The sequence below is a fragment of the Vibrio sp. AH4 genome (assembly GCF_030710545.1).
Lineage (GTDB): Bacteria > Pseudomonadota > Gammaproteobacteria > Enterobacterales > Vibrionaceae > Vibrio > Vibrio metoecus.
The window spans coordinates 1,516,029-1,573,699 of record NZ_JALAIV010000001.1 but is presented as its reverse complement, the minus strand read 5'-3'; the positions used below and the strand labels follow the sequence as shown (position 1 = coordinate 1,573,699).

The window sequence follows — 57,671 nt, the reverse complement described above, 5'->3', positions numbered from 1 at the left end:
TAAATAAACTTCAACGCATCATCGAGCTCTTTTGCGCCAGAAATCATCGGCAACAAAATCGATAGATTGCCAGATTCCGCACTGGCTTTGATCATCGCCCTCAACTGAATAATGAAAATATCCGGATGATCTAAGGTAAAACGAATGCCACGCCAACCGAGAAAAGGATTATCTTCCTCAATAGGTAAATAAGGCAAAGGCTTATCCCCGCCAATATCCAAAGTTCGCATCACAACACGTTGATGTGGATACATATTCAGCACATGACGATATTGTTGGGTTTGTTCTTCTTCGGAAGGAAAACGATGTTGTAACAAGAATGAAATTTCAGTGCGATACAGGCCAACCCCATCCACGCCCTGATTGACCGCAATGCTAGTATCAGCACTCAGTCCCGCGTTCAATAGTAGCTCGACCCGTTCGCCATCAAGCGTAAAAGCAGGCTCACGAATTGCATCGTTCACCATACGTGACAGCTCACGCTCTTCTGTCGCTAACGCACGATATTCATTGAGAATGGTTTTGGATGGCGAGATAAAAACTTTGCCACTATAGCCATCCACAATCCCTTTCTTACCGTTGATGTCTCGTAAATTCAGAGAAACACCCATGACGGCAGGGATCCCTAAAGCGCGCGACAAAATCGCGGCATGTGAATTTGCCGCGCCTTCAAGAGACACCACCGCTAACAGCTTATCTTTAGGGAGCGCTGCCAAAATACTCGCGGTCAGCTCTCGCACCACCAAGATGACAGGTTTGTCGATTTTTGGCTGACTTGATTCCGTATTGAGCAAGAAAAACAGCAAACGCTGCCCCAACTCTCGTACATCTTGCGCTCGTTCACGCAAATAGACATCCGACATACGCGCGAAACGGTTCGAGTAGCTTTCCACTACTTGTCTGAGCGCCCAATCCGCACGATCCCCTTTTTGGATCTGCGCTTTGAGATCTTTACGCAGCATCGGATCATTGAGAAGGTGGGTAAAGAGATCAAAAATCGCCAAGGCTTCTTTATTGATATCACCATCGAGTTTTTTACGCATTCGGCGAAAATCAGCCAAGGCGCTCTCAACCGCTAAAGCAATTCGTTCTTGCTCTATGTCGATATCCAAGGTTGAAGCCGGTAAAACTTCTGAAAGGTCGGGCTGAGTATCATCCCACCAGAATTCGCCAATCGCGACACCTGAGGAAGCGGGAACCCCAGTGATTGCCTGCAATTTTTTGGATAAACGCCAATGCCCTTGGGTTTGGGCATGAGCAACCAACACCGCAAGCTGCGCGGCTAAAGTCACCAAAAATGAGACTTCCATTTCACTGAATAAGCGAGGGGATTTTTGCTGTACCACCAGCACACCAAGCACTTGCTTACGGTGGATAATGGGAGTGCCGAGGAAAGAGTGGTAAACCTCTTCCCCGAGCTGTTTGAAATATTTGAAACTAGGGTGTTTGGATGCTTCTGCAAGGTTGATGGGCTCAGCAGAACGCTTTACGAGTCCCACCAAACCTTCATCAAAATCAATGTGGATTTTATCGCCTTTGAATTTGAGGCCTTGAGTCGCCATCAACTCAAGGCGGTGCATCTCCTCATTTGCTAAGTAGACCGTACAACACTCTGTGCTCATCGCTTCGCACGTCTGTTTTACAAAAATATCCAACGCCTGATAGACATCTTCTACCTTTGAAACCTGTTCTACTATATCCCTTAGCTGAGAAAGCATGCCTAACCTCTGTGAGTGTTACGTTTACCCTTCACTTTCCGTTCTTTAAATGGCATCGCCAATGACGCGAATTCCTTCATTGCTCGGCGATAAACATCGCGTTTAAACGACACCACTTGCCTCACTGGATACCAGTAAGTTACCCAGCGCCAACCATCAAACTCAGGGGAACTGCCACGTTGCATATTGATTCTGGATTCATCACATTCCAAGCGCAGCAAGAACCATTTCTGTTTTTGTCCGATACAGACAGGTTGAGAATCCCAACGCACCAAACGCTTAGGTAATTTATAACGCAGCCAATGACGACTGGTCGCAATCACTTTAACGTCTTTCTTGGTTAACCCAACCTCTTCATACAATTCACGGTACATGGCTTGTTCAGGAGATTCTCCATCATCAATTCCCCCTTGAGGAAATTGCCATGAGTGTTGCCCGTATCGTTTCGCCCAGAAAACCTGACCATGGTTGTTACAAATCACAATCCCGACATTCAGCCGGTAACCATCGCCATCGATCACTGGCAAACCTCTAGTAAATTCTTTAATTGCGTTGATTTTTCCACATATCCCCAAGCGGAGCAAACTTACTATTGTGATTCGCCCGATATTTATTAGTAAATCGGATAAAAAAGGATAAGTTCGGCTTCAGAACCAAGTTATCAACAAATTTATGAGACATACAGCGCATTTATTCACGTTTTCTGTGAATAACCGTGTGCAGAAACTTTGAAGTTGTGCAAAAAAAGTTACTTATCAACAAATCACGAGAAAACAAATTACGACAAAAATAATAATAAACACTTTAAAAACAATGAATTAAATAAAAACTCATTATCATGGCGAACATTGCAAATCAAACTGGGAAAAGATCCTACTTGGCAGGTCAAAGATCCATCAATTCATGCACTCCTTTACCTTAACTCCCTATATTTACCAAATGGCAAGCCCCTCTTACTCTCTTGAAACGTTTTGACTTACTGTGTATTGATCCATGAGTTAAATCCTTTTCAGCAATAGAAAATAAAACTGTGGATAACCTGACGGAGAAACGCAAGATGTCGATAAACTATCGCTTTTTATGACTTATCACTTTTGTTTAATCATCGATATTGCAACTAAAAAATAGGGGCAAAAATGGCAAGTGAATGCAAAATCGGTACAATCACGTTAGGAATGTGTAACGCCGATAACGAACATGAAACCAGCACCAGCTTCCCAACAAGAATTAGTCATTCGTGCTCAAGAAATTGCCGGACTGAGTTTTGCTGAACTCGCCAATGAAGCCGGAATGACCGTGCCGCCAGATCTGCGCAAAGACAAAGGTTGGGTTGGACAATTACTGGAATGGCACTTGGGCGCCACCGCAGGCAGTAAACCACAACAAGATTTTGAGCATTTGGGTATTGAACTGAAAAGCATCCCAGTCAGTTACACTGGAAAACCACTAGAAACGACCTTTGTTTGCGTGGCACCACTCACAGGCGTGCATGGTTTAACGTGGGAGCAAAGTCATGTGCGTAATAAACTGTCAAAGGTACTTTGGATCCCAGTACAAGGTGAGCGAGAGATTCCCCTTGCTGAGCGCTGTGTTGGCTCACCGCTACTGTGGAGCCCTTCTGCCGAAGAAGAAGCACAACTCAAAGCAGATTGGGAAGAATTGATGGAGCTGATCGTGCTCGGGAAAGTCGCACAGATCACCGCCAAACATGGTGAGGTTTTGCAACTTCGTCCTAAGGCCGCCAATGGACGAGCATTAACCGAAGCATACGGTGCGAATGGCCGCCCTATCAAAACGTTACCTCGCGGTTTTTATCTGCGAACTCAATTTACCGCACAAATTCTGCAACGTTACTACGCCTAACCCTTAGCGTGGCGACATTTTTGTTTTCGTGTTGCCGTGAGTCGCTTATAGTGAAAATCCTGTATCCCTGTTGTGATTTGATGATAGTTGGGGATTCAGGGTTCAATCACACATTGTGTTTTCTCATCCCTACGGCGTGGTGTGCTCAACACCCAGCCAAAACGCCAACCAGAAGGGGTTCGTATTCGTTCTTTGGCTCTCAGACAAGGAAGTACTATGCAATATACCAAGCTGCCTCACTCTAGCCTCGAAATCAGTAAGATCTGTTTAGGTACCATGACTTTTGGTGAACAGAATTCACAAGCTGATGCCTTTCAACAGCTCGATTATGCTCTAGAACGTGGTGTTAACTTTATCGATACAGCCGAGATGTACCCGGTACCTCCAACAGCGGAAACTCAAGGTAAAACCGAAGAGTTTATTGGCCATTGGCTTGCTAAATCAGGTAAACGAGAAAAAGTGGTGCTCGCAACAAAAGTCGCCGGTCCACGCAATGTTCCTTATATTCGCGACAAAATGTCGTTAGATCATCGCAATATTCATCAAGCCATTGATGATAGTTTACGCCGCTTGCAAACTGACTATATCGATCTTTACCAAATTCACTGGCCACAGCGACAAACCAACACCTTCGGCCAGCTCAATTACCCCTATCCAGACAAGCAGGAAGAAGTGACACTGGTTGAAACACTCGAAGCGCTGAGTGATCTGGTGCGCATGGGTAAAGTTCGTTATATCGGGGTCTCGAATGAAACACCTTGGGGAGTCATGAGTTATCTGCGTTTAGCGAAAAAGCATGAACTGCCGAGAATCGTCTCCATCCAAAACCCTTACAATCTACTCAACCGCAGCTTTGAAGTCGGGCTTGCCGAAATTAGCCATCTCGAAGGAGTGAAGCTTCTTGCTTATTCACCACTCGCCTTTGGTACCTTAAGCGGAAAATACCTCAATGGCGCTCGTCCTGCTGAGGCACGCTGTACATTGCATCAGCGCTTCTCTCGCTACTTCACACCTCAAGGGATACTTGCAACGCAAGCTTATGTGGAACTGGCACAGCAGTTTGGCTTAGACCCCGCACAAATGGCGTTGGCATTTGTCAATCAGCGTCCATTCGTCGCGTCAAACATCATTGGAGCCACGAGCATGACGCAGTTAAAATCAAATTTGGATAGTTTAGAGATTTCATTAAGTGCAGAACTACTGCAGAAAATTCAAGAGATTGGAACCACTTATTCCAATCCCTGTCCTTAGTGGTAAGGATCTGGTGAGTTAACTCACCAGATCCTTCGCATTACGTCGGTATTCGCGCATTTAACACACGGCGGATATGTCTCACACGACGTTCAGCGACAACAGCATCCGGTAGACTCCAGCCGATAGGACGACCGTCTTCTTGCAAACCAATGTCACGTAACAAGTGTGGATTATGCCAAGGTAAATGGTAGCTACTTCTGCGAACTTTACGTTTCCACTCTCGTTCTTCACGACGTAGATCAGCACGAACCAGTAATACGGCTAGTTGTAAATAAATAGATTGACGCATGGTTATTTTCTCCAGTTTGTGTGCTGGGGAAAATGACGATCGGAAGGTAAAAGTCAGAAAGCACTCTTACTCAGCTGCCATTTTCCGCAGCCTAATAAGAGGTTACGGATTAATTCAGTTATCTTTGCTCAAATCATTGCCCATTACGCGCACCGGAAAGCCTCGGTGTGCGGTTTGATGGGTTGAATCAAGATTAGAAGCGCAAAGCAATGTTGCAGATACGAAATGTGCCATGATGCGCCTCCAAGCAAAGTCAATTAATCCTAAGAAATGTGTTGTGTAAGTCAAACTTACGGTTAAATTCTAAACAACTCTACCCATCAAATTCAACTTTTTATTGCATGTGTTCGAGAATACAGCGTTTTTTACTAATCAGCAGCGTTATTACTGATGTGAATAACATATTCAGCTGAGCAATAAATCGGCAACCGAATATGCATCCAATCCGGCTCGTACACAACAACCGTTGATGGTGATAGCAGCCCAAAGTGATAACCACATAAAAAATTCAGCCACTTAAAAGTGGCTGAATGTCTGTCACATGACGTCTGCGAGGCTAGAAATTTTCATCTGTGATCAAATTATGCTTATTCAGCAAACGGTACATGGTTGCTCGTGACACTCCTAGCTCTTTCGCTGCCGTTGATACTTGACCAGAATGTGATTCCAGAACCAGTAGCAGCGCATCACGCTCTGAGCGTTCACGGATACTTTTCAAGCTACGACGACCATCACTGCGTTTTGGCAAATCAAGCTGTGATTCATCCAATACCACGGTATCGGACATCAATACCACTCGTTTAATTTGGTTCATCAACTCGCGCACATTGCCTGGCCAGTGGTAGCGAGTTAAGCCGCGTACTGCATCTTCAGAGAAACTACGCGCTTGGGCGTTATATTCTTTGGAATATTCCTGTAGAAAATGTTTTGCGAGCAGAACAATATCTGCAGCGCGTTCCTTCAGGCTCGGTACATTAATCCGTAGCACATTGATGTAGTGATAAAGTTCTTCATTGAAATCACCATCAATCAAGGCTTTTTCAATATCAGAGGAGTTGGCCGCCAAAATCCGCACATCGACCTCTACGACACCTTGTTTGGTTTCAACAGTGCCTTCTTGTAAGAAACGCAGTAGGTTGAGCTGCTGACTTTTGGGTAGCGTCAAAATGTCATTGAGGAGCAAAGTTCCACCGTCAGCTTGCAATAAAAGCGGTTGCTGAACCTCATCACTCTCTCCAATACCAAACAATTCACTTTCCAGCCGCTTCTCCGACATGGCTCGACAATTGACTGAGATAAACGGCTTTTGCGCTCTCGATGACGTTTTATGAATCGCTTTTGCTACGGTTTCTTTGCCGGTTCCGCTTTCACCATAAATCAAAATACTGACGTCAGTCGGCCCAATTCGTTTGATTTGGTCGCGCAAGCGCTTCATTGGCATGGATTCACCAATCAAGCCCATATTGCCGGCCGAACCAAAATGTGGCCAAACTTTCTTTTCCAGCTTCAGCATGCCTAGCTGATGCCCGATGGTGCTCAATAACTGCGCATCTGGGATTGGCGCGGTAAAAAAATCGATACAAAAGTTAACGATAAACTGGCAGATGGTATCTGAACTTAACTGTGCTTCACGAATAAATGCTAACCAACGAACTTGCTTGTGGCTACTCACCAAATTGGCAATCCCGTTTAAGCTAAACTCATCATGGCTTAAATCCACAATACCGATACAAGGGCCTGTTTCTACAAACAGCGCATCCGCTTTACGCAAATCCGCAACTTGGGTACAACGCCAACCTACTTTTTCCAACACAGCCAGCCAGGGTTCATAGGTACCTCCCACCACAACGAGAGAGCCAGGTACTGAATCCATACGGAATTGAGTGCTCATGAACCTATATTCCTTATTGTTATTGTTACGATGCGGATTATTCTATTCGCACCCACTACATGGTTACAGACGTTACATTAACGAGACTTTGCACGATAATCTGTCTCATAGATAAGACTAGACAACAAATTCAAAACTTTCTAATCAAGTTGTGGGAGAAAATCATAATTCAGAGAAAAGAACGACTTACATTCGGTTGAGTTGGCATGATTCTTTCGGATGGGATAAAAATGGGATAAAAATGGGATAAAAAAACCGCTCAACGAGAGCGGCTTTTTATCATCTTATCATCTGCGCAGTACTTATTGCTGAGGGCGCATCGCAGGGAACAAGATCACATCACGGATGGTATGTGAGTTGGTCAGTAGCATGACCAGACGATCAATACCAATACCTTGACCCGCCGTTGGCGGTAAGCCGTGTTCTAACGCAGTAATGTAGTCAGCGTCGTAGAACATCGCTTCATCATCACCAGACTCTTTGGCTTCCACTTGCGCTTTGAAACGTGCGTCTTGGTCTTCTGCATCGTTAAGCTCTGAGAAGCCGTTTGCCACTTCACGGCCACCGATGAAGAATTCAAAGCGGTCAGTGAAGAATGGGTTGTCATCGCTACGACGTGCCAGTGGAGAGATGTCCGCTGGGTAGCCAGTGATGAAGGTTGGCTGCATCAGTTTAGGTTCAGCCGTTTCACCAAAGATCTCTTCGAGAAGCTGGCCACATGTCCAGAAAGGCTCAACCTCAACGTGAACGGATTTCGCGATAGAAACCATGAGGTCACGGTTTTGAATATCTTCTTCGGTAAGTGCTTGGATCTGCGCGTGATTTGGATTGTAGTGCTTGATCGCCTCAACCATACTCATACGCGCGTATTTGCCGCCAAATTCAACGGTATGTTCACCGTAAGGCATTGAGGTTGAACCGAGAACTTCTAACGCCACAGAGCTGAGCAGTTCTTCCGTCAAGTCCATCAGATCTTTGTAGTCTGCGTACGCCATATAGAATTCCATCATGGTGAATTCTGGGTTGTGACGTGGAGAAAGACCTTCGTTACGGAAGTTACGGTTGATTTCGAATACGCGATCAAAACCACCCACAACCAGACGCTTCAGGTACAGCTCAGGGGCGATACGTAGGTACATAGGCATGTCGAGTGCATTGTGATGCGTGATGAACGGACGCGCACTCGCACCGCCAGGGATCACGTGCATCATCGGCGTTTCAACTTCCATGAACTGTTTTGAGATCATGAAGTTACGAATTGCTGACATCACTTTAGAACGTACAACGAAAGCGTTGCGTGAACTTTCATTGACGATCAGGTCAACGTAGCGCTGACGGTAGCGCATTTCTTGATCGGTCAGGCCGTGGAATTTCTCTGGTAGTGGACGCAGAGCTTTAGTCAGCAGTTGGAAATGCTCCATGTTGACGTACAGGTCACCTTTACCAGATTTGTGCAGTGCACCTTGCACACCGATGATGTCACCGATATCCAAACCTTGGTATTGGTCTTTCAGCTCTTGCTGAACGTCTTTCGATGCGTAAGCCTGAATACGACCAGAGGTTTCCTGAATCACCAAGAATGGACCACGTTTTGCCATCACACGACCGGCGATAGACACAACATGATTCAGTGCTTCTAGCTCTTCCTTACTCTTTTCACCGAACTCCTTCTGCAGATCACCCGCTAGGCTGTCGCGACGGAACGAGTTTGGGTGTCCGTTTGCTTTACAGTTCTTGCGGATGTGATCCAACTTGCTGCGACGCTCTGCAATCAGTTTGTTTTCTTCTTGCGCGATTTGCTCTTGATTAATCTCGTTTTGAACAGCATCAGTCATTTGCATGTACCTTGTTTGTCGGTAAAAAGCTTACAGGCCTGATTTCAGGCTAGCTTCGATAAATTTGTCTAAGTCACCATCGAGTACCGCTTGCGTGTTGCGGTTTTCAATACCTGTACGTAAATCCTTAATTCGTGAGTCATCCAACACGTAAGAACGGATTTGGCTACCCCAGCCAATGTCAGATTTGGCATCTTCGTTCGCTTGTTTTTCGGCGTTCTGCTTTTGCAGTTCCAGTTCAAACAATTTGGCGCGAAGTTGCTTCATCGCTTGGTCTTTGTTTTTGTGCTGTGAGCGATCGTTTTGGCACTGTACCACGGTATTGGTCGGCACGTGCGTAATACGAACAGCAGATTCGGTGGTGTTAACGTGCTGACCACCCGCACCAGAAGCACGATACACGTCTATACGCAGATCGGCAGGATTAATTTCGATATCTATGTTTTCATCCACTTCAGGGTAGATGAACGCCGAAGCAAACGACGTATGACGACGACCACCTGAATCGAACGGTGATTTACGCACTAAACGGTGTACACCCGTTTCTGTACGCAGCCAACCATAAGCGTAATCACCAATGATACGAACCGTCGCAGATTTCAACCCTGCTACGTCGCCCTCTGAAACTTCAATCACTTCAGTTTTAAAGCCTTTAGCATCCGCCCAACGCAAGTACATGCGCAGTAGCATAGAAGTCCAGTCTTGTGCTTCTGTACCACCAGAGCCCGCTTGTAGATCTAAGTAGCAATCGGATGAGTCATGATCGCCTGAGAACATACGGCGGAACTCCAACTGTTCGAGTTTCACTTCTAACTCGTCCAGCTCAGGACCAATTTCGTCAAACGTTTCTTGATCTTCCGCTTCGATGGCCAGTTCAAGCAAACCTTCAACATCGTCGACACCACGATCCAGTTGATCGATAGTATCAACCACCGCTTCTAGTGCAGAACGTTCTTTACCTAAGGCTTGCGCACGCTCAGGTTGGGTCCAGACATCGGGTTGTTCTAATTCGGCATTGACTTCTTCAAGACGCTCTTTCTTGGCATCATAGTCAAAGATACCCCCTCAGGATATTTGTGCGTTCAGACACATCCTGCAGGCGGTTTTTAATAGGATTGATTTCAAACATGTTGGCTTACGGTTTATGAATAGAAATTAACCGCGGAATTCTACTGAAAAATGTGATGAAGATACAGGAAAAAATACTCTATTCTGGCGGGTAAGTCAGGATAAACCTCGAAAGACAGGCATAAAAAAGCGGAAGCTTTGGCTTCCGCTTTTCGATGATTCAAGAGACTTATGCAAGCTCTTCTTCTAATGCTGGTGATGATGATCCTGAGATAAAGAACATACAGATCAACGTTGCACTTGTTGGCAGTAACCAACCCATACCGTATTCAAAGAAAGGCAAGAAATCAAAGGCTGAAACATCAACACCTGCCACTTTGGCAGCATCCAACAACGCAACCAACAAAGACACCGCCAATACAACGCGGTAAGCAATGCGAGGGTTTGGTAGTTTTTGACGAACAAACGTTAACGCTACCAATGCGATCGCGACCGGGTACAGAGCAAACAACACAGGGATAGACAAAGTGATGAGCTGTGCTAGGCCAACATTCGCCACTACGCCACAAGCCACACCATTAATCACGACCCATTTTTTGTATGACAATGAGGTATGTTTGCTGAAAAAATCGGAACACGCTGAAATCAAACCAACGGCCGTGGTTAAACAAGCCAGCATAACGATCACAGACAGAACAAATTGACCATTGTGACCAAACAGCGCTTTCACGTATTGGCTTAGAATCGCGCCGCCGTTATTTGCACCGGCTGCCACACTTGAGCTTGTCGCACCAAGGTAGAATAGTGAACCGTAAACCAGAGCCAACCCCACTGCCGCAATCACAGCAGAAGTAATCAAGTAACGTGTAGTCGCGGCACGATCAGTAATCCCTTTGCTACGCAGTGCATCCACAATCAAGATACCAAACATCAGCGATGCAAACGTATCCATCGTGTTGTAGCCTTCCAAGAAACCTTTGGTTAGCGGTTGAGTCAGGTAATCACCTTGCGCCGCAATCATCTCACCTTGTGGGTTCATAAACACCCCAAGCGCAAGAATGATCAAACCAATAAACAGAGCTGGAGTCAGTAATTTACCGATTAAATCGACCAACTTGCCTTGTGACCATGAGAAAAACATCGCAACGCTAAAAAACAACACAGAGAAAACGGCTAAGTCAAATTGAGTGCTCTCTGTGAAAAACGGTTTTACCGCCATTTCAAATGCAACAAGACCTGTGCGTGGTGCCGCAAACGCAGGACCAATCACGATCAGGATCAACGCAGCCATCAGTACAGATGCCTTCGCAGGCAAATCTTTGGTTAGGTGCTCCCAACTGCCACCCGCTACCGCAATCGCAATGATAGTGATCAGTGGTAAACCAACCGCTGTCAGCAAGAAGCCGAACATGGCAGGTGTAATGTTCTCACCCGCTAATTGACCAGCGAGTGGTGGAAAAATGATATTACCGGCGCCCAAAAAGAACGCGAACAGCATAAAGCCCAAAGCTAAAATATCTGCTAGTTTTAACGTCTGCTTCACAGATAACCCTTATTTATAAATGTAATGAATGTTGTGTATGCATCTCACTGCTTAAATCGATATCACGCTAAGCGGTGTGAAGCCGAATAATGACGAATGCGCTTGTATTTCGCAACCGCAAAGCAAAAAACGCCACAATAATTTATATTCACAACAATAATGCAGTGTCATATGCTAGATGTATGCAAAAAACCAGAATTACAGACTGCATAATCAGTGCATTTTTTCACCAATTAACAGAATAAAATATTAGCAATCATCTGCAGACTAGAGCTTTTCGCTTAACTCTCATTTGGCACAGAATTACGATGAAAACCAATAAATTAATGAATAAACACTTTCGATTTAAACAATTCTGTATAGAAGAAGGGGAATGCGGCATGCCGATCAGCACCGATGGTGTGCTATTAGGCGGTTGGGCATTTACCACGCCACCACGCTCGATTTTGGATATAGGCTGCGGAACCGGCCTACTCAGTATAATGTGCGCGCAACGCTTCCCTGAGGCAGAGATTACCGCACTGGATATTGAACTCAGCGCTTTTCAGGCCACAGAGCACAATCGGAAGAATAGCCCTTGGGCAGACCGGATAACCTGTCACCATCACGATATTTTGCACTGGCAACCAGACCGACGTTTTGCAGCAATTATTTGTAATCCACCTTATTTCAACAGTGGTGAAACCGCTCAACAGCAGGTTAGAGCGACTGCACGCCACACCATCAGCTTGCAGCATCAAGCCTTGATTGAGCGCTTACCTAAGCTTCTCGAATCCGATGGCGTAGCGAGCTTTATCCTCCCCAAGACGGAAGGTGAAGATTTCATTATCCTCGCCAAACAAGCAGGGCTTCACTTGGGGCGTTATTGTCAAGTACAGCCGACCTCAAGCAAACCTGTCCATCGATTATTGTTTGAGCTACATCTCTCCCCTTGTACAGCGGAGGATTCCGTACTGGTGATCCGCGAAAAGGATGACTACAGTGAAGAGTTCCAGCACCTAACCCGTGATTTTTATCTGAAGATGTAGCAATTAAAGATGTGATCTAAAGCGTGATCCATCTATAATGTGCGCCCTGTTTTAAGACAGAGCCTTTCAACGCTTGTGGAGTAATTATTTGTGATTAAAACCTTTGCCGACCTCGAACTCGATCCAATATTGCTTGAAGCGATCGAAGAAATGGGCTTTAGCCGCCCAACCCAAGTTCAGGCTGAAGCAATTCCGCAAGCTCTGGATGGTCGTGATGTCTTAGCCTCTGCCCCTACAGGTACAGGTAAAACAGCCGCGTTTGCCATTCCAGCGCTGCAATACTTGCTTGATTTCCCACGCCGTAAAGCAGGCCCTGCGCGAATTCTGATTTTAACGCCAACCCGTGAACTGGCGATGCAAGTGGCCGAACAAGCGCAAGCGCTCGCCAAAAACACGCGTCTGAACATTTTCACCATTACAGGCGGTGTGCAGTACCAAGAGCACGCCGATATTCTAGCCACCACCCAAGATATCGTGGTCGCCACACCTGGCCGTTTGCTGGAATACATTGATGCAGAGCGTTTTGACTGTCGTGCGATTGAATGGCTGATCCTCGATGAAGCGGACCGCATGCTGGATATGGGTTTTGGCCCAACGGTTGATCGCCTCTCGACCGAGTGCCGCTGGCGTAAACAAACCCTACTGTTCTCGGCAACGTTAGAAGGCCGTGGTGTGGAAGGGTTTACTGCCGATCTCTTAAAAGATCCCGCACATGTCGATGCCGAACCACCACGTCGTGAGCGTAAGAAAATTTCGCAGTGGTACCACCGCGCCGATGACATGCCACATAAAGTGGAACTGCTGAAAAAGATCCTGACCGAGCAAGCCGAACGTTCAATCGTATTCTTAAAAACTCGTGAGCGTCTCGCAGACCTGCGTGCTGAACTGGAAAAAGCCCAGATCCCGTGTGCATGGATCCAAGGGGAAATGCCACAAGATCGTCGTAACAATGCGATCACACGTTTCCGTGAAGGCGATGTGAATATCCTACTCGCCACTGACGTCGCGGCTCGTGGTATCGACGTGCCAGACATCAGCCATGTGATCAACTTTGACTTGCCACGCAGTGCTGACGTTTACCTACACCGTATCGGCCGTACTGGACGAGCAGGAAAAAAAGGCATCGCCATTTCACTGGTTGAAGCGCACGACCAACCGATGATGGCGCGTGTTGAGCGTTACATCAAAGAAGAAGTCAAAGAGCGTTTTATTGATGGCCTACGCCCTAAACACAAAAAACCTGTGTTTAAGAAAAAGAAAAAAGACAGCAAGAAACCGGCAGATAAAGGCGCGGTGAAGAATAAAGCCACCAGCAAGCCAAAAGCGGCCAAGAAAAAAACCGCGAAGAAAGCCTAAAATAGCTAAACCTGTTATGAAAAAGCCGATGATTGCTCATCGGCTTTTTTATTGTTTTTGATAACAATGCGCACCAACACAGACGCGCACTTATCTTAACCCTTAGTGCTCACGAGTCGCACGGAATGTCACCTCTGGTGAACGCTCCTGCGCCAAGTTCAAATTCACCATGGTTGGTGCAATGTACGCGAGGTTATCGCCACCATCTAGCGCCAGGTTGCTCTGGTTCTTACGTTTGAATTCTTCAAACTTCTTCACATCGTCACACTCAACCCAACGAGCGGTCGCAACGTTAACGCCTTCATAAATAGCTTCAACGTTGTATTCTGATTTCAGACGCGATACCACCACATCAAACTGCAGCACACCCACCGCGCCAACGATGAGATCATTGTTTTGCAGTGGACGGAAAACCTGTACTGCACCCTCTTCAGAAAGTTGCACTAAGCCTTTGAGCAGCTGCTTTTGTTTAAGTGGATCACGCAGACGGATACGACGGAACAGTTCAGGGGCAAAGTTCGGAATACCAGTAAATTTCAGAGTTTCGCCTTGGGTAAAGGTATCGCCAATCTGGATCGTACCGTGGTTATGCAGACCAATAATGTCACCCGCAAAGGCTTCTTCTGCACGCGCACGGTCACCGGCCATGAAAGTCACCGCATCCGAAATGTTGATCTGCTTGCCAAGGCGCACGTGATTCATCTTCATGCCTTGCTTGTAAGTACCAGAAACAATACGTACGAAAGCAATTCGGTCACGGTGTTTTGGATCCATGTTGGCTTGAATTTTAAACACGAAGCCACTGAACTTCTCTTCGCTCGCGTCCACGACCCGCTCTGCCGCTTGGCGAGGCATTGGTGATGGAGCCCACTGCGTCAGGCCATCAAGCATATGGTCAACACCAAAGTTACCCAATGCCGTACCAAAGAAAACCGGAGTAAGTTCACCGCTTAGGAATAGCTCACGATCAAACTCATGGGAAGCCCCCAGTACTAATTCCAGTTCTTCACGCAGCTGCGCCGCTAAGTCTTCACCCACGGCTTTATCTAGCTCTGGGTTGTCGAGGCCTTTAATAATGCGCTCGTCTTGAATGGTGTGGCCCTGACCCGTTGAGTACAAAATCGTTTCATCACGATGGATGTGGTACACGCCTTTAAACTCTTTACCACAGCCGATAGGCCATGTGATCGGCGAACAAGCAATTTTCAGCTCATTTTCCACTTCATCCAGCAATTCCATCGGGTCACGGATTTCACGATCCAGCTTGTTCATGAACGTGACGATCGGCGTATCACGCAGACGGGTAACTTCCATCAATTTACGCGTACGATCCTCAACCCCTTTCGCGGCATCAATCACCATCAAGCAAGAATCCACCGCGGTTAGGGTACGATAAGTATCTTCCGAGAAGTCTTCGTGTCCTGGGGTATCTAAAAGGTTAACCAGACTATCGCCGTACGGGAACTGCATCACCGAGGTGGTCACCGAAATACCACGCTCTTTTTCCATTTCCATCCAGTCCGATTTCGCGTGCTGGTTTGAGCCACGGCCTTTTACCGTACCTGCGACTTGAATCGCACGTCCGAAGAGCAGAACTTTTTCAGTGATCGTGGTTTTACCCGCGTCAGGGTGCGAAATGATCGCAAATGTGCGGCGTTTTGACACTTCGCCGAAATAGGGTGTAGTTGACATCAACAGATTCTCTTTGTGCTTGGGTCAGCTTACGTGAGCTGACTAGCGTTTCGGTTCAAATTTGCGCGGTATTCTCCCTTATCTTGGCTCTGGGAGCAACTTCACTGCAATTAATGAGTGATTTCATATTTTCTCATCACCGTTTTAATTAATTTATCAATAAACATGAACTATAACTTTAGAGAGTAGATAAAAATGAAGTCGGCCTATGACCAAATTTCGTAAGATTCATTCGTTGGCCTTTAAGCAAGCCAAAAGTGTTTTTTTAGTCTCCGTGCTATTGGGGCTCTGTTTTAGCCTATACCATACACTGTCTGATTTACATCAAGAACAGAGCAAGGTTCAGGAACACTACAACTTTAAACTGGTGCAGAGTTATGAGAACGCTAGCCAAGCTGCTTATCATCTGAATAATTTGCTGGCGGAGCAGGTCGCCACAACCTTAATGCTCGACCCTGGGATTTTTAAAGTTGAAATTGTCGATGATTTTGGGGATGTCATGACCCGCAAAGAGCGGGAGATTGGTAAGCAGAGTGAATGGGTCAATGCATTAGCAAGTTACCTGACGCCTTCGGTCTCCGTATTCAGTGCCGAACTGCATCAACCCAACTCAAATGTGGTGGTCGGTAAATTGAGTTTCTATATCGATGGAACTTCGATCGCCAAAGAATTCATTGCCAAAACCACACGGGTGCTTTTGTTCGACCTTTTGCGCAATACCTTGCTCACAACGATTTTACTGATCTTTTTCTACCAAAAACTATCGCGCCCAATCACCATGTTGATTAGCTGGGTAAACTCACTCAATGATACTCAGCGCTCGCCGCTGCCACCTCGCCTAACCCATGATGATGAACTCAGCGAGCTAGCTTCTACCTTTCAATCAATGTGGAAAGGCAAAGAGCTAGCCGAATCTAAACTCAATCAGCTCGCCTATTACGACAGCTTAACAGGGCTAGCTAATCGCAGTTTATTGCTACAAAAACTCAGTGATGCCATTACGACAGCGCAAAATGCACACACGACTGGAGCACTGTTCTATCTCGATCTCGATCGCTTCAAAACCATTAATGACTCACTCGGTCACACCATTGGCGATCAGTTGATTAAAGCCGTCGCACTGCGCATGGATGCATGGACAAAGAATGACTATCTCTCAGCGCGGATTGGTGGTGATGAATTTGTGGTGCTCATCCCCTATTTATCCCCCAACAAAGCGGAAGAGGTGGCCAAACAGTTGCTTACCCTGATTTCTAACCCTTATACCGTAGACGATCACCAACTTTACTGTACGGTGAGTATCGGTATCTCGATTTTTCCTTCGGTTGGGATCAGTAATATTGATGTGTTACGCCAAGCCGATACTGCGCTTTATCGAGCTAAAGCCAGTGGACGTAATAAATTCATGTTCTATGAGCCAGAAATGCAGGCGCAGGTCGAATCGTTTTTGGAGATTGAAAAAGGACTTCACGAAGCCCTCAATCAACATCAGCTAGAGCTGTATTATCAACCTCAAGTCGATGAGCAACATCATATCATTGGGGTAGAAGCACTGATTCGTTGGAATCATCCGAAACGCGGATTACTGCCTCCCGGTGTGTTTATGCCGATTGCCGAAGAGACTGGGCAAATTTTGCCCATCGGTACTTGGATAATTGAGCAAGCCTGTTATCAATACGCTCAGTGGAAAAAACAAGGCATTTTACCGCCGCATTTTCGCCGCTTGGCGATCAATATTAGCCCACTACAATTTGCTCAAGACTCGTTTATCGAACAGGTTAACCATGCGTTGCGCCAAGCTGGGATCACCGGAGAACCGATTGAGCTGGAAATTACTGAAAGTTTACTGCTTGAGAATGTAGAAAGTGCAATTCAGAAAATGGCTAAGCTCAAAGAGAGTCAGATCAGTATTTCGATCGATGATTTTGGTACGGGTTACTCTTCATTGCGTTATCTAAAACATCTCGCGGTGGATGTGTTGAAAATTGATCGCTCGTTTGTCAATCAACTGCATCTGGATGATAACGACCAAGCCATCGTCGATACTATTTTGGCGATTGCCAGAAAGTTAAACTTGGAAGTCATTGCCGAGGGGGTTGAAGACACCTCTGAGCTGGCAGCACTCAAACAGCTTGGTTGTAACCAATTCCAAGGCTACCTGTTTGATAAACCGCTGCGCGCAGAAGAAATTGCACAACGGTTTGTGAGCAACAGTTATCGGAAAATTCAAACCTTACCGATCGCCACAAATAGCTTACAAAAATAGGTAACTCATGATGATCGCATCTTCACTTTTACCATTTGCCGCAGGGTAGTAATTGATACGCCGATCAATTTCATTAAAGCCCGCTTGCTGATAAAGATGAAACGCACGCTGATTGCTTTCGCGCACTTCTAACCAAGCGCTTTCTGCATTTTGTTGCTCGCACTGAGCAATAAAATGATCAAGCAGTTGCTTGCCATAGCCTTTACCCTGCATGGCAGGATCAATCGCAATATTCAGCAAGGTCACTTCGCCAACAATATTCTGCGCATAGAAATATCCGACCACCTGCTCATCCACCAACATCACCTGATGACGCGCACCACGACTATTGAGATCTCGCACCATAGATTCCTTCCAAGGGTGAGAGTGGGCTACGCGCTCAATGCGCCAAACCGCATCCAAATGCTCAGATTGCATAGCCGTAAAAACTAAACTCATGATGTGGTTCCTTGGTAAGCACAAATTTGTTGCCACAGTGCGCGGCGATATTGGGTATGACCATCAATCTCACTTAACCGCGGTGAATGCAGCTGCTTTTGAGCGTGATGAGGCAACGGCTCACAACCAGCAAACCAGATCCACTCTAAACCCTCATAAGCAAGGTGACTAAGCTGCATTGGAGCGATATGGCGAACCATTGACAGTTCAAGCTGAACGCTTTTGAGGATCCTCTCCAGCAATAGGATTTCAGCCCCTTGCGGTGGCTCATTGGCCACCAGCAAGAGCCGGCAGCCTTGATCCAACGCTTGAGTCGGTGGTTGAAACCCCGCCAAACGTTCGGGATGGATCAATTCCCATTGTTGAATGCCCATCGCGGACAAATAGTGTGAAGAAGAACGCATGGTATTACTCGCAGCCTATCTGAGCGGCAATGCTAACAAACAGAGGATTAGCGACTCAAGCGCTAGAGAGAAAAAGGAGCATAAATGCTCCTTTTTGAAAGGCGATTTAGACAGCGGCAAACTCAGGGCTGTATTCGATAAGCCCAGATCGGCCATCCAACTCTCTTTCCCAGAGTGCAACCACACGAAAAGCCCCTTGCGGCGCATCCCAAGCACAGTGCAACTGATAGGATGCCGCATCTTCAAAGCCAAACCGTGCGTAATAATCAGGATCGCCCAGAACCACACAGGCTGGATACCCTAGCTCTCCCAGAGAACTGAGTCCTTCTTTAACCAAATCCGCACCAATACCTTGGCGACGATACTCTTCTTTCACCGCCAACGGTGCTAAACCTTGCCAATTCAGATCTTCCCCAGCAACCGTCACAGGGCTAAACATCACATGTCCAAGGATTGCCCCTTCATCATCACAGGCAACCAATGACAACGTTCGCTTCCCATTTTCACGTAATGCCATCACTAAGTTAGCCTCGGCTTCAGTGGCAAAGACATTTTTCAACAGTTCATCGACAGCCAGAATATCGGCAGGTGCTTCAGTTCGAATAAGCATTAATAACCTCTTGGGATGAATTCGGCTTTTGCATCCCTTTATGCACAAAATCCGCCAACTGTTGAAGCAAAATTTGCAGCGGCTTGGGCAATTGTTGCAGATCCACGCTGTCCATCAGGTTTTTTACTTCCAACCCGAGTTCAGTATCCCCTTCAATCGAAAGGCGGCGTTGGAAAAATAACGTATCAGGGTCTTCTTTACGTCCCGCGATCAGCACCAAATCATTCAGACTGCCGCTAAAGCTGACATCTTCCTGAACCGGAGCATCTGCCACCACCAACTGTTCGTTTTGGTAGCTAATAAACCAACGTAAATCCATGTCCTTCACTTCGACCTTCAGCCATTTCTCTTCGAGAAACTCAAAGTCCCCGTCTTGCAAGGCCTCGCGGAATACTAAACCCATTGCATCAAGCAAGGCTTTTTTTTGAACGTTTTGAGGCAATAAGTGGATTGGAGATCGCAAAATTGAAGCAGCGTTCTGAACCAGTTGAGTGCGAATCTTGTTTAACACGAGCGTTATCCGTTACCTTGTTAGTCATTCTGCGATCATCATACTGGATGTCAAAAGACGGATTCCTGTTATGTATCAAAAAATAACTTCAGGCCGAGAACCTTTTCTACTGTGAAAATCACAGTTATAGTGAATGAGTTACCGAATTGGTAACGCTATACCCCCAACAACATACCACTGCCGATATTGCTAGGTTGTAAAGTTAGATGAACGGCGTTCGATGCGCTCATCAATCTCAAATACCACGATGCAAACTGTTAGTCGTTGTTAGAGGGGATATTATAAATGTCATCGCGCACGGACAGTTGGTAGTATTTTAAATGCCTGCTCAAACCTCATCTCAGCTCAAGCATTGGTTTGCTAAAATTACGGCACACAGTCCGTTCTTTTTTGCAATCCTCAATGATCAACACAAGTATGTGATGGTCAACGAGCGCTATTGCGATATCGCGGGTCTCTCAAGCGAAGAGATGGCCGGGATGAGTGACAGCCAAGTTTTGGGTGAACATTTTTACCAACACCTCAAACCGTTCTACGAACGCGCCTTTAAAAACGAACATATCGAATCCGAACTGACGCTCAGCGAAATCGATCTCGAAACCAGTTTGCACTTTTCCTTATCGCCTATCGTGATGCACGACCAAGTGCAATACATCGTATTTCATGCGATAGATACCTCAGAAAAGCAAATTTTGGTGCGTTCGTTAGAAGAGTCAGAAAGCAAATATGCGCTTCTGACAACGTTACTGCCCGATGGTTTGATGATGGTCGAAAACGACTGCATTATCTCAGCCAACCCTTCAGCCGCACGTCTGCTCGGTTTTGACGATGCGCAAAAACTCTTGGGTGAGAATTTATCGCGCCTGTTTATTGATGAGAAAACCAAAACGGTGTTTTCCACACAATTGGCGACTCTGCTTACTGAAAAACCCTTGGTGTGCCTCACCGGTCCTCGATGTGGATTTGAACGTAAAATCCAGTTGCATGCAGGCAGCACTTCCCTGCTCGGCAGCCACTCGCAGCTGATCTTATTGCAAGATGCGGACGAAGCACCAAAACAGCTTTCAGCAACGACTCAAGTCGATGCTCATATGGATAGTTTAACCGGACTGTACAACCGACACGGTTTCACCAAACGTTTAGAGCAATTAATTCACAATGAAACACCGTTGGTGATGCTCTATCTGGATATCGACAACTTTAAAAATATTAATGACTCCCTTGGTCATCACATCGGTGACAAGGTGATCAAAGAAGTGGCGGCTCGTCTTAAACGCCTTCTGCCGCAACAAGCGGTACTTGGCCATTTAGGCGGCGATGAGTTTGGTTTAATTTTACCTGAACCAGAACACAACCGTTCGGCGGAAATGCTGGCCGATCGCATCATCTCCTTGATTAATCAGCCCTTTGATCTTCATCACTTCAGCAAGCGTTTAGCCTGTTCTATCGGTAGCGTACGCTACCCAGGCGATGGCAACGATGCCCGCGTGCTGCTGCAAAATGCCGATACCGCCATGTATGAAGCCAAAGAACGTGGCCGCAACCGACTGATCAAATTTAACGATCAGATGAATAAAGAAGCGCGCATGCGGCTTTGGTTGGAAATTGAGCTGCAAAAAGCACTACAACAAAATGGATTGGAAGTGTGGTACCAACCGAAAGTCAACGCGCGTGATTTTAGCATCAATGGCGCAGAGGCTCTGGTACGTTGGAAACATCCCGTCGAAGGCTATATCAGCCCAGGAGCGTTCATTCCGGTGGCAGAAAAAGCAGGCTTGATTGAACATTTAGGACGAGTCGTGATGCGCGAAGTGTTTGCCACCGTCAAACGCTGGAAACTGCAAGGGATTCTGCCCGGACGCGTAGCGATCAACATTTCTCCAGAACAATTTGGCAACCCACAACTGATCGATTATCTGGAAAAACTGCTAAGGACAACCGGGCTAGACCCAAACAGCATCACCTTTGAGCTGACCGAAAGTGCCGTGATGAGTGACAGTGAGCACACCCAACAAATGCTCAATGCGATTAAAAAGCTCGGCTTTACTTTATCGATTGACGATTTCGGTACCGGTTACTCTTCATTAGCTTATTTAGCCCGCTTCCCGATTGACGAACTGAAAATTGACCGCGCGTTCATCAGTAATATCGATACGCTACCGAAGCAGCTCACTGTTATTGAAAACATCATCAACTTAGGCCGCTCATTGAACTTAACGGTCGTGGCAGAGGGGGTCGAAACCCAACAGCAAGCCACTTTGCTTTCCAATCTCAATTGTCATTCCATTCAAGGCTTCCATTTCTATCGCCCTCAACCCAAGCATGAAGTTGAAGAGTTATTTGCGCAAAATCGCCGTCATCGAAAATCCCTCTAAGGGGTTAATTTTGTTCTGATTGTCTGAAACCTGCCTTACATCAAATCTGCCTGATTCAATCCTTTCTAAAATGCATCCACTATTCCCTGAATTCAGAGCCTTACGCTATGGAACTTCTCTGTCCGGCCGGAAATTTGCCGGCCCTGAAAACAGCGATTGATTGTGGCGCCGATGCGGTTTACATCGGTTTCAAAGATGATACGAATGCTCGCCATTTTGCTGGCCTTAATTTTAGCGGCAAAAAACTGGAAAAAGCCGTTCAGTATGTTCATGACCACCGTAAAAAAATTCATATAGCACTCAACACTTTTGCCCATCCGAATGGCTTTGAGCGTTGGACTAACGCGGTTGATCAGGCCGCGGATCTGGGTGTGGATGCTTTGATCATTGCCGATATTGCGGTGCTTGAATATGCGGCGCGTAAATACCCGTACCTTGAACTGCATCTTTCCGTACAAGCTTCTGCTACCAACGTGAAAGCGGTTGAGTTTTACCATCAGAATTTTAATGTGAAACGTGTCGTACTGCCGCGCGTACTTTCCATTCATCAAGTCAAACAGCTTTCACGCAACATCCCACAAGGTGTTGAGTTGGAAGTGTTCGCCTTTGGCAGCTTGTGCATCATGTCGGAAGGGCGTTGCTATCTCTCGTCCTACATGACGGGGGAATCTCCCAACACGGTCGGTGCTTGTTCTCCAGCCAAGTACGTTCGTTGGCAAGAAACGGAATCTGGGCTCGAATCACGTTTGAACGAGATTTTGATTGATAAGTACGCAGCAGGAGAAAATGCAGGCTACCCGACTTTGTGTAAGGGTCGCTTCATTACTGAGCTTGAGGGTGAAAGTAAGTGCTACCACGCACTCGAAGAACCCACCAGCTTAAACACCTTGTCACTGCTACCAGAACTCTTTGCCGCAAATGTAGCCTCAGTAAAGATTGAAGGTCGGCAACGTAGCCCTGCGTATGTAGAACAAGTGACTCGTACGTGGCGTGCCGCGATCGACCGCTATCTGGCCAATCCGACACAGTATCATGTAGAACCCAAATGGGATGCTGCACTGGCCAATGTGTCAGAAGGTACACAAACCACGCTCGGTGCTTATCACCGTCAATGGCAATAAGGTCAAGCGATTATGAAATATGCTTTAGGTCCCCTACTTTATTTCTGGCCAAAACAAGACGTCGATAGTTTCTATGCTCAAGCCGCCGCTAGTGTCGCGGATGTCATTTATCTCGGTGAAACCGTTTGCTCGAAACGTCGTGAGATGAAACCTCAGCATTGGTTTGACATTGCCAAATCCCTCTCGGATGCAGGCAAGCAGGTAGTGCTTTCCACGATGGCTCTGCTCGAAGCGCCAAGTGAAATCAATGTGATGAAAAAATACATTGATAACGGTGACTTTGCGATTGAGGCCAACGATGTTTCGGCCATTCAAATGGCTCATGAAAAAGGCATTCCTTTTATCGTGGGGCCTGCCGTCAATACCTACAACGCGCACACTCTGAAGCTGTTTTTAAAGCAAGGCATGATCCGTTGGTGTATGCCGGTAGAGCTCTCGCGTGATTGGTTAATTAACACGTTACAGCAGTGTGATGATTTGGGCATTCGTCACCAGTTTGAAGTGGAAGTCTTTAGTCATGGCTATCTGCCACTGGCGTATTCGGCACGTTGTTTCACCGCACGAGCAGAAAACCGTGCGAAAGATGAATGCGAAACCTGCTGTATTCGCTACCCAACCGGAATTCAAGTCGCAAGCCAAGAGGGGCAATCGGTATTTAACCTCAACGGCATTCAAACTCAATCGGGCTATTGCTACAACTTGGTTAATGATTTGCCAAGTATGGCAGGGTTGGTGGATGTGGTACGTTTAAGCCCATTAGGTGTTGAGACGTTCCAACATCTTCAGCAATTCAAAGCCAACGAACAAGGCCAAAAGCCGCAGCTCATTGAGAATCACCAATGCAACGGTTACTGGCATCAACTGGCAGGGTTAGCCGTAAAAAATAACTAAGTTGACGTTCACTAAAAAGGGTTGCTCATGGCAACCCTTTTGGCTTTTTCACAACCGCTATGCGTAGGAAGCTTGCGCGGTATGACCCATTTTCCTCACATCACGCCATAGCATGATCGCCACCCCTGTACTCAGCACAATATTGGAGATGGGCAGCGCAATCCACACACCGCTTAAACCAAAAAACTTCGGCAAAATAAACAGGAATGGCAGCATAATCGACATATTACCCACGGTGATAAACATGGCTTTGCCACCCCGATTCGTCGACTGATAATACGCCGCACTCACCACCAAGAAACCATCGAGATACATAGCAAACAGATGCAGCTTGATGCCCATCTGCGCCCCCGCCATCAACTCACTGTCCGTCGAGTTAAAAATCGCGATCGCCTGCATGGGAAAGACATTGAGCAGCACCACAAACACCATGCCCCCCAATACCGCTATCCCCATTGCTAAGCGCAGCAGTTTACGAATATGGTCATAATTGCGTGCACCAAAATGGTAACTGGCCAACGGTTGCATGCCGTTGGCAATGCCTTCTACCGTCAAATAGTAAATCGTTACGATATAGCCCATCACCGCATAAGCACCAACCATCACCGCGTTGCCATACTCAATCATCAAAGTGTTATGTAACGCCACCATGGTGGAACCATAGGCGTACATGAAAAAGCTTGAAACACCAATCGCGAAAATCTTAGGTAACGAATGCCATTCCAACTTTAGGCAACGGCGTGTTAAGCGCATTTTGGCTCGCTTGGAAAAGAAATACGCCAAACCCAATGACGTCACCACAAGTTGAGCGATCGTCGTTGCGATCGCCGCTCCCGTCAGCTCCCAACCAAGCCATGCAATGAAAATATAGTCGAGGGCAATATTGGTTAGAGCGCCAATCACCATCAACAAGGTAGCCAAATTGGGGCTGTGATCATTGCGCAGCAGAAATGGCATGGCGATGGAACCTAAAGTAAATACACAGCCAACAATTAATACTTGCAGATACTGCAAGCCCAACTCAAACACTCGACCTTGTGCTCCTTGCCAATGCAGAAAATCATCCGCCATAAACCATAAGATCACAGCCACGATAGGGGCGAGTAGCAATAAGCTCATCAACCCAGTGGCCAGAATACGCTTAGCGCTATCAGGGTGTCCTTCACCTTGCTTAATTGAAGAAAGTGCTCCTGTTCCCACGCCAACCAGCATCCCAATACCGAGAATGGTGCCGATCACCGGCCAAGCCACATTAATTCCCGCTAACCCTTCCGCTCCAACATAGTGGCCGATGAAAATCCCATCCACTACTTGATACAGACCATTAACCAGCATCGCAGCCACCGTCGGAATGGTGTAGCGAACAAACTGTCGGTAAATCGATCGATTCATCATAAACACATATCTATTTAGTTAGCCTATCTAATAAAACTCACTGACGTAGCGCTTTACCTAGCAATAAATCCAGCATAATGGCCTCTTCTGGAGACAAATGTTGTGCGACTTGCTGCGCTAAAACTTGGTAAACTCGCGCCTCGCTAGCTAAATGCAACCCCGCTTGTTCTGTGAGTTCAAAAAGCTGTGAACGAGCATCCTCTTCGCACTGAACTCGTTTAACCAAACCACGTCTTTCTAGCTTTTTGATCATGTTCGATGCGGAAGGTTTGGTCACCTCCAGAGCAATAGCCAGATCGGTCAAACGAATCGCTTGCGGTGAATTTTGGATCACTTTCAGATAGTCATATTCGTTGAAACTAAGCTGGGCAAGCGGATCTTCTTTGCCGTATTTACGCCAAACCTTGGCGGCAAAACGCTCCATCTTCTCTAAATTTTTTTCTAGCATAATTCACAACATATAGTTAGCAAGGCTAACCATTCTGCCAAAAAAATAAGCATAAAAAAAGCCGCAATCAGCGGCTTTTTATCATTGATGGATGACATTATTGTGTCAGCGATTCAGCTTTAGCTCTTGCTAAACGCTCTTCACGAGCCTGCTCGAAAATACGTCCGAGTTCAATAAATGCGTAGCGATGTTCAACGTATTCATAGACATTGAATGAGATCGCCAATTTATAAAGAGACAGCGCGTGCGCTAACTCTCCTTGCATCTGATAACGCTTACCTAGATAAAAATATGCTTCGGTCAGGCGTTGGGCCAATAGATCATTTTCCCGCGAGCCTGCAATAATGGCTTTAAAGGCCACTTCTTCTGAAAGCTGATCGAGCATCAAACCGACCAACACCCACCCCCACTGCTCATCATGCTGTTGATAACGCGCGAGCAGATCGGACCGCGCTTTCACTGCATCCACATCACTTTCAATGATGTATAACCACAGAGCACGGAAAGGATCTTCAGGGTCTTGTTGATAGTGCTGTTGGATCTCTTCCAGAGCCAATCGTGGGCGCTCGCCGTAATACAATGCAATAGCACGGTTACGTACTGCGTATTCGTTACCTGGGTCTAGCTCTACAGTAGAATCAAAGGATTCATAAGCCGCATCAAACTCACCCACCTCGGTGTAATACACACCAAGCAAGTTAAACACATCAGGTTGCACCGGATTAATCGACAGTGATTGAGTAAAATCGAGCCGAGCCAAATCACGTAACCCGACACTGTCGTAATAGTTACCACGCTCAAAAAGCATTTTGGCGCGCAATTCTGGCTCAAGATCCGAACGCTGCAACAATTGAGTTAAGCGAGCGATTTGAACTTCTTGCTGAACAGAGGCTTGTAATGGCACCGCCATTGGGGGGTAAATCCACTGCGTTGTAGATTCAGGTTGTGAGGCACAGCCAGACAACAAAGCCAATCCAATCACTGCGGCAGGGAATCGAAACCATTTCACTCATCGTACTCCTGTGGGATTTCGCATAAAAAAGGGAGCGAATAACGCTCCCCTTTATAACATGCTTTTCCTCAGAAAAGGAAAAGCCATGTTGATTTTGCCGTAAACGGAAAATTATTCCGCTTGTGGTGCAACGTCAGCTGCAGCTTCTGCTGACGTTTCAACCGCTTCTTTCATACTTAGACGAACACGGCCTTGGCGGTCAATTTCAAGCACTTTAACTTGAACTTCTTGACCTTCTGTCAGGTAATCAGACACTTTCTCTACACGCTTGTCAGCGATTTGAGAGATGTGTACTAGACCATCTTTACCTGGAAGAATCGTTACAAACGCACCGAAGTCTGCCAAGCGAGCCACTTTACCGGTGTAGATAACGCCCACTTCAACTTCTGCAGTGATTTCTTGAATACGACGAATCGCTTCTTTCGCTTGATCACCGTCAGTTGCTGCGATCTTGATAGTACCGTCATCTTCGATCTCGATCGTAGTACCCGTTTCTTCAGTCAGCTGACGAATTACCGCACCGCCTTTACCGATCACGTCTTTGATCTTATCTACACTGATTTTCATGGTGTGGATACGTGGAGCAAATTCAGAGATATCACTACGTGCAGCAGAGATCGCTTGATCCATCACAGACAGAATGTGCAGACGAGCACCTTTTGCTTGGTTCAGTGCAATTTGCATGATCTCTTTAGTGATACCTTCGATCTTGATGTCCATCTGCAGTGCAGTCACACCTGTTGCGGTACCCGCTACTTTAAAGTCCATGTCGCCTAGGTGGTCTTCATCACCCAGAATGTCAGACAGAACGACGAAATCATTTTCTTCTTTCACCAGACCCATTGCGATACCCGCAACAGAAGCCTTGATTGGAACACCTGCATCCATTAGAGCAAGAGATGAACCACACACAGAAGCCATTGAAGATGAGCCGTTCGATTCAGTAATCTCAGAAACCACACGTACTGTGTACGGGAATTCGTCTACTGAAGGCATAACCGCTGCAATACCACGCTTCGCCAAACGGCCGTGACCGATTTCGCGGCGCTTAGGTGAACCAACAAAGCCAGTTTCGCCTACACAGTATGGAGGGAAGTTATAGTGCAGTAGGAAGTGGTCTTTCTTCTCGCCAGTCAGCTCATCGATGATCTGTGCGTCACGTTGAGTACCCAGCGTTGCTGTTACTAGAGCCTGAGTTTCACCACGAGTGAATAGTGCAGAACCGTGAGTACGTGGCAGAACGTCAGTACGTACGTCCAGAGCACGAACCATGTCTTTTTCACGGCCATCAATACGTGGGTTACCCGCGATGATGCTGCGACGTACAACGGTTTTTTCCAAATCGTGGAAAATCGTGTGGATTTCTTTTGCATCCAACGCTTCGTTTTCAGCCAGCAGAGCAGCGCTCACTTCAGCACTGATTTCATGGATGCGAGCATAACGCGCCATCTTCTCAGTGATTTGGTACGCTTCAACCAGACGTGTTTCTGCTAGAGCAGCCACTTTCGCTTTCAGCTCAGTGTTTTCAGCTGGAGCAACCCATTCCCATGCTGGAGTTGCCACTTCAGCTGCGAATTCGTTGATGGCATTGATAACGGCTTGTTGTTGATCGTGACCAAACACAACCGCAGCCAGCATCTCTTCTTCAGTCAGAATTTGCGCTTCTGATTCAACCATCAGCACAGCGTTGTCAGTACCCGCAACAACCAGATCCAAACGAGACTGTTTCAGCTCTTTTTCGCTTGGGTTTAGAACCAGTTGACCATCAATGTGGCCTACACGAGCGGCACCGATTGGGCCATTGAATGGAAGGCCAGAAATCGCCAGCGCTGCAGAAGTACCGATCATAGAAATGATGTCAGGTTGTACATCTGGGTTAACAGAAACAACAGTAACAATCACTTGCACTTCATTGGTAAAACCATCTGGGAACAGTGGACGAATTGGGCGGTCGATCAGACGTGCTGTCAACGTTTCGCCTTCAGAAGGACGACCTTCGCGCTTAAAGAAACCACCAGGGATTTTACCTGCAGCGTAAGTACGCTCTTGGTAGTTTACAGTCAGAGGGAAGAAATCTTGACCCACAACGGCTTCTTTCTTACCAACGACGCTGACGAACACTGCGGTGTCGTCCATGGTTGCCATAACTGCTGCCGTTGCTTGGCGAGCCATAACACCGGTTTCTAGAGTAACAGTGTGGTTACCGTACTGAAACGTTTTTACTACTGGTTTTTCGAACATGAGTATTCCTTATTCTCAGGACAAGCCTGAAATCAAATCATCAATACTCAAAGCACTACGAATCGCGACTAGTAAAAAAAGACTGAAACTTGGGGAAATAGTCGAGAGAACAATCTGTTTTTAATAGCCGCGACCTTTTGGTCGACTGCGGTGACGGTAATGCCATGAGTACAAACTTGCTCAGTCACGCGAACTGAACGGCGGGTAGTATAAACTACTTAACGGAAGGATAGCTAATTTAGAGTGCAAAAAAGGGGCTTTCGCCCCTTTTCTGTACAAACTGTGCTTTGCAGCGACGAATTAACGACGCAGGCCTAGACGTTTGATCAGATCTTGGTAACGAGACAGATCTTTGCCTTTCAGGTAGTCCAGCAGCTTACGACGGCTTGAAACCATGCGCAGCAGACCACGACGGCTGTGGTGATCGCCTTTGTGTGCTTGGAAGTGACCTTGCAGGTGGTTGATAGAAGCAGTCAGCAGAGCTACTTGTACTTCTGGTGAACCAGTGTCATTTTCACAACGTGCGTATTCAGCAACGATTGCTGCTTTAGTTTCTGCATTCAGAGACATAATTCTCTCCTAAAGAGTTTGAGGTTTAAGTTTGTGTCAGCCAATCTCTGATTCAGCCGACACGAGAAGCGCGAATTATAGGGAATAATCCTGACTCGCACAAGCGGAATGTCTCGCCATCAAACGAGCCATCCTGCGGGTTTATTCGCCGTAAACGACTAAGCGTTTCGGCGCTACCTTACCGTTATCGTCAATCTCACCAACGCCAAGGAACAACTTCTGCTCACCGCCAGTAATGCGCACCATACCATCAGTTGGCGCACCAAAAACCTGCACCGCTTGTCCATGCTGCACAAGCTGCATCAGCTCTGGGATCACGTTAACTTCAGGTAAGGCTTCCACAGCGGTATCCATCGGCAGTAATAGCGGATCGAGAACTTCAGAAACCGTCTTTTCATCACGATGGGCTTGTTCAACTAATGCATTGAGCTGCTCTAGTGTCACCATCCGTTCATACGGATAGTTAGCAACACCAACACGACGCAGCACCGTGACATGAGCACCACAACCCAGCATTTCACCCAGATCATCGACGATGGTACGGATGTAAGTGCCTTTTGAGCAGTGCACTTCCATCTCCACTTCATCACTTTCAAAGCGATGCAGCTCAATCTCATACACGGTGATCTTGCGTGCTTCACGCGGCACTTCAATACCCTGACGAGCGTATTCGTAGAGTGGACGACCTTGATATTTCAACGCGGAGAACATGGATGGGACTTGATCGGTCTCACCACGAAACTTTTCAATACACGCAAGAAGTGTATCGCGCTCCACGTTGACAGGGCGCGTTTGCACCACTTGACCGTCAGAGTCTGACGTATCGGTACGTTCGCCCAATTTTGCGATCACACGATAACGTTTATCGGAATCAAGCAGAAATTGGGAAAACTTAGTGGCTTCACCGAGACAGATCGGCAGCATGCCGGTCGCCAGAGGGTCAAGTGCGCCGGTATGGCCAGCTTTTTCAGCACCATAGAGACGTTTAACTTTTTGCAAAGCGTCGTTGGAGGAAATTCCTGTCGGCTTATCCAACAGAATCACACCGTGGATAACCCGACCTTTACGTCGACGAGCCATTACGCTTCGTCCTCATCACGACCAGCTTCATGCATACGACGCTTATCACTGTTGATCACTTCCGTTACTAGGTTTGACATGCGCATACCTTCAACCAAAGTGTTGTCGTAGTAGAAGCGAATTTCTGGTGTCAAACGTAAGCGGATTTGCTTACCTAACATCATACGGATTTGCACTTCGTGCTCACGTAAAGCAGCCAAGCAAGATTCTGGTGTTTGCTCACCGATGCACAGGAATGTCACGAACACTTTGGCGTAAGCCAGATCGCGCGACACTTCTACATCAGAAATGGTCACCATACCTAGACGAGAATCGCGCACTTCACGTTGCAGGATCATCGCCAGTTCTTTTTGTAATTGCTGTGCCACACGCTGTGTGCGGCTAAATTCTTTCGGCATATCTTTTCTCACTGATAGAAAGAATGGGGGGATGGTTTCGACCAGCCCCCCATGGTGTATTCAACAGCCTACATTGCCTTGATTAATGCAACAGTAGTTGATTAGTCGATAGTACGTTGGATTTCAATCGTTTCGAACACTTCGATCTGGTCACCGACGCGAACGTCGTTGTAGTTCTTAACGCCGATACCACACTCGTAACCATTCTTAACTTCTGCAACGTCATCTTTAAAGCGACGCAGAGATTCCAGTTCACCTTCGTAGATAACTACGTTATCACGCAGAACGCGGATCGGAGCATTACGCTTGATAACGCCTTCAGTAACCATACAGCCTGCAATCGCGCCCAGTTTTGGTGACTTAAATACGTCACGAACTTCTGCCAGACCGATGATCTCTTGTTTGAACTCAGGAGAAAGCATGCCGCTCATCGCCTGTTTCACTTCGTCGATCAATTGGTAAATGATTGAGTAGTAACGTAGATCGATGTTTTCAGCTTCAATGGTACGGCGAGCAGATGCATCAGCACGTACGTTAAAGCCTACCACGATAGCGTTAGAAGCAGCAGCCAACACCACATCAGTTTCAGTGATACCACCTACGCCAGAACCTACGATGTTCACTTTCACTTCTTCGGTAGAAAGTTTACGCAGAGAATCCGCAATCGCTTCTACAGAACCTTGTACGTCAGCTTTCAGTACAATGTTCAGCTCAGCCACATCGCCCGCTGTCATATTAGAGAACATGTTCTCCAGTTTAGACTTCTGTTGACGCGCCAGTTTGACTTCGCGGAACTTACCAGCTCGGTAGTTAGCCACTTCACGCGCTTTACGTTCATCACGTACTACGGTTGCTTCATCACCGGCTGCTGGAACACCAGACAGACCGAGGATTTCCACAGGGATCGATGGGCCAGCTTCTTCAACTTCGTTACCCACTTCATCACGCATTGCACGAACGCGGCCATATTCTTGACCACACAGAACAATGTCACCCTTACGCAGAGTGCCTGATTGAACCAGAACGGTTGCCACAGGACCACGGCCTTTATCTAGGCGAGATTCGATAACCACGCCAGATGCCATACCTTGTTTCACCGCTTTCAGTTCAAGAACTTCAGCTTGTAGCAGGATCGCTTCTAGAAGACCTTCAATGTTTGTACCTTGTTTTGCAGAGATGTGAACAAACATGTTCTCACCGCCCCACTCTTCAGGCATAACATTGTACTGCGCCAGTTCGTTTTTCACGTTATCTGGGTTAGCCGTGTCTTTATCGATCTTGTTTACTGCAACGATCAGTGGAACACCCGCCGCTTTCGCGTGCTGGATAGCTTCCACGGTTTGCGGCATTACGCCATCGTCCGCAGCAACAACCAGTACCACGATATCCGTTGCTTGCGCACCACGAGCACGCATTGCGGTAAACGCCGCGTGTCCAGGAGTATCGAGGAAGGTGATCATGCCGTTTGGTGTTTCAACGTGGTAAGCACCGATGTGCTGAGTAATACCACCCGCTTCGCCAGAGGCAACGTGTGTACGACGGATGTAGTCCAGCGTAGAAGTCTTACCGTGGTCAACGTGACCCATGATGGTCACGACTGGCGCACGAGAAACTTCGTCGAACTTGTCATCACGATCCGAAAGGATCGCTTCTTCCAGTTCGTTTTCTTTACGCAGTACCACTTTGTGACCCATTTCTTCTGCTACCAATTGAGCAGTTTCTTGATCGATCACTTGGTTAATGGTCGCCATTGCGCCCATTTTCATCATCACTTTGATGACTTCGGTCGCTTTCACTGACATTTTTTGTGCCAGTTCAGAAACGATGATGGTTTCACCAACCACAACATCCGCTTTTGCTACTACAGCGGTTTTATCAAAACCGTGCTGCATAGACATTGGCTTGTTGATGCGGCCTTTACGACCCGCTTTGCCACCACGAGGGCGAGCGTCACGTTCTTGGTTGTCATCGCGAGAAGACATCTTTCTCTTATTCGCTTTTGTGGAGCGACGACGAGCACCTTCCTCGTGGAGGTCTGCCTCATCTTCCGCTTCGCGTGCATATTGCGAAGTCGTTACATGGTAATCAGTGTTTTCTTGCATATCACCTACAGTCTCTTTTTCAGCAGACCAACGCTCACCATTTTTTTCAGCCAATTCGCGTACTTTTTCAAGTTGACGGCGACTTTCCTCTTCGGCCTTACGTCTTGCTTCTTCTTCCTGGCGACGTTTTAGCGCCTCGGCTTCTTTGCGCGCTGCTTCTTGCTTCAATTTTTCTTCGTCAGAACGTGGTTGAGCGACAGCTTGCGCTTCGCGCTTCGCCTTCTCTTCCGCCACACGTTTTGCTTCTGCTTCACGTTTTACTGACTCTTCTGCTTCACGTTTGGCTTTTTCTTCAGCCGCACGTTTCGCTGCTTCTTCAGCTTCACGCTGTGCTTGCTCTTCTGCGGCGCGCATTGCGGCTTCTTCCGCTTCACGAGTCGCATCATCTTCAACAGAACTGCGCTTAACATACGTACGTTTTTTGCGCACTTCAACCTGAACATTCTTACTTTTACCGCCACCGGCATTCACGCTCAGTGTGCTACGGGTTTTACGCTGGAGTGTCAAACGCGTTGGCTCAGAGCCTGTCGCATCGCCGTGCTCTTTACGCAAATGAGCAAGCAATTTCTGCTTCTCATCTTCAGATACATGATCCGCAACAGCCTTGTTCATTCCTGCATCAGCAAGTTGCTCTAATAAGCGGTCTACTGGTGTTCCAATTTCTTCACTCAGTGCTTTAACGGTAGTTTGTGTCATGCCGCTTCCTCCCCTTGCTGAAAATTATGCGTCTTCACCAAACCAACAAATGTTACGAGCAGCCATAATAAGCTCACCCGCACGTTGTTCGGTCAGACCTTCAATACCTTCTAAATCATCCACACCTTGGTCAGCCAGATCTTCCAGTGTCGCAACACCTTTTGCTGCCAGTTTGAATGCCATGTCGCGTTCCAGTCCTGCTAGTGCAAGCAGATCTTCTGCAGGCTCAAGACCTTCGAACGATTCTTCTTTTGCCAGAGCAATCGTCGTCAGAGCTTCTTTTGCACGGCTACGCAGTTCTTCGGCCAGATCTTCATCCATACCATCAACATCAAGTAGCTCGTTCATTGGTACGTAAGCGATCTCTTCTAGCGTAGAGAAACCTTCTTCAACCAGAAGCTCAGCAAAATCTTGCTCGATATCGAGATACTTCATGAAGTTCTCGATAGATGCCATTGACTCTTCTTGGTGCTTCTTCTGCAGATCCGCAACCGTCATTACGTTCAATTCCCAACCAGTCAGTTGAGAGGCAAGACGTACGTTCTGGCCGTTACGGCCGATCGCTTGCGCAAGGTTATCCGCTTCAACAGCGATATCCATTGAATGTGTATCTTCATCCATAATGATTGAAGCAACATCAGCCGGAGCCATGGCGTTAATGACAAATTGCGCTGGGTTATCGTCCCACAGCACGATATCAATACGCTCGCCACCTAGCTCACCCGAAACCGCTTGTACGCGTGCACCACGCATACCCACACACGCACCCACAGGGTCAATACGCTTGTCGTTGGTTTTCACAGCGATCTTGGCACGAGAGCCTGGGTCACGAGCGGCCGCTTTCAGTTCAATCAGCTCTTCACCGATTTCAGGAACTTCCACACGGAATAGCTCGGTCAGCATTTCTGGTTTAGAACGGGTGATGAACAGTTGGAAGCCACGTGCCTCCGGAGCCACTTTGTACAACAGGCCACGCACGCGATCACCAGGACGGAAGTTTTCACGTGGCAGTTGATCTTCACGCAGGATAACCGCTTCGGCGTTATTACCCAGATCCAGAATCACTGTCTCGCGGTTTACTTTCTTCACCACACCCGTTACCAACTCACCTTCGTTATCGATGAATTGTTCAACGATCTGTGCACGCTCAGCTTCACGTACTTTTTGTACGATCACTTGCTTAGCTGTTTGGGTAGTAATACGGTCGAAGGTTACAGATTCGATCTGATCTTCAATGTAGTCACCCATCTGCACAGATTCATCATCAAAGTTTGCTGCTTCAAATGAAATCTCTTTGGTTGGATGTTCAACATTCTCAACCACTAACCAGCGACGGAAGGTTTCAAAAGCGCCAGTTTTACGATCGATCGCAACGCGAACATCGATCTCAATCTCATACTTCTTTTTAGTTGAAGTTGCTAACGCAGTTTCCAGCGCTTCAAAAATACGCTCACGAGGTACCGCTTTCTCGTTAGAAACCGCCTCAACTACCGCTAAAATTTCTTTACTCATTGTTCTAGCCTCAAAGACTTAAAATTTAGGGATCAGGTTAGCTTTTGAAATGTTGCTCAGAGCAAAATGTTCCTCTTGCCCATCGACCATCACAGCCACGGTTTCACCATCAATTGCTTGGATGAACCCTTTCCACTTGCGACGGTTAGCAACAGCCATTTTCAAAACGATGCTGACCTCGTGACCAATAAACTGCTCGTAATGTGCTGCTTTAAAGAGTGGTCTTTCCAGACCAGGCGAAGACACTTCGAGGTTATAAACGACCGAAATTGGGTCTTCAACATCCAAAACTGCACTCACTTGGCGACTTACATCTGCGCAGTCTTCCACTGTGATACCGTTTTCGTGATCAATAAAGATACGTAGTGTGGAATGTTGCCCTGCACGGACGAACTCTAATCCAACCAACTCGTAACCTGCAGCAACCACCGGAGCTTCAAGCATTTCAGTAAGTTGTCTTTCTAAACCAGTCATCTAAACCACTCCAGAAACAAAAAAAGGGCTTAGAGCCCAATTTAAATACCAAGCAAATATCTAAAATTCCCGAAAAAGGAAATTTAGATAATAAAAAACCCCGATTAAGTCGGGGTTTTTTATTGCTGGACCCTGATAAATTGAGAATCGCTTCTCAACTGCAGTGAGGTTAACACTGCCAAACTTGTCTCTCTAATCGTTAGGAGAGATTGGTTGCGGGGGCCGGATTTGAACCGACGACCTTCGGGTTATGAGCCCGACGAGCTACCAAGCTGCTCCACCCCGCGTCCGACTTGCGAGCATTATACGCTCAACAAGGTGATTTACAAGTTTGTAAATATGGTGCCGAGAGAGGGACTCGAACCCTCACACCTAAGGCGCTAGCACCTCATGCTAGTGTGTCTACCAATTTCACCATCTCGGCATATATTCTTCTATCTAATTCTAGATAGCTTAGTGAGGAATCTCGTCACTGCTTTTAGCAGGCGCTTCACTCACTGTGTCACCAGCTTGCTGAATCACTTGACCTTGTGAAGGGTCAACCCATTGTGACTCAGTTTTGTGAGTTGACATATTGCCAAGCACAAGGCTGATAACAAAGAAAACTGTTGCAAAAATTGCAGTCATTCGGGTTAAGAAATTACCTGAGCCACCAGCACCAAACACAGTGTTTGACGCGCCGGCACCGAATGAGGCTCCCATGTCTGCGCCTTTACCTTGTTGAATCAACACTAGGCCAATGATAGCAACCGCTGCCAACAGGTAAATCACAAGTAGAACTGTAAACATTACTTCCACCTATGTTCATATTTGTTGAGCTAGCGCCGTTCGTATCATTAGACTCGAACAAGGCCAGCGACCTTTCTCTCCGAAAGCGGACGCAATACTAACGAATGGTTCCAAGGCTGACAAGAGGTATTTTCTAAAAAAAATCACTTTCCGATTTGATCGCTCAAAAAACTCGCACAACAACGATTTTTCAAGCATTTCTACAATTCCTAGCGCGAAATCAATCAACTAGGAACTGTAGAAACCAGCACTCAAATTAGCAGTTATCTTTGACGGCTTGAGCTATTTTCAGCGCAGACTGTTTCACTAGCGCATCATCCTCGCCTTCCACCATCACGCGGATCAGAGGTTCTGTCCCCGATTTACGCAGCAATACTCGGCCTTTCGAGCCTAGCTCGGCTTCTACCTCTGCGACCGCGGCTTTCACCGCCTCAGCTTCCAGTGGGTTATTCTCTCCCGCAAAACGGACATTCTCCAATACTTGCGGGTAAAGGGTCATGCCTTTGGCTAACTCATGCAGCGTCATTTCACTACCGACGACGGAAGCAAGCACTTGTAGACCAGCGACAATCGCATCACCAGTAGTCACTTTATCAAGTAAAATAACGTGGCCTGAGTTTTCGGCTCCAATCTTCCAGCCTTTTTCCTGCAGCTTTTCCATAACATAGCGATCACCCACCGCGGCACGCGCAAAAGGAATACCAAGCTGTTTCAGGCCATTTTCCATACCAAGGTTGGTCATCAGTGTCCCAACAACACCGCCTTTGAGTTCACCACGGCGCAATGCATCGCGCGCGATAATGTAAGCAATTTGGTCACCGTCTACTTTATTACCTAGGTGGTCAACCATGATGATGCGGTCACCATCACCATCGAAAGCAAGACCAAGATGAGCCTGCTCTTCAACAACGCGTTTTTGCAGAGCACGGACATCGGTGGCCCCAACTTGATCATTAATGTTCAAGCCATTTGGCTCAACGCCCATTGCAATCACATCGGCACCTAACTCACGGAAAACATTCGGAGCAATATGGTAGGTGGCACCATTAGCGCAATCCACGACTAACTTCACCCCAGACAAACTGAGTTTTGAAGGGAAAGTGCTTTTACAAAATTCAATGTAACGACCCGCAGCGTCTACCATACGTGAAGCCTTACCAAGCTCAGCAGATTCAACGCATTCGATGTCTTTATCCAACTCTGCTTCAATCGCTAACTCAATGTCATCCGGCAATTTGGTTCCCTCATAAGAGAAAAATTTGATGCCGTTGTCATAGTACGGGTTGTGCGATGCAGAAATAACAATCCCGGCTTCCGCACGAAAAGTTTGGGTAAGATAGGCGACAGCCGGTGTTGGCATGGGTCCGGTGAACGTCGCTTTCAAACCCGCAGCAGCCAAGCCGGCTTCCAAAGCGGATTCCAGCATATAGCCCGAAATACGAGTATCTTTACCAATGATGACTTTCTTTGTGCCTTGTTTTGCCAAAACACGTCCAGCCGCCCAGCCAAGCTTAAGTACAAAATCAGGTGTAATTGGGTATTGACCAACTTTGCCTCGTACCCCATCAGTACCAAAGTAACGTCTTTTATCAGACATTTGTGTTTCCTTTACATTATTGTTTTTACAAATTTTCGTACGTCAGTTGCACTATTTTTAGTGCATCTAGCGTTTGTTCTACATCATGTACCCGAATGATTTGCGCCCCTTTACTTGCCGCTAAAGTCGCACAAGCCACGCTCCCTGCGACACACTCTGCTGGTTGTTTATTCAGTGTTTTAAAAATCATTGATTTACGCGACATTCCAGCCAAAACGGGCAATCCAAAACGATGAAACTGTTCTAAGTGTGCGAGCAAATGATAATTGTGTTGAATCGATTTTCCAAAGCCAAAACCGGGATCCAAGATAATATTCTCACGCTTAATACCAGCGGCCTCACAGGCGGCAATTCGCTCAACTAAAAACGCACAAACATCTTCGACCACATTGTCGTATTGAGGAGCCATTTGCATGGTACGTGGTTGTCCTTGCATATGCATAATACAGACGGGAACCTGAGCCTGAGCGGCAACATCTAGTGCTCCTGGCTCTTGCAAAGCTCTCACATCATTAATCAGATCCGCCCCCGCTACAATCGCTTGACGCATTACTTCAGCTTTGCTGGTATCAATGGAAATCCATACCTGAGCATTTTGTTGACGAATCGCGGTGATCAATGGAATCACACGTTGTAATTCCTCTTCTAAGCTTACATCTGGAGCCCCTGGCCGAGTTGATTCGCCACCGATATCAATGATCGCGACGCCAGCATCGATCATCTGCTGTGCTCTCATGAGTGCTTTATCGAGCTGAATGTAGCTTCCACCATCTGAGAAAGAATCTGGTGTGGTGTTTAAAATCCCCATGACAACAGGAGAGTTCAAATTGAGTTGCTTATTGGCATAACTGATTTTCATCGTTTTAAAATTTGCTCCCTTGCAAACACAAAACCCCGAACAAGTCGGGGTTTAGAGTTAAAAGTGACGTTATTCAGCGTCTTTTTTCTCGCTTGACGGCGCAACATCATCAGCGACAACATCAGAGGTAGGTTCGGCTTTCACTTCAGACTCCACCGCTTTCGCTTCTGGTTGTGCTTTGGTTTGATCCGCCCAACCAGCCGGCTCACGAATCACAGGCTTACGCGCCATTAAGTCATCAATTTGACCTGCATCGATCGTTTCATATTTCATCAAGGCATCTTTCATCGCATGCATGATATCCATATTATCGATGATGATTTGACGAGCTCGTTCGTAGTTGCGATCAATAAGTTGGCGGACTTCATCGTCAATCAACTTCGCAGTGTCATCAGACATGTGCTTCGTCTGTGTCACACTGCGTCCAAGGAATACTTCGCCTTCGTCTTCTGCATATAGCATAGGACCCAATTTCTCAGAAAAGCCCCATTGGGTAACCATCTTACGGGCAATTTCAGTGGCACGCTCGATATCGTTTGATGCGCCTGTTGAAACTTTGTCTTTGCCGTAAATCAACTCTTCAGCCAGACGACCGCCATATAAGCTAGAGATCATAGATTCTAGATGCTGCTTAGACATACTCACGCGATCTTGCTCAGGCAGATACATTGTGACACCCAACGCTCGACCACGAGGAATGATCGAAACCTTATACACAGGATCATGCTCAGGCACTAAACGTCCCACTACCGCATGGCCCGCCTCATGGTAAGCGGTGGACTCTTTGATCTCTTCTGACATCACCATTGAACGGCGCTCTGCACCCATCATGATTTTGTCTTTTGCCAGTTCAAACTCAACCATAGAGACGTTGCGCTTGTTACCACGAGCTGCAAACAGTGCCGCTTCGTTGACTAAGTTCGCCAAATCCGCACCCGAGAACCCCGGAGTACCGCGAGCAATCAATGAAGGCTCAACATCGCCTGCCAAAGGCACTTTGCGCATATGCACTTTAAGAATTTGCTCACGACCACGCACATCTGGCAGGCCCACTACCACTTGACGGTCAAAACGCCCTGGACGTAGCAATGCAGGGTCAAGCACATCAGGACGGTTGGTTGCCGCAATTACAATGATGCCTTCATTACCTTCAAAACCATCCATCTCAACCAGCATTTGGTTTAGGGTTTGCTCACGTTCATCGTGACCACCACCAACACCTGCGCCACGTTGACGACCCACAGCATCTATTTCATCAATGAAAATGATGCATGGAGAGGCTTTCTTCGCTTGTTCAAACATGTCACGCACACGAGATGCACCGACACCAACGAACATCTCTACGAAATCGGAACCCGAAATAGTAAAGAAAGGTACTTTCGCTTCACCTGCAATGGCTTTGGCTAGCAGCGTTTTACCCGTACCAGGAGGCCCTACCATTAATACACCCGTTGGGATTTTACCGCCCAACTTTTGGAAACGGCTAGGGTCGCGCAGGTAATCCACCAGTTCTTTCACATCTTCTTTGGCTTCGTCACAACCCGCGACATCACTGAAGGTGGTTTTTATCTGGTCTTCACTCATCATGCGTGCTTTGCTTTTACCAAATGACATGGCACCTTTGCCACCGCCACCTTGCATTTGACGCATGAAGAAGATCCAAACCCCAATCAACAGAATCATTGGGAACCAAGAGATGAAAATAGTACCTAGCAAGCTCTGCTCTTCTGGAGGCGTGCCTTGCACTTTGACATCTTGATTAATCAAGTCATCGAGGAGCTTTTGATCATAAACCGGCATGTAGGTTACATAACGGCTGCCCCCGCCACGACGCATGAAAGTAATTTCACCGTTGTTGAATTGGGCTTCCTGAATCTGGCCTTGACCAACTTCCTTTACGAATGTGGTGTAGTCGACTGCTTTACCGTTGTTCTCGCCAGGGCCGAAACTCTGGAATACAGACATTAAAACGACAGCAATCACAAGCCACAGAATTAAATTTTTTGCCATGTCACTCAAGGTGTAAGCCTCTCGATAACTAATTGTAATTAAAAGGTAGGGTACTACAGTTTATAGCTAGCGGCTATAGGTTCGACTTGAGCACCAAACGGTGAAATAGTTAACCTTTGTAACCAGTCGCTACGATAAAAACTTCGCGTGAACGTGATCGAGATGAGTCCGGTTTGCGAATTTTAACCACTTTAAACAGGTCTCTGACTGCTTTGACATAATCATCAAAGCCCTCTCCTTGAAACACTTTCACCACAAAACTACCATTCTGAGCCAGAACTTGTCGACACATATCCAGTGCCAATTCGACAAGGTACATAGCCCGCGGTTGGTCAACCGATAGGTTCCCCGCCATATTCGGTGCCATATCAGACATCACCACATCAACCATCTCTGGTTGAATACGTTCCAGTAATGCATTCAATACGGCTTCTTCACGGAAGTCTCCTTGCAAGAAAGAAACACCGGCAATGGATTCCATCGGTAAAAGGTCGCAAGCAATCACTCGACCACTATCACCCACGACTTTCGCAGCAAACTGTGACCATCCACCTGGTGCAGCACCAAGATCAACGACAGTCATACCTGCTTTTAGTAGTTTGTCTTTATTTTGGATCTCTTCTATTTTGAAGATAGCACGAGAACGGAAGCCTTTCTTCCTCGCTTCGTTAGCATATTTGTCGTCAAAATGCTCTTTTAACCAGCGAGTTGAACTCGCCGAGTGTTTCTGTTTACTCATTTTGTTCCTAACTCAGTCACCGCTATCCAAGAAAGTCTGGTAGAAAATATAGTCTTCTAGAATAGATGGCGTTAAAATGACGGTTTTCAACCCTAATATTAAATAAATTTGGCCGCGTAATGAACCTAAGCAACAAACAAAAGCAGCATCTGAAAGCCTTGGCACACAACTTAAAACCTGTTGTGCTAATGGGCGCAAACGGATTAACAGAAGCTGTGCTGGCGGAAATCGAAATTGCGCTCGATCACCACGAACTGATTAAAGTGAAAGTCGTTTCGGAAGATCGTGAGACTAAGCAATTGATCGTTGACGCAATTGTTCGTGAAACTGGTGCCGAAAAAGTACAGGTAATTGGTAAAGTTCTAGTACTTTATCGCCAGTCTCAGCAACGCAAGATCGAATTGCCGCGCAAATAATCAGCCATTGGATGAACAAAAAAGGTCGCATTAGCGACCTTTTTACTTTTTGAATTACCGAGCTTATAGGTATTCAACACGATCGATTTCGAAATCTTTGTTGCCACCAGGGGTAACAATCGCTACTTCGTCACCTTCCATCTTACCAATCAAGCCACGAGCAATCGGTGAGTTAACCGAAATACGACCAGATTTGATATCCGCTTCATCATCTCCAACGATTTGATACGTTTTCTCTTCATCCGTATTGACATCGATCAGTGTCACTGTCGCACCAAAAATGACTTTGCCGTTGTTTTCCATGGTAGTGACATCAATCACTTGAGCCACAGACAGCTTGTATTCAATATCGCGAATTTGCGCTTCACAGATCCCTTGCTCTTCACGTGCAGCATGGTATTCCGCATTCTCTTTGAGATCACCCAATTCGCGAGCTTCTGCAATCGCTTCTGTAATTTTTGGTCTGAGCTTTAATAATCTATCGAGTTCTTCACGTAGGAGTTTCTCACCACGTAATGTCATTGGAACTTTTTCCATCGTCTACCTCTGCGCCAAAGTTTTCTTTGGACAATAAAAAGATTCCCAACATCCTAAATCGGGTCGGGTCAGTGTTGAACCATTTGGATTAATCGAAAGTGTAAACAAAGTTAAGAGCTAAATCATCCAAATTCAAGATTTGCGAGGCGAATTTACTCAAAATCCAATTTTCACATTTTATATGTGATCTTTAGCACAATTAGATCGTGTGCATTTTGCTCAATATCGATAAAAAAAAATAAAAAATACAACTTATTGAATAAAAAAGGAAAACTAACAAAGATACACTAAACCTTTACAAAACAATAGCTTGATAATTTTTTATCAACAATAAAACAGTGTTCATAAGTCTGATTTATATCATTTTACTAACTGATAGCGGAACTTTGGGAGTAAAAAAATAGCCACGAAAATGGCTGAACCATCAAATTTCTTATGCTTTATGGTTTCAACACAACAATGACCAATGAAGCTTGATGCATCACCTATTTCGATTGACGTGGCTTACGTCGTACAAAAAATCAAATTTATGGACAATAAATTAGGACTTAATAAGATGAACAAGACTCTAATTGCTCTTGCTGTTTCAGCTGCTGCAGTGGCTACTGGTGTAAACGCTGGCGAAATCTACAATAAAGATGGCGCTTCTCTGACTATGGGTGGCCGTGCTGAAGCGCGCCTATCTCTAAAAGACGGTAAAGCAGATGATAAATCTCGTGTACGTCTAAACTTCCTAGGTAAAGTGGCTATCAACGACAGCCTGTACGGCGTTGGTTTCTACGAAGGTGAATTCACCACTGCAGATTCTACAGCGACAGAAACAGACAACGGTTCTGATTTAGACAACCGTTACACTTATGCAGGTATCGGCGGTACTTACGGTGAAGTGACTTACGGTAAAAACGACGGTGCACTAGGTGTTATCACTGACTTCACTGATATCATGGCTTACCATGGTGCAAATGGTACTTACAAACTGGCAGTGGCAGACCGTGTTGATAACATGCTTGCTTATAAAGGCCAATTTGGCGACCTAGGCGTAAAAGCGAGCTACCATTTTGCAGATCGCGATGAAGATGGCAAATTTGTTGAAGGTGTATCTAACGATAAATTTATCGACAAAGACAATGATGGATATTCTCTATCTGCTATCTACGCCTTTGGTGATACTGGTTTCAATGTAGGTGCGGGTTACGCAGATCAAGATACAGCAGATCAATACATTCTTGCTGCATCTTACGCTTTCTCTGATTTCTACTTCGCTGGTGCTTTCGTTGATGGTCAATATAAGCCAGCAAATGCAGCAAAAACAGACAAAACTGGTTATGAGTTAGCAGCTAAATACACAATGGATCAAACCGTATTTACAACAACTTATAACTACCAAGAACAAAAAACTTCTGGTGTGAAGAGCGACAATGCTGACTTCATCGCAATTGATGCAACTTACTACTTCAAGCCAAACTTCCGCTCTTATGTATCTTATAACTTTAACCTGCTAGATGCAGATAAAGTTGGTAAGACTAAAGCAGAAGACGAACTGGCTATCGGTCTGCGTTACGACTTCTAATTTGTTGACTTAAAGTCACACGCCAAACGCCTGCTCACTAGCAGGCGTTTTTCTATCTGGCTATACTTTCGCAACTGCCCTCTTTGGAAGTTTTTGGTTATGCCGTTTTCATCCTCGCCAGTTTGGCGACTTATTTTTTGTTTTCTTCTCTTTTTGCCAAGCGCCCATGCGGAAACTCAATTCAGTTCAGCCACGAATAAACTTCCCGCTGGAGCTCGTTATGCATTACTGATTGAGGATATCGGTTCAAAACAGACCATTCTCGATCTGAATACGCATCTTTATTATCCCCCTGCGAGCACGCAAAAAATTCTAACCGCCCTCGCTGCCAAACTCGAATTGGGCGATGAGTTTCGCTTTCGCACAGAATTATTTCGCTCTGGTGACGATTGGGCTATTCATTTTTCAGGAGATCCCACTTTCACCACGGCAGATCTCACCGCGTTACTTAAACAACTTAAGTCACAAACAGGTGGAAAAATTGAAGGCGACTTATGGTTAGATAACAGTATTTTTAGCGGTTACGAACGTGCGGTTGGTTGGCCTTGGGATATTCTAGGTGTGTGCTATAGCGCTCCTGCCAGTGCCATCAATTTAGATAGTAATTGTATTCAAGCGTCTATTTATACTGAGCCACAAGGACGTACTCGCGTCTACGTACCGGAGCAGTATCCGGTACATGTTCAAACACGAGCCATCAGCGTCAGTAAAAATGAGCAAGAAAGCCTGCTGTGTGATTTAGAACTCACCGCTACTCCAGAAAACCACTACCAACTAGCAGGCTGCCTGACTCAAAGAGATAAACCATTACCACTAAAATTTGCCGTGCAAGATACTGGGTTGTACGCCCAGCGCATCGTCTATCGCTTGCTGGCACAACTCAATATCGAGCTCAAAGGCGAAGTGAAGGTGGGCAACTCTGCATTTAACCAAGCTCAAAAAGTCGCTGATCATCAATCTGATCCATTACCCGTACTGCTAAAAACGATGCTGCAAGACTCAGATAACCTGATTGCAGACACATTAACAAAAACCTTAGGTCACCGTTTTTATCTACAACCAGGTAGCTTCTCGAATGGTACTCAAGCCATCAAGCAGGTTTTTTATTCGAGAACAGGCATCTCATTAGAAGATACCCAATTAGCCGATGGCTCTGGCCTCTCTCGGAATAATCGAATGCGCCCACACGTGATGATCGAGACATTGCGCTATCTTTATCAGCATGATGAGCAACTAGGGTTGATTGCTCTGCTACCTTCGGCGGGGGAATCGGGCACACTGCAATATCGCCGTAGCATGCGTGCACCTCAAATAAGTGGGCAAATGAAAGCCAAGAGTGGTTCGTTGTATGGCACGTATAATATGGTGGGATTCGTCGTCGATGAACATCATCGCCCGACAACACTTTTCGTACAATTTGTTACTGACTATTTCCCGCCCCAAAACGGCACTGAAGCTGCGGTTGAGCCCGCAATCGTTCAATTTGAAACTCAGCTTTATCAGGAACTGATCCAACGTAATCGTTTAGCATCTAAACCTCATTGAGGCTTATCCCCTTTTCAGCGCTAGCCACAAATATGCCAATACGGATCATGAGACAATAAAAAAGCGCCGAAGGCGCTTTTTTATTGTTATGAGTGAGCTTACTTAATGGTAACTCGCGCAAACTTACGCTTACCCACTTGATAAACCGATGTGCCACAAGCAGGTACGAGTTTCGCGTCCTCTAACTTCTCGCCATCAAGCTTCACCGCACCTTGCTTAATCATGCGCAGAGCATCCGACGTCGATCCCACCAATCCTGCGTCTTTTAGCAGATTCGAGATCGCAATACCGGCATCAAATTCGAACTCAGGCATCTCCTCTGGCATAGCGCCTTTTTGGAAACGGTTGATAAACTCTTGCTCTGCGGCGTCTGCATCTGCGGCAGTATGGAAGCGAGTAATGATCTCTTTTGCTAATAAGATCTTGATGTCACGAGGGTTTGTACCATTTTGTACATCAGCTTTGAACTGTGCTATTTCCTCTAACGGACGGAAAGAGAGCAGTTCGTAGTAGCTCCACATCAGGTCATCAGAGATCGACATGATTTTGCCAAACATTTCGCTTGGCGCTTCGCTCACACCGATATAATTGTGTGCCGATTTGGACATCTTCTTCTCGCCATCCAGCCCCACCAGCAGCGGCATCATCAATACCACTTGTGGTTTCTGACCGTTGGACTTTTGTAGTTCACGCCCCATCAGCAAGTTGAACTTCTGATCGGTACCGCCCAGCTCAACATCCGTTTCCATAGCCACTGAATCGTAGCCTTGTAGTAATGGGTACATAAACTCATGGATCGCAATCGGCTGACCATTGTTGTAACGCTTTTTAAAGTCATCACGTTCTAACATACGAGCAACGGTCTGGTTTGAAGCGAGGCGGATCATGCCCTCTGCACCCAGTTGTGATAACCATTCTGAGTTAAATTGGATCTTGGTTTTCGACGGATCAAGAATCTTAAATACTTGCTGTTTATAGGTTTCCGCATTACGCAGAACATCTTCGCGAGTCAAAGGTGGGCGAGTGGTATTTTTTCCTGTTGGATCGCCCACCATACCGGTAAAGTCACCAATCAAAAATGTCACGTCATGACCCAAATCCTGGAAAGTACGAAGCTTATTGAGGATTACAGTGTGGCCTAGATGGATATCCGGAGCCGTTGGATCTGCACCCAATTTAATGCGCAGCGGACGGTTTTCTTTGAGCTTCGCGATCAACTCTTCTTCAGGGATCAGCTCTTCAACACCACGTTTAATCTCAGCTAAAGCGGCTTCAATACTCGCCATTCTTGTTCACTCCCACAGATTTGGCAAAAATTTGATAGTGGAACATATTACTTGAATAGCGATGCATTTTGAAACCAGTTAGACTACCCGACAGCGATTTTGTTAATAATTAAATGAATTTGAACTGAATATGCTTTCACTTTTCACTCGTCTTCCGTGGCTGCACCGTGTGTTAATCACCGTTTTTAGTGCCGTCATTGCCTTCGCCGTTTTTTTTCTGCCTAATGCTGAACGTTTACATAAACCGGAATCTCAATTAGAAGTCGGACGTCATTATCCGCTCTCTCTTGATAATCAGCTACTTTCAACCACTAATGAGACAGAAGCTCCTAGTGCTCTACTGCGTTGGGAGGTTTATCAAGTACGCAATGGTGAAAGTGCAGCCGTCTTGTTTCAGCGTGCAGGGCTCTCTTCTCGCGTACTGTATGAGTTAACCTCCAGTAACAGTGACATCAACAGTCAACTCTCCAAGTTAATGCCCAAAGATGAATTGAAATTCGGATTTGATGAAAATAACCAATTAGTTAAGCTCAAGCGCACAATCAGCCCTTACGAAACCTTTGTCATCACTCGTTCTGAATCAGGCTTTACCTCAGAGTTTGATAAGAAAGAGATCTTCTATCAATACAACTATGCAGAAGCAAAAATCACCTCAAGCTTCTGGAATGCAGGGATGGCAGCCGGTTTAAGCGCTAACCAAATTATGGAACTCGCAGGATTGTTCGGTTGGGATATCGACTTTGCCCTCGATATCCGTGAGGGTGATCAGTTCAAACTGCTGTACCAAGAAAACATTGTAGAAGGGGCCGTGATCGGTCGCGGGAATATTATTGCCGCAACGTTTACCAACCAAGGCTCTACTTTTACTGCCATTCTAGATGACAATACCGGTAACTATTACGATGAGAATGGCCGCGCAATGAAGAAAGCCTTTTTGCGCTCCCCTCTGGATTTCCGACGAGTTTCTTCTAACTTTAACCCTCGACGCCTTCACCCTGTGACGGGTCAAGTTAAAGCACACCGTGGTACTGACTACGCAGCGCCTGTAGGTACCCCAATCTGGGCGGCGGGTGATGGTGTGGTTGAAAAATCAAGCTATAACCAATTTAACGGTAACTATGTCTATATCCGCCACAGTAATACTTACATTACTAAGTACCTTCACTTGCAACGCCGACTGGTAAAAACAGGGCAACGTGTAAAGCAAGGACAGAGCATAGGTACGTTAGGAGGTACTGGGCGTGTTACTGGACCGCATTTACACTACGAATTCTTGGTGAATGGCGTGCATAAAAACCCTCGTACGGTTGAATTACCACAAGCACAATCACTCAGTGGTAAAGCCAAAGAGACTTTTATTGCTAATGCTAAACAACGCATGGCAAAGCTGGAGCGCTACAGTCAGCTGCTTTACGCTAACCAACAATAATGGCTTTCTAACGCCCTAAAAATAAGGCCAGCATTTTGCTGGCCTTAATGATCCTGAACGACAGCGATGAGCCGCAGACCTCTTTATGAAACCTCAAGCTCGTCATTCATGGCGGTTTTACGACGTCCTAACATCAGTAAACAAGGAGTGAGAACTAAGGTTAGCACTGTCGCAAAGGCTAATCCGCCGGCAACGGCGGTCGCAAGCTGAGACCACCACTGCGTGCTCGGTGCACCAAACTCAATTTTCTGATTGATGATGTCAATATTCATCTCAAGGACCATCGGCATCAAACCTAGAATGGTGGTGATGGTCGTCAGTAATACAGGCCGTAAGCGCTGCACTCCTGTGCGTAAAATCGCCTCCTCACGGCTTAATCCGCGTTTGAGTAACTGGTTGTATGTATCAATCAATACGATATTGTTATTGACGACGATACCAGCCAATGCAATCACCCCAATCCCGGACATGATAATCCCAAACGGCTTTTGGAAAATGAGCAAACCAGCAAACACCCCAACAGTAGAAAATATCACTGCGGTCAAAATCAAGAATGCTTGATAAAAGCTATTAAACTGGGTAATCAAGATGATCGCCATTGCCGCTAATGCCACCAAAAAGGCCTTTTCCAAAAAGGCAGCAGAGTGCTCTTGCTCTTCATTTTGACCACGAATGCGAAATTCGACACTACTTGGTAAATTGAGCCCCTTAAGAGCTTGCTCAATTGCGGGTAACTCTAAGGCCAAATTGTAGCCTTCCTTAAGGTCAGCCATGACGTTGATCACTCTTCGTCCGTCGATACGGTGAATCGTATCTTGCTTAGGCTCAGGCGTTATTTGCGCAAAATTGGTCAGCGGAACCAAACCTTGTAGTGTTTTCACTCGCAGCTGGTCAAAACGTCCGATATCGCGATACTCACTCGGATAACGCACTAAAATGTCGACTTCCTCATCACTATCATCCGGAAGATAGTCGCCAATCTTGAGGCCGTTCGTCACAAATTGCACGGTATTACCCACTAATGTGGCATCCGCGGCAAAACGCGAAGCATCATCACGCCGGATATCAATTTTCCAATCAATCCCCGGTTTGCTGCCGTTATCACTTAAATTTGTTAACGCGGGATTCGCCTCAGCCCATAGCCGGACTTGTTGAGTCGCTTTCTCAAGTTCTGCCGGAACACGCGATGAAAGCTCAATATCCAAATCATGCTCAACGGGAGGCCCTGCATCCGGAAACTTGTACTCAATTTCCACGCCCGGAAAAGCATCCGTCACTTGCTTCAACTCATCAATGATGGTTTTGACACTGCGTCGATACTGCCAATCGACTGGTGTTATCTGCACGACACCAATTTCATCATCACCGCCAGTGCGTGTATAAACACTTTCAAACTCTTTGTGACCGAGCATCACCTGCTCTACATCACTCATGATCTGATCTTTTTCATCTAATGAGAGATCGCCATAAGAACGCACTTTGACAGAAAAAAACGGTGGATCTACCTCAGGGAAAAACTCAGCACCTAAACCAGCTTTAGCGTAAGCAAAGGCAATCGCCGCCGACATCAATAAGGCTGCACATAATATTTTTATTGGATGACGGATCGCGATGGCTAAAGTCAGGTAGTAGGCTTTGGTAATCCCCGTTGCTTGTGAAAAATCGCCATTATGCAGCGCAACCATACGCGCCTGATTCGCTTGGGTAATTTGTTGTGGCCGCCCAAATAATCCACCGAGAACTGGCACAAACAGTAGTGCCATGACTAAGGAAGCGGTTAACGTGGCCATTAATGTCAGCGGAAGATATTTCATAAACTCCCCCGTAACATCCGGCCAAAATAGCAAAGGGGCAAACGCAGCTAATGTCGTCGCCGTTGATGCGGTGATCGGCCACGCCATGCGTTTGGCTGCATCTCGGTAGGCTTCGCTACGATGCATTCCTTCTTGCATACGCCGATCGGCAAACTCAGTCACCACTATGGCACCATCCACCAACATTCCCACGGCCATAATCAAGGCAAACAGCACAACGATATTCACCGTTAAACCAAACACCGCGAGCACCAATAAGCCGGTCAGGAATGAGCCAGGAATTGAAACGCCAACCAACAAAGAGGTACGTACCCCCAAGATCGCAATAATCACAATCACGACAAGAATGATTGCCGACAAAATATTGTTTTGCAGATCGTTGAGCATGAGTTTGACATCTTTAGACTCATCCCAAATGGTTTTAACCAGTAGGTTACTTGGCCATTCTTCACGAGCTTGTGCCTCGGTTAATACGGCTTTCACCAACTCAACCGTTTCAATAATGTTTTCACCCGAGCGTTTTTTAATATCTAAAACAATCGCAGGTTTACCATCCAATCTGGCATAGCTTTCTGGGTCTCGGAAGGATTGTCGTACCGTTGCCACATCACCAAAGGTAATGACTTGTTTGCCATCCACTTTAATCGGAAGTTCAAGCATATCTTTCAACGATTCAAAAACTGAAGGCACTTTGACTGAAAAACGTCCGTATCCGGTATCGACAAATCCAGCCGCAACCACACGGTTATTGAGCGCAATCAGATTATAAATATCGCCTTGATCTAGCCCGTAACTCTCCATGAGTAGCGGATCCACAACGATTTCAACAATCTCCTCCCGATCACCGGCTATATCAACGGAGAGTATTTGCCGATAACTTTCGAGTTTATCGCGCAGTTGGCGCGCAATCTGTACGGCTGTTCGTTCTGGAACCGTGCCATAAAGCACCACAGAGAGAATCGGTTGTTCAGCCGCAAGAGTGACTTCATTCACGGTAGGCTCATCGGTATCCGCGGGCAGCTTCGGTTTTGCCAAATCCACCGCATCACGCACATCCGCCATCGCTTTCGCTAGATCAACGCCAACATTAAACTCCAGCACAACAGAAGCATGCCCTTCTGAAGCCGTTGCCGTCATCTCTTTCACACCTTCAATAGAACGCAGTTCTTGCTCTAAAGGTCGAACAATCAAACGTTCCGCATCACTGGGAGAGATGCCTTGGTGACTAACGGAAACATAAATAATCGGGATGGTGACGTCAGGGCTTGATTCTTTCGGAATGGTCACATATGTCGCAATCCCTGCAACCAGAATAAACACCAACAACGTCAGCATGGTTCGTGTACGAGATAACGCCGCATCAATCAGAGTAAACATGGGGCGGCTCCTAGTTAATCGTCGCTAGCGGAGTGGCGATAACCTTATCCCCATCACGCACAAAGCCTTGACCACGAGTGATGATTTCCACCGTTTCACCCAATCCGGTCAGCCAAACACCATCTTGCTCAGCTTTCACTAATTGAATCGGCACAAAGTGAACCACATCTCCTTGCAGCGTTTTTACGCCTAGATTCCCAACATCATCTAGGGCAAGCATTGCCGGCGTAATTTTGATTGCCGACTGCGTCATCAAACTCAATGAAACTTCGGCACTCACCCCTGCCGGAATCGTTTGTTGTGGGTTATCCATTGCGACTTCAATGGCAAATGTATTGGTTGCAGGAGAAGAAAGCCTTGAAATATAACGAACTTTACCTTGAGTTTGACTTCCATCCATAAAGCGAATCACTGCTGGCTGCCCAAGCTGAACATGCTGTATATGTCGCTCACTCACATCCGCCTCAATCACCAGTCGATGCAGATCAATGATCGACGCGACGGGATCACCAATCGACACAAAATCCCCTTTTTCAATCGGCAAGGTTTCGACAACGCCCTCAAAGGGGGCTCGAACTTGAGTATTCTCCAATAAGCGCTGTACGGTACTTAACGAAGATTGAGCGTCCGTCAATGCCGCTGCGGCATTAGTGAAGGCAACCTCTCCTTGCAAGCCTTTGTTTTTCAAAGCACTTGCCGCATTAAATTCTTGTTGTCGCACTTTCAACTGTGCTTTGGCTCGTTCTAACTGAGCATCCAGATCGCCTCGATCAATTAAAGCAATCACTTGATCCTTGCTTACCGCTTGGCCTTTAACAATTTTGATATCGATAATTCGCCCTGCGATCTCAGCACCAATATTGGCTTGTCGATCCGGAGCCGTTCGGCCATAAAGCTCAATCACTTTGTCCGTTTGTTCAGCCGTAAAGGTTTGATAGCCAACTTTAGCCAAGGGGACTTGAATTTCTGTCGAGGTTTGGGGTTCTTGAGCACTGGGGCGCCCTAAACCAAGCCATGCCACCAACACCACAATGAAGAAGAGAGAAATCAACCAAGGTTGATGAAGAAAATAATCGCGAATCTGACGAACGGAGGTTTTTACCGGAAACATAAATATTCCTTATTGTTATGACCACGTTACATCCTGATACGTAGTTTGGGCCAATCGAATTCTTCGATTGGCCTGATTTTTCCTGATTCTGTGACTCAGGATTAGACGCTAAATGATGCGCCGCAACCACACGTTGTTGTTGCATTTGGGTTATTCACGAAAAATCTTGAGCCTTCAAGACCTTCCGTATAGTCAACCACGCCACCGATCAAATACTGCAAACTCATCGGGTCAACCACCAAAACAACACCACTATTTTCAATCGTGGTATCACCTTCATTTACGGTTTCATCAAAAGTAAAGCCGTATTGAAAACCGCTACAACCACCACCGGTAATATAAACACGTAGCATCAACGATGGATTTTCTTCTTCAGCGATCAACGCTTTAACACGCGTTGCCGCCGCATCAGAAAAGGATAATGGTACATTAACTTCGCTCACGATGACCTCTCTCATTCGTGGAAAGTGCCGCAACATTCTAGAGTTCGATGCGCAGCACATCTAATAGTGATAATGGCAGCGATTATCCAATACCTGAGTTGGCCGTTCAAGTATTAGCCTTAATCCGAATGATTTTGACCGATAAATTCGCTTCATTCCTCGCGGTTTTGGGGTTTCAGACAGGGAAAATCGATCAAAATGTAGCGAAAACATTTCACCACCCAAAGCATCGGCGTACAATGCGCCCCAAAATTGGTCCGATTCATCATAAGAGGAAAGTAGCATGACCAAATCAGCCGAGTTGTATCAAAAGGCGCAAACCACTATTCCGGGTGGCGTTAACTCTCCAGTTCGTGCCTTTAACGGAGTAGGTGGTTCACCGATTTTCATTGATCGTGCCGATGGCGCGCTGATTTTTGATGCCGATGGTAAAGCATACATTGACTACGTGGGATCTTGGGGACCAATGATTCTCGGCCACAACCATGCGGTGATCCGTGAAGCGGTCATCCAAGCGGCACAACGTGGTTTAAGTTTCGGTGCCCCCACCGAAATGGAAATCATCATGGCAGAGTTGGTGTCTGAACTGGTTCCTTCCATGGAGCAACTGCGCATGGTGAACTCCGGTACTGAAGCCACGATGAGTGCTATCCGCCTTGCTCGTGGATACACCGGTCGCGATAAAATCGTCAAGTTTGAAGGCTGCTATCACGGCCATGCCGATAGCTTATTAGTTAAAGCAGGGTCTGGCGCGTTAACGCTTGGTCAACCAAGCTCACCTGGTGTGCCGGCCGATTTCGCCAAACATACTTTAACGGCTCGTTTTAACGATTTAGATTCCGTACGCGAACTGTTTGCCGCCAATAAAGGTGAAATTGCGTGCATTATTGTTGAACCTGTTGCCGGCAACATGAACTGTATTCCTCCTGTTGAAGGCTTCCATGAAGGTCTACGTGAAATCTGTGACCAAGAAGGCGCACTGCTGATTTTTGATGAAGTGATGACCGGTTTCCGCGTTGCACTGGGTGGCGCTCAAGCCCACTACAACATCAAGCCAGACTTAACCACTCTCGGTAAAGTGATCGGTGGTGGTATGCCCGTCGGCGCTTTCGGTGGTCGTCGTGAAGTGATGCAATACATTGCCCCAACAGGCCCGGTTTACCAAGCGGGTACACTTTCAGGCAACCCTATCGCGATGGCAGCAGGCTATGCCTGTCTAAATCTACTTCGTGAAGAAGGCAACGAGAAACGCTTAGCCGCAAAAACCAAACAACTGGCTGACGGCTTTAAATCACTGGCAGATCAACATGGCATTCCACTTTTGGTACACCAAGTTGGCGGCATGTTTGGCTTCTTCTTCACCGAACAAGAGAAAGTCACTTGCTATGAAGATGTCGCGCGTTGCGATGTAGAGCGTTTCAAACGTTTCTTCCACTTGATGTTGCAACACGGCGTTTATCTCGCACCATCGGCCTTTGAAGCTAGCTTTACCTCACTAGCTCACGGTTCAAAAGAGATTGAAGCCACATTAGAAGCCGCCGATCGCAGCTTTGCCATTTTGGCAGCGGAAGCGAAAGCTTAACAAACGGTGTGCTCTCACTTTTCAAAGGCAGCCGAGGCTGCCTTTTTCATTGAGCGACAATCTATTGCCAATAATAAACACTCATCAGTACTAGAGCGCAAATCACTACGCCAAACCACGGGATAGGTTTACGTTTCGCTTTTTTGTCACAACATTCGTTTTTATCACAACAGCCCATCTTGACCTCTAGATTGATAAGCAACTGAATTGGCGTCATTATAGCTCTTCAACTTACTTAAGGTGGATAACTCTCGTGTCAGAAAAAATTAAATTAGCCTCCAGTCATCGCGTATTAGTTGTGGCTCTGTTGGCTTCTGCACTCGCCTGTTACTGGTTAGTCGAGCCTTATATCAACTCGATTGTTATGGCGTTCATCATCTCGTTATTGATGTTCCCTATCCATGATTGGCTTGATAGAAAACTTCCCTCACACCATAACATCTCTGCCTTTTTATCCTGCGTGGTGCTGACCGTCATCGTGGTGATTCCGTTGTTGTTTATCTTCGGAGCCATTGTGCAACAAGGCTCTAAATTTTCTCAAAACCTTTATTCTTGGGTGACTCATGGCGGCATTCAGGAATTATTGAGTCATCCTTGGGTAGTAAAAGTGCTTGGCCTCGCCAATCAATATCTTCCTTTTGAAGAAATTAGCCCACAGCAAATCGCGCAGCGTGTTGCCCAATTTGCTACCACCTTTGGCAGTAATTTAGTCAGCATAAGCGCCAAAATTCTCGGGGATGCCACCAGCTTCGTGATGAATTTTTTCCTGATGTTATTTGTATTGTTCTTTTTATTGCGTGATCACGACAAAATTATCAGCGCAATCCGCCATATTCTTCCCCTATCGCGTAGCCAAGAAGATCGCTTGCTCAATGAAATTGAGAACGTCTCAAAATCGGCAGTGATGGGTTCATTTTTAACCGCGATCGCTCAAGGTTTTGCGGGAGGAATTGGTATGTGGTTAGCAGGATTCCCAGGGTTGTTTTGGGGAACCATGATGGGATTTGCCTCATTCATCCCCGTGGTGGGTACCGCTTTAATTTGGATCCCCGCGACGCTCTACCTCTTTTTAATTGGCGAAACCACTTGGGCTTTCTTCCTCGCAATATGGAGTATTGCGGTGGTGGGCTCGATTGATAACCTACTACGCCCATTCTTGATGCAGGGCAGTGCCGGTATGAATACTCTGATGATTTTTTTCTCGCTGCTCGGCGGAATTCAGTTATTTGGTTTGATCGGCCTAATTTATGGCCCGCTGATTTTTGCCATCACCATGGTACTGTTTAATATCTATGAAGAAGAATTTCGCAGCTTTTTAGATCAGCAAGATCAAAGCTAATCCAGAGTAAAGGCTTCATTCAAAGGGCGGATTATGCGAAAATCTGCCCCCTTTTATTGAGTAGAACGTGCCATGCAACACTATACCGCCCCGACTGAAATTGCCCTTCGCCAACTCGACTATTTTGCTGGTAAACATGTTCTGGTGGCGGGAGAGGCCGAAGATCGCTTTCCTATCGAACTTCGTCAGCATTGCGCTTCCGTTTCAGTGTTTACCACGCACTACGGCTACTATTCTCAGCTCAAACCGTTTGCTGAAATTAACTGCTATTTTGGCGAACAACTCACCGACGAGATCAACGCTGATTTGATCCTGCTCTACTGGCCAAAAGCCAAACAAGAAGCTGAGTATTTACTCGCAATGCTGCTTTCCAAGTTCGGCACAGGCACGGAACTTGTAGTGGTCGGGGAAAACCGTTCGGGTGTGAAGAGCATTGAGAAAATGTTTACGCCTTATGGTTCGATCTACAAATACGACTCGGCTCGTCGCTGCTCATTCTATTGGGGACAATGTGAAAATAAACCTGATGAGTTTGATATTTCTCAGTGGTTTAAATCATACTCTGTAACCTATCAAGGCCATGAATTAACGATTCGCAGCCTGCCTGGCGTGTTTAGTCATGGCGAATTTGATCTGGGTAGCCGACTGCTACTGGATACGTTACCCGCTCTCAGTGGTAAGGTGATCGATATTGGCTGTGGTGCTGGGGTGTTGGGCTGTGTTATGGCAAAACTCAACCCTGAAATTGAACTGGAAATGACCGATATTAGCGCTCTGGCGATTCGTTCTAGTCAAGAAACCCTTATCGCTAATCAACTAAGTGGTCGGGTTTATCCGTCTGATATGCTCTCGAATGTAGGAAGCCAATACCACTATATCGTCACCAATCCACCTTTCCATTCAGGTTTAGACACGCGCTACAGCCCTACAGAACAACTCTTGGCTGAATCCATCCACCATTTAGCCGCCACTGGCTCACTTTGGGTTGTGGCCAACAGCTTTTTAAAATATCCACCAATCATTGAGCGAGCGTTTGGGCACTGCGACATTGCAGCGAAAACGACTAAGTTTGCCATCTATCACGCTAAAAAATAACTTCTTACATTTTGCCGCTTTTGACGTAAATATGCTCAAAATGCGGCACCTT

The 57,671-nt window shown here is 46.5% G+C and carries 47 protein-coding genes and 2 tRNA genes (1 of these 49 only partly in view); 15 read left to right on the top strand and 34 right to left on the bottom strand.

The annotated features are described in order from the left end of the window. Both ptsP and rppH read right to left on the bottom strand, forming a co-directional pair. Positions 1–1,718, bottom strand: partial view of a phosphoenolpyruvate--protein phosphotransferase gene (gene ptsP, locus MKA69_RS07445; protein WP_009355515.1) — the 5' portion only. Its footprint begins 529 nt before the window's first position; 1,718 of the gene's 2,247 nt are visible here — the first part of the coding sequence; its start codon is at positions 1,716–1,718; its stop codon lies off the left edge, out of view. A gap of 2 nt (positions 1,719–1,720) precedes the next feature. Continuing rightward, positions 1,721–2,239 carry an RNA pyrophosphohydrolase gene (gene rppH, locus MKA69_RS07440; RefSeq protein ID WP_009355516.1) on the bottom strand — a complete coding sequence of 173 codons (519 nt, stop codon included), beginning with the start codon at positions 2,237–2,239 and terminating at the stop codon, positions 1,721–1,723. 676 nt (positions 2,240–2,915) lie between these two features. On the opposite strand from rppH, the gene mutH reads away from it, so the two are divergent. Together mutH and MKA69_RS07430 are read left to right on the top strand one after the other, a co-directional pair. Further along, the gene (gene mutH / locus MKA69_RS07435) at positions 2,916–3,581 is read left to right on the top strand and encodes a DNA mismatch repair endonuclease MutH (protein WP_000801208.1); all 666 of its coding nucleotides are present in this window, start codon (positions 2,916–2,918) and stop codon (positions 3,579–3,581) included. Positions 3,582–3,797: 216 nt separating this feature from the next. Next, positions 3,798–4,832: an NADP(H)-dependent aldo-keto reductase gene (locus MKA69_RS07430; RefSeq protein ID WP_305847767.1), complete on the top strand. Its 1,035-nt coding sequence runs from the start codon at positions 3,798–3,800 to the stop codon at positions 4,830–4,832. A 40-nt stretch (positions 4,833–4,872) separates the two neighbouring features. Here the strand turns inward: MKA69_RS07430 and MKA69_RS07425 are convergent, their stop codons facing one another. The 5 genes from MKA69_RS07425 to brnQ all read right to left on the bottom strand — a co-directional run bounded on the left by MKA69_RS07425 (position 4,873) and on the right by brnQ (position 11,461). Further along, a complete protein-coding gene (locus MKA69_RS07425; protein ID WP_001249917.1) occupies positions 4,873–5,124 on the bottom strand; it encodes a hypothetical protein in 252 nt (83 codons plus the stop codon). 556 nt (positions 5,125–5,680) lie between these two features. Next, entirely contained in the window at positions 5,681–7,015 is a 1,335-nt protein-coding gene (vpsR, locus tag MKA69_RS07420; RefSeq protein ID WP_000107100.1) for a cyclic-di-GMP-binding transcriptional regulator VpsR, read from the bottom strand. Positions 7,016–7,317: 302 nt separating this feature from the next. Then, positions 7,318–8,850 (bottom strand): lysine--tRNA ligase, encoded by a 1,533-nt coding sequence (lysS, locus tag MKA69_RS07415; protein ID WP_055028250.1) that lies wholly within the window; start codon positions 8,848–8,850, stop codon positions 7,318–7,320. Between the two features lie 30 nt (positions 8,851–8,880). After that, positions 8,881–9,979, bottom strand: a protein-coding gene (prfB, locus tag MKA69_RS07410) for a peptide chain release factor 2 (RefSeq protein ID WP_108911955.1) whose coding sequence is annotated in 2 segments (ribosomal slippage) — positions 8,881–9,903 and positions 9,905–9,979 — 1,098 coding nt in all. Because the reading frame shifts where the segments join, the coding sequence is not laid out codon by codon here. Positions 9,980–10,147: 168 nt separating this feature from the next. Next, positions 10,148–11,461 carry a branched-chain amino acid transport system II carrier protein gene (brnQ, locus tag MKA69_RS07405; RefSeq protein ID WP_055028249.1) on the bottom strand — a complete coding sequence of 438 codons (1,314 nt, stop codon included), beginning with the start codon at positions 11,459–11,461 and terminating at the stop codon, positions 10,148–10,150. Between the two features lie 308 nt (positions 11,462–11,769). Here brnQ and MKA69_RS07400 point away from each other — a divergent pair, with 308 nt between their 5' ends. Together MKA69_RS07400 and srmB are read left to right on the top strand one after the other, a co-directional pair. Continuing rightward, positions 11,770–12,489 (top strand): tRNA1(Val) (adenine(37)-N6)-methyltransferase, encoded by a 720-nt coding sequence (locus tag MKA69_RS07400; RefSeq protein ID WP_055035605.1) that lies wholly within the window; start codon positions 11,770–11,772, stop codon positions 12,487–12,489. Between the two features lie 90 nt (positions 12,490–12,579). Beyond that, positions 12,580–13,845, top strand: a complete 1,266-nt coding sequence (gene srmB, locus MKA69_RS07395) for an ATP-dependent RNA helicase SrmB (protein WP_305847766.1) — start codon at positions 12,580–12,582, stop codon at positions 13,843–13,845. Between the two features lie 102 nt (positions 13,846–13,947). Here srmB and prfC read toward each other — a convergent pair whose 3' ends face one another. Beyond that, positions 13,948–15,537 (bottom strand): peptide chain release factor 3, encoded by a 1,590-nt coding sequence (prfC, locus tag MKA69_RS07390; protein WP_000108387.1) that lies wholly within the window; start codon positions 15,535–15,537, stop codon positions 13,948–13,950. 208 nt (positions 15,538–15,745) lie between these two features. Here prfC and MKA69_RS07385 point away from each other — a divergent pair, with 208 nt between their 5' ends. Beyond that, the gene (locus MKA69_RS07385; protein ID WP_305847765.1) at positions 15,746–17,803 is read left to right on the top strand and encodes a bifunctional diguanylate cyclase/phosphodiesterase; all 2,058 of its coding nucleotides are present in this window, start codon (positions 15,746–15,748) and stop codon (positions 17,801–17,803) included. Here MKA69_RS07385 and rimI read toward each other — a convergent pair. The 4 genes from rimI to MKA69_RS07365 form a co-directional block, all read right to left on the bottom strand. Further along, positions 17,792–18,241 carry a ribosomal protein S18-alanine N-acetyltransferase gene (gene rimI / locus MKA69_RS07380; RefSeq protein WP_055027838.1) on the bottom strand — a complete coding sequence of 150 codons (450 nt, stop codon included), beginning with the start codon at positions 18,239–18,241 and terminating at the stop codon, positions 17,792–17,794. The two genes, MKA69_RS07385 and rimI, sit on opposite strands and share 12 nt — an antisense overlap. Further along, on the bottom strand, positions 18,238–18,645 hold the full coding sequence (locus tag MKA69_RS07375) for a DNA polymerase III subunit psi (RefSeq protein WP_055031247.1): 408 nt from the start codon (positions 18,643–18,645) through the stop codon (positions 18,238–18,240). Before MKA69_RS07375 ends, rimI begins: the two co-directional genes overlap by 4 nt. Positions 18,646–18,751: 106 nt before the next feature. After that, positions 18,752–19,255, bottom strand: coding sequence for a GNAT family N-acetyltransferase (locus tag MKA69_RS07370; RefSeq protein ID WP_000908531.1), 504 nt, complete (start codon positions 19,253–19,255; stop codon positions 18,752–18,754). Further along, positions 19,239–19,766 carry an SCP2 domain-containing protein gene (locus MKA69_RS07365; RefSeq protein WP_000932676.1) on the bottom strand — a complete coding sequence of 176 codons (528 nt, stop codon included), beginning with the start codon at positions 19,764–19,766 and terminating at the stop codon, positions 19,239–19,241. The genes MKA69_RS07370 and MKA69_RS07365 overlap by 17 nt, the downstream gene beginning before the upstream one ends. Positions 19,767–20,086: 320 nt before the next feature. Between MKA69_RS07365 and MKA69_RS07360 the strand changes: the two genes are divergently transcribed. The 3 genes from MKA69_RS07360 (at position 20,087) to MKA69_RS07350 (ending at position 24,153) form a co-directional block, all read left to right on the top strand. Then, positions 20,087–22,141: a bifunctional diguanylate cyclase/phosphodiesterase gene (locus MKA69_RS07360; RefSeq protein WP_001111402.1), complete on the top strand. Its 2,055-nt coding sequence runs from the start codon at positions 20,087–20,089 to the stop codon at positions 22,139–22,141. A 107-nt stretch (positions 22,142–22,248) separates the two neighbouring features. Continuing rightward, complete coding sequence (locus tag MKA69_RS07355; RefSeq protein WP_134817817.1) at positions 22,249–23,262, top strand: peptidase U32 family protein; 1,014 nt, start codon at positions 22,249–22,251, stop codon at positions 23,260–23,262. A gap of 12 nt (positions 23,263–23,274) precedes the next feature. Beyond that, positions 23,275–24,153, top strand: coding sequence for a U32 family peptidase (locus MKA69_RS07350; RefSeq protein WP_305847764.1), 879 nt, complete (start codon positions 23,275–23,277; stop codon positions 24,151–24,153). A 57-nt stretch (positions 24,154–24,210) separates the two neighbouring features. On the opposite strand, the gene MKA69_RS07345 is transcribed toward MKA69_RS07350, so the two are convergent. From MKA69_RS07345 to rlmE, 17 genes are all read right to left on the bottom strand, one after another. Then, entirely contained in the window at positions 24,211–25,548 is a 1,338-nt protein-coding gene (locus MKA69_RS07345) for an MATE family efflux transporter (protein ID WP_095459248.1), read from the bottom strand. 37 nt (positions 25,549–25,585) lie between these two features. After that, on the bottom strand, positions 25,586–25,996 hold the full coding sequence (locus MKA69_RS07340) for a MarR family winged helix-turn-helix transcriptional regulator (protein ID WP_055029681.1): 411 nt from the start codon (positions 25,994–25,996) through the stop codon (positions 25,586–25,588). Between the two features lie 97 nt (positions 25,997–26,093). After that, positions 26,094–27,005 carry a lipoprotein NlpI gene (gene nlpI, locus MKA69_RS07335; protein ID WP_095469812.1) on the bottom strand — a complete coding sequence of 304 codons (912 nt, stop codon included), beginning with the start codon at positions 27,003–27,005 and terminating at the stop codon, positions 26,094–26,096. A gap of 114 nt (positions 27,006–27,119) precedes the next feature. Then, on the bottom strand, positions 27,120–29,249 hold the full coding sequence (pnp, locus tag MKA69_RS07330; RefSeq protein ID WP_305847763.1) for a polyribonucleotide nucleotidyltransferase: 2,130 nt from the start codon (positions 29,247–29,249) through the stop codon (positions 27,120–27,122). A 300-nt stretch (positions 29,250–29,549) separates the two neighbouring features. Beyond that, positions 29,550–29,819 carry a 30S ribosomal protein S15 gene (gene rpsO / locus MKA69_RS07325; protein ID WP_000055655.1) on the bottom strand — a complete coding sequence of 90 codons (270 nt, stop codon included), beginning with the start codon at positions 29,817–29,819 and terminating at the stop codon, positions 29,550–29,552. Positions 29,820–29,960: 141 nt separating this feature from the next. Further along, complete coding sequence (gene truB, locus MKA69_RS07320; RefSeq protein ID WP_305847762.1) at positions 29,961–30,899, bottom strand: tRNA pseudouridine(55) synthase TruB; 939 nt, start codon at positions 30,897–30,899, stop codon at positions 29,961–29,963. Beyond that, a complete protein-coding gene (gene rbfA / locus MKA69_RS07315) occupies positions 30,899–31,297 on the bottom strand; it encodes a 30S ribosome-binding factor RbfA (protein ID WP_001123658.1) in 399 nt (132 codons plus the stop codon). Before rbfA ends, truB begins: the two co-directional genes overlap by 1 nt. 101 nt (positions 31,298–31,398) lie before the next feature. Further along, entirely contained in the window at positions 31,399–34,095 is a 2,697-nt protein-coding gene (gene infB / locus MKA69_RS07310) for a translation initiation factor IF-2 (RefSeq protein WP_000195237.1), read from the bottom strand. A gap of 24 nt (positions 34,096–34,119) precedes the next feature. Beyond that, positions 34,120–35,607 (bottom strand): transcription termination factor NusA, encoded by a 1,488-nt coding sequence (gene nusA, locus MKA69_RS07305; protein ID WP_305847761.1) that lies wholly within the window; start codon positions 35,605–35,607, stop codon positions 34,120–34,122. Positions 35,608–35,625: 18 nt separating this feature from the next. Then, a complete protein-coding gene (rimP, locus tag MKA69_RS07300) occupies positions 35,626–36,081 on the bottom strand; it encodes a ribosome maturation factor RimP (RefSeq protein ID WP_305847760.1) in 456 nt (151 codons plus the stop codon). Between the two features lie 210 nt (positions 36,082–36,291). Next, positions 36,292–36,368, bottom strand: a tRNA-Met gene (locus MKA69_RS07295). Between the two features lie 53 nt (positions 36,369–36,421). Beyond that, positions 36,422–36,505: transfer RNA gene (locus MKA69_RS07290), tRNA-Leu, on the bottom strand. Between the two features lie 29 nt (positions 36,506–36,534). Beyond that, entirely contained in the window at positions 36,535–36,870 is a 336-nt protein-coding gene (gene secG / locus MKA69_RS07285) for a preprotein translocase subunit SecG (RefSeq protein WP_055027844.1), read from the bottom strand. Positions 36,871–37,126: 256 nt separating this feature from the next. Beyond that, complete coding sequence (glmM, locus tag MKA69_RS07280) at positions 37,127–38,467, bottom strand: phosphoglucosamine mutase (RefSeq protein WP_305847759.1); 1,341 nt, start codon at positions 38,465–38,467, stop codon at positions 37,127–37,129. 25 nt (positions 38,468–38,492) lie between these two features. Further along, positions 38,493–39,326 carry a dihydropteroate synthase gene (folP, locus tag MKA69_RS07275; protein ID WP_055033935.1) on the bottom strand — a complete coding sequence of 278 codons (834 nt, stop codon included), beginning with the start codon at positions 39,324–39,326 and terminating at the stop codon, positions 38,493–38,495. Positions 39,327–39,395: 69 nt separating this feature from the next. Then, positions 39,396–41,336, bottom strand: a complete 1,941-nt coding sequence (gene ftsH / locus MKA69_RS07270) for an ATP-dependent zinc metalloprotease FtsH (protein WP_305847758.1) — start codon at positions 41,334–41,336, stop codon at positions 39,396–39,398. 109 nt (positions 41,337–41,445) lie between these two features. Continuing rightward, positions 41,446–42,075 carry a 23S rRNA (uridine(2552)-2'-O)-methyltransferase RlmE gene (gene rlmE, locus MKA69_RS07265; protein WP_000043217.1) on the bottom strand — a complete coding sequence of 210 codons (630 nt, stop codon included), beginning with the start codon at positions 42,073–42,075 and terminating at the stop codon, positions 41,446–41,448. Between the two features lie 119 nt (positions 42,076–42,194). Here rlmE and yhbY point away from each other — a divergent pair, with 119 nt between their 5' ends. Then, positions 42,195–42,491: a ribosome assembly RNA-binding protein YhbY gene (gene yhbY / locus MKA69_RS07260; protein WP_001054289.1), complete on the top strand. Its 297-nt coding sequence runs from the start codon at positions 42,195–42,197 to the stop codon at positions 42,489–42,491. Between the two features lie 63 nt (positions 42,492–42,554). On the opposite strand, the gene greA is transcribed toward yhbY, so the two are convergent. Continuing rightward, on the bottom strand, positions 42,555–43,028 hold the full coding sequence (gene greA, locus MKA69_RS07255; RefSeq protein ID WP_009355521.1) for a transcription elongation factor GreA: 474 nt from the start codon (positions 43,026–43,028) through the stop codon (positions 42,555–42,557). 556 nt (positions 43,029–43,584) lie between these two features. Here greA and MKA69_RS07250 point away from each other — a divergent pair. Together MKA69_RS07250 and dacB are read left to right on the top strand one after the other, a co-directional pair. Then, a complete protein-coding gene (locus MKA69_RS07250; RefSeq protein ID WP_305848233.1) occupies positions 43,585–44,598 on the top strand; it encodes a porin in 1,014 nt (337 codons plus the stop codon). A gap of 99 nt (positions 44,599–44,697) precedes the next feature. Continuing rightward, entirely contained in the window at positions 44,698–46,143 is a 1,446-nt protein-coding gene (gene dacB / locus MKA69_RS07245) for a serine-type D-Ala-D-Ala carboxypeptidase (RefSeq protein WP_305847757.1), read from the top strand. Positions 46,144–46,241: 98 nt separating this feature from the next. Here the strand turns inward: dacB and tyrS are convergent, their stop codons facing one another. After that, entirely contained in the window at positions 46,242–47,429 is a 1,188-nt protein-coding gene (gene tyrS / locus MKA69_RS07240; RefSeq protein ID WP_000146484.1) for a tyrosine--tRNA ligase, read from the bottom strand. Between the two features lie 130 nt (positions 47,430–47,559). On the opposite strand from tyrS, the gene MKA69_RS07235 reads away from it, so the two are divergent. Further along, complete coding sequence (locus tag MKA69_RS07235) at positions 47,560–48,858, top strand: peptidoglycan DD-metalloendopeptidase family protein (protein WP_000949659.1); 1,299 nt, start codon at positions 47,560–47,562, stop codon at positions 48,856–48,858. A gap of 83 nt (positions 48,859–48,941) precedes the next feature. Here MKA69_RS07235 and MKA69_RS07230 read toward each other — a convergent pair whose 3' ends face one another. From MKA69_RS07230 to erpA, 3 genes are all read right to left on the bottom strand, one after another. Next, entirely contained in the window at positions 48,942–52,049 is a 3,108-nt protein-coding gene (locus MKA69_RS07230) for an efflux RND transporter permease subunit (RefSeq protein WP_305847756.1), read from the bottom strand. A 10-nt stretch (positions 52,050–52,059) separates the two neighbouring features. Next, complete coding sequence (locus tag MKA69_RS07225; protein ID WP_305847755.1) at positions 52,060–53,160, bottom strand: efflux RND transporter periplasmic adaptor subunit; 1,101 nt, start codon at positions 53,158–53,160, stop codon at positions 52,060–52,062. A 101-nt stretch (positions 53,161–53,261) separates the two neighbouring features. After that, positions 53,262–53,603 (bottom strand): iron-sulfur cluster insertion protein ErpA, encoded by a 342-nt coding sequence (gene erpA, locus MKA69_RS07220; RefSeq protein WP_000005744.1) that lies wholly within the window; start codon positions 53,601–53,603, stop codon positions 53,262–53,264. Between the two features lie 283 nt (positions 53,604–53,886). Between erpA and hemL the strand changes: the two genes are divergently transcribed. From hemL to rsmC, 3 genes are all read left to right on the top strand, one after another. Continuing rightward, entirely contained in the window at positions 53,887–55,185 is a 1,299-nt protein-coding gene (gene hemL / locus MKA69_RS07215) for a glutamate-1-semialdehyde 2,1-aminomutase (protein WP_000167251.1), read from the top strand. A gap of 253 nt (positions 55,186–55,438) precedes the next feature. Further along, the gene (locus MKA69_RS07210; RefSeq protein ID WP_055031728.1) at positions 55,439–56,524 is read left to right on the top strand and encodes an AI-2E family transporter; all 1,086 of its coding nucleotides are present in this window, start codon (positions 55,439–55,441) and stop codon (positions 56,522–56,524) included. Positions 56,525–56,596: 72 nt separating this feature from the next. Further along, complete coding sequence (rsmC, locus tag MKA69_RS07205) at positions 56,597–57,619, top strand: 16S rRNA (guanine(1207)-N(2))-methyltransferase RsmC (protein ID WP_305847754.1); 1,023 nt, start codon at positions 56,597–56,599, stop codon at positions 57,617–57,619. Positions 57,620–57,671: the final 52 nt, after the last annotated feature.

Coding starts and splice junctions, on each gene's coding strand:
- mutH (WP_000801208.1), top strand. CDS start 2,916: ATGAAACCAGCACCAGCTTCCCAACAAGAATTAGTCATTCGTGCTCAA.
- MKA69_RS07430 (WP_305847767.1), top strand. CDS start 3,798: ATGCAATATACCAAGCTGCCTCACTCTAGCCTCGAAATCAGTAAGATC.
- MKA69_RS07425 (WP_001249917.1), bottom strand. CDS start 5,124: ATGCGTCAATCTATTTATTTACAACTAGCCGTATTACTGGTTCGTGCT.
- vpsR (WP_000107100.1), bottom strand. CDS start 7,015: ATGAGCACTCAATTCCGTATGGATTCAGTACCTGGCTCTCTCGTTGTG.
- lysS (WP_055028250.1), bottom strand. CDS start 8,850: ATGACTGATGCTGTTCAAAACGAGATTAATCAAGAGCAAATCGCGCAA.
- MKA69_RS07400 (WP_055035605.1), top strand. CDS start 11,770: ATGAAAACCAATAAATTAATGAATAAACACTTTCGATTTAAACAATTC.
- prfC (WP_000108387.1), bottom strand. CDS start 15,537: ATGTCAACTACACCCTATTTCGGCGAAGTGTCAAAACGCCGCACATTT.
- MKA69_RS07385 (WP_305847765.1), top strand. CDS start 15,746: ATGACCAAATTTCGTAAGATTCATTCGTTGGCCTTTAAGCAAGCCAAA.
- rimI (WP_055027838.1), bottom strand. CDS start 18,241: ATGAGTTTAGTTTTTACGGCTATGCAATCTGAGCATTTGGATGCGGTT.
- MKA69_RS07375 (WP_055031247.1), bottom strand. CDS start 18,645: ATGCGTTCTTCTTCACACTATTTGTCCGCGATGGGCATTCAACAATGG.
- MKA69_RS07370 (WP_000908531.1), bottom strand. CDS start 19,255: ATGCTTATTCGAACTGAAGCACCTGCCGATATTCTGGCTGTCGATGAA.
- MKA69_RS07360 (WP_001111402.1), top strand. CDS start 20,087: ATGCCTGCTCAAACCTCATCTCAGCTCAAGCATTGGTTTGCTAAAATT.
- MKA69_RS07355 (WP_134817817.1), top strand. CDS start 22,249: ATGGAACTTCTCTGTCCGGCCGGAAATTTGCCGGCCCTGAAAACAGCG.
- MKA69_RS07350 (WP_305847764.1), top strand. CDS start 23,275: ATGAAATATGCTTTAGGTCCCCTACTTTATTTCTGGCCAAAACAAGAC.
- MKA69_RS07345 (WP_095459248.1), bottom strand. CDS start 25,548: ATGATGAATCGATCGATTTACCGACAGTTTGTTCGCTACACCATTCCG.
- MKA69_RS07340 (WP_055029681.1), bottom strand. CDS start 25,996: ATGCTAGAAAAAAATTTAGAGAAGATGGAGCGTTTTGCCGCCAAGGTT.
- pnp (WP_305847763.1), bottom strand. CDS start 29,249: ATGTTCGAAAAACCAGTAGTAAAAACGTTTCAGTACGGTAACCACACT.
- rpsO (WP_000055655.1), bottom strand. CDS start 29,819: ATGTCTCTGAATGCAGAAACTAAAGCAGCAATCGTTGCTGAATACGCA.
- truB (WP_305847762.1), bottom strand. CDS start 30,899: ATGGCTCGTCGACGTAAAGGTCGGGTTATCCACGGTGTGATTCTGTTG.
- rbfA (WP_001123658.1), bottom strand. CDS start 31,297: ATGCCGAAAGAATTTAGCCGCACACAGCGTGTGGCACAGCAATTACAA.
- infB (WP_000195237.1), bottom strand. CDS start 34,095: ATGACACAAACTACCGTTAAAGCACTGAGTGAAGAAATTGGAACACCA.
- nusA (WP_305847761.1), bottom strand. CDS start 35,607: ATGAGTAAAGAAATTTTAGCGGTAGTTGAGGCGGTTTCTAACGAGAAA.
- rimP (WP_305847760.1), bottom strand. CDS start 36,081: ATGACTGGTTTAGAAAGACAACTTACTGAAATGCTTGAAGCTCCGGTG.
- secG (WP_055027844.1), bottom strand. CDS start 36,870: ATGTTTACAGTTCTACTTGTGATTTACCTGTTGGCAGCGGTTGCTATC.
- glmM (WP_305847759.1), bottom strand. CDS start 38,467: ATGTCTGATAAAAGACGTTACTTTGGTACTGATGGGGTACGAGGCAAA.
- folP (WP_055033935.1), bottom strand. CDS start 39,326: ATGAAAATCAGTTATGCCAATAAGCAACTCAATTTGAACTCTCCTGTT.
- ftsH (WP_305847758.1), bottom strand. CDS start 41,336: ATGGCAAAAAATTTAATTCTGTGGCTTGTGATTGCTGTCGTTTTAATG.
- rlmE (WP_000043217.1), bottom strand. CDS start 42,075: ATGAGTAAACAGAAACACTCGGCGAGTTCAACTCGCTGGTTAAAAGAG.
- yhbY (WP_001054289.1), top strand. CDS start 42,195: ATGAACCTAAGCAACAAACAAAAGCAGCATCTGAAAGCCTTGGCACAC.
- greA (WP_009355521.1), bottom strand. CDS start 43,028: ATGGAAAAAGTTCCAATGACATTACGTGGTGAGAAACTCCTACGTGAA.
- MKA69_RS07250 (WP_305848233.1), top strand. CDS start 43,585: ATGAACAAGACTCTAATTGCTCTTGCTGTTTCAGCTGCTGCAGTGGCT.
- dacB (WP_305847757.1), top strand. CDS start 44,698: ATGCCGTTTTCATCCTCGCCAGTTTGGCGACTTATTTTTTGTTTTCTT.
- tyrS (WP_000146484.1), bottom strand. CDS start 47,429: ATGGCGAGTATTGAAGCCGCTTTAGCTGAGATTAAACGTGGTGTTGAA.
- MKA69_RS07235 (WP_000949659.1), top strand. CDS start 47,560: ATGCTTTCACTTTTCACTCGTCTTCCGTGGCTGCACCGTGTGTTAATC.
- MKA69_RS07230 (WP_305847756.1), bottom strand. CDS start 52,049: ATGTTTACTCTGATTGATGCGGCGTTATCTCGTACACGAACCATGCTG.
- MKA69_RS07225 (WP_305847755.1), bottom strand. CDS start 53,160: ATGTTTCCGGTAAAAACCTCCGTTCGTCAGATTCGCGATTATTTTCTT.
- hemL (WP_000167251.1), top strand. CDS start 53,887: ATGACCAAATCAGCCGAGTTGTATCAAAAGGCGCAAACCACTATTCCG.
- rsmC (WP_305847754.1), top strand. CDS start 56,597: ATGCAACACTATACCGCCCCGACTGAAATTGCCCTTCGCCAACTCGAC.